The sequence below is a fragment of the Coleofasciculus sp. A1-SPW-01 genome (assembly GCF_040217205.1).
GTDB classification, from domain to species: Bacteria; Cyanobacteriota; Cyanobacteriia; order Cyanobacteriales; family Coleofasciculaceae; genus Coleofasciculus; species Coleofasciculus chthonoplastes_A.
Genome location: NZ_JAVJNP010000144.1, coordinates 1 through 57,671, shown reverse-complemented (window position 1 = coordinate 57,671; position 57,671 = coordinate 1). Strand labels below are relative to the sequence as shown.

Sequence of the window (57,671 nt, the reverse complement as noted above, 5' to 3'; positions counted from 1 at the left end):
GTTGCCTGTTGCCTCATCTCAACCGTTAACCCTACATTCCGCAGATCCTGACGGACAGCATTAGGAAGGAATAAAAATTTTACTCCGACAAAGTCGGTTGATGGGGGAAATTGACATCGCGCATCAAGACAAAATTGGTTATTTTAGGGGATTGAGGGGATAGCGTGGAGGAGTGCGATCGCTCTCCCAAGGTTAGCCGCTAAAATATTTAGGGTAAATGGCGCTGACTGGTATGCTGGTGGGTTTCGACTTCGCTCAACCCACCCTACTAATTTTCAATCCCAAAGTCTGACGTATAGCTAAAAAAAGGGGGGGTCTGGACTATTAAATTACTGCCTGAGGGTGTTGAGACCAAGACTGAATCACCTTGAGTGAGGTTGAATGGCGCGGTTGGGTTGCATGTCCCTGAGACTGAGCCGCTTTTTGAGCCGCCTGTAGTTCGGCTTGCATGACAATCATCTGAGACATGATGGTTTGCAGTTGCACCTGAAGTTGCTCAACGTCAGAGGTGCTAGGTGGGGTAACAGTTGATGTAGAAGGAACTGATGTTTTGGGTTGATAACCCAGGAAGTTTTGAGCCGAGGCAAATTTCGCTGACGCTGTTTGGCTGCTAACGGGATGAGCGGTAGCGAGTTGGGTATGAAAGGGTTGTGTGGTGATGGTGAACGGAACACTCATTGGCTGTTCCTCAGATTTCACCACAGTAGGTGTTAGTGCAGGTTGCGGTTCAACCGTTTCTTCGACTAGAGGTTGAGCTTCATGTTCAGAAGGTGGAACGATTTCCGGTTCTGGTTTAACGGTTTCTTCAACCAGGGGTTGATCTTCGTTCTCAGAAAGCTGAACGGATTCTGATTCGTCTTCTTTTTCTTGCTCTAAAAAATTATTGAGTCCAGCCGCTGCCAGTCGAGATTTAGACTGTTTCAATTCTTCTAACAGTTGTTCTTTTTCTTGAAGATGTCGCTCTAAATCCGAAAGCTGTTCTTCAGCTTGAGCAGATTTCTTGGATGATTGTCGCCACCCAGTTACAGCAATTGTGGCGATTCCTGTCCCCACCCCTAAAACACTTGCCAATCCTAGGTATGGCATCGCTACATCTCGGATTTTTCCATGATGGATAGGCTCTTCTTGTAGCTGAATTGTGACCTCTTGATCTCCGAAGAACGCTAGAGGTAAAGTCAAAGCTGAGAAGACGGCGGTTGAAAGAATTATCGGCGTAAAGAGAAATTTCTTTAAAGGAGAGCCAGTCATGATTAATAAGTCCTAGTAACAATTTCCAGTATCAGTTGTGCGAAACAAGGCGTCTTTCTCAAATTTCACCAAATTGCAAATTGCCGCTGCTGATTAAGCCAGTTGGCAGGAGAGATTGCTTGGGTGTGAATCGACTTGCCTTAGCTTGTTTACTAGATTAGCTAATGGTCTATCAAGTCCAGGTAAAGTCCTAGAAAAACCCAGTGAAGTTCTGATGAACTTTTGTTAACTTGTTATTGGTCATTGGTCATTGGTCAGAGAACAGTGAACAGTGAACACCTCGACTTACCTCGACTTACTTCGGCTTCGCTCAGTAACACGCTCGGTAACACGCTCGGTGTGAACAGGTAAGGTAGAACTTTGAGTTAACTTCCCCTGCTCTCCCTGCTCCCCCTGCTCTCCCTGCTCCCCCTGCTCCCTCTGCTCCCCCTGCTTCCCTTAAACGCCAATATCTTCATTCCAGAGTTTGGGATGCTGTTGAATAAAGTCGCTCATCATCTGCTGACACTCCTCTAGATTCAAATCCACAACCTCAACGCCATGGGATTCCATAAATTCTCTGGCACCAGCAAAGGTTTGAGACTCGCCAGCAATCACTTTTTTAATCCCAAATTGCACCACAGCCCCGGCGCAGAGGTAACAGGGCATTAATGTAGAGTACAGGATTGTGTCATTGTAGTTGCCGATTCTGCCCGCATGACGCAGGCAATCAATTTCGGCGTGGGTGACAGGATCATTATCTTGAACGCGCTTATTATATCCCTGACCAATAATCTGACCCTCTTTGACTAAAACTGAACCAATGGGAATTCCCCCTTCCCGGAGTCCCTGCTTGGCTTGAGCGATCGCGGCTGCCATAAACTCATCCATGTCTTGCTATCCTAGAATTCCCTAAATTTCTCTAGATTAGTACGTTTCCAGAATTTTCTCCGGATCGGATTATCGGGATTTAGGAGATGCAGACATACTTTCTGAACCGCTATGACCGATTTCACAAAGGGAACAAACGGGTGGTAGGGATGTCAACCCCTAGTGCATCGGTTCAGTCATCGGTCATGATCATAGTTTAGTGAATTAACATCTCATCACCAATTGGGAGTCAAGATGAAATACGGAATTGATATCGGACATAACTGCCCTCCAGATACTGGTGCTAGCAATATCAGAAAAGAAGATGATATGACCAAGGCGGTGGGGACGAGAGTGATCTCGAAGCTCAAATCCCTGGGTCATCAAGTCGTAGACTGTACCCCGAGTCGCGCTTGGAGTGTCAGCAATTCCCTACAGCAACGGTGCAATACAGCGAATAACAATCGTGTCGATCAATTTATATCCATCCATTTTAATGCCTTTAACGGCAAAGCTAAAGGCGCAGAAGTCTTTGCCATCAGCAATACGGGGAAGGATATGGCTAAACCTGTATTAGATAATATTGTTGAGTTAGGGTACTTCAATCGCGGGATTAAAGATGGTTCCCATTTGTACGTTCTCCGGAATACCGCAATGCCCGCGATTCTCGTTGAGTGCTGTTTCTGCGATAATCAAGAGGACATGGATCGCTACGATGCCGAAGCCGTGGCAAATGCAATTGTCAAAGGATTAACTGGACAAACCGCATCACCGACGATTCCCCTTTCCCAAAATCCAATTGTTGACCTTCAAAAAGCCTTAAATCGACTAAAAATCAGAAGTCCCAAAGGTACACCATTAAAAGAAGATGGTTCCAACGAAGCGGATACTACAGCAGCACTCAAAACCTTTCAGGCGATCGTTGGTGTTACACCCACAGGTAAAGCGGATGCTAAAACCTGGCAGATCATTAATCAAATCTTAGCCATGCCAGTTTTGCGAGAAAACCATGCCACAGGATTTGTGGTTAAATATCTGCAACGTCGTATTGGGGCGACACCAGATGGAATCTATGGTTCAGGGACAGCAGGTGCAGTTAAACGATTCCAACAACAACAAGGGATCACGGCTGATGGGATTATTGGTGCCCAAAGTTGGAGCAAAATACTGGCTGATTGAGTTTTGAGTTGTGAGTGTGTAGGGGCGGGTTTTACCGATAACGCTTTGGCTCAAACCACTAACTTAACTAAACCCGCCCATCACTAAGCTGTCGTGCATTTATAGCGCTTCGCGCTGGTCTAGTTACACTTTGTTTGTACGAACATCTCATCTGGACTCAGTTTCAGGTACGGGAGTTGTAAATACACCAGAGCGATTTGCTATAAATTGGGTATTAGTAGCGAGCAAGATGCTCGCACTACACGGCTTTCGCCATTATTGACATCAAGGTTTAAATGCCGAACAGCTTAATATTGAACGAATGACAAATGACGAATGGCACTTAATGCAAATCAGCTTCCCATACCCCAATATAAATACGATCGCGTTCATTGCGTTCAATCACTCCTTTTAACGGAGAACCGTTGCTGCTGTTGAAACGATAACGATTGGATTGACGCTGATAAACCTGAGTTAATCCCTGGCGAATCTCTGGTGAGAGATTGCGACTCAGCATTTTATCTAAGGTGTTTGCCATGGTTTCTAATCCCACAGATTGGGAAAATGCCACCTCAGTTTGGCGTAAACGCTTGGTATCGCGGTCAAACAGATAACCGAGACTGACGCGATCGCGAATAAAGTCTTCATAGGTCAATGCCTGGGTATTATGCCACAACCCTTTGGTTTGCTGGGTGGGTGTACCTAAGGCGGCTTCCACCACTTTTCGTGGGGTTCCTGGCGTAAATCCAGGAATTTTATTCGATCGAGGCGGTTTAGGGGTGTGGTTTTCGGGTACAGATAAGGGTGAGGGTGAAGGTGTGGGGGTTGGGGAAGTGACAGGAGACGGGGAAGGAGAGGGGGAGGGTAATACTGAAGGTTCAGAGGCAAAGGGCGCGGGGGGATCTGGAGAAGGGAGGAGTTCTGGGGATTCTTGGATACGGAATGTGGGCTCAGGTGGGGACAGGGGTGGTGGTGATTCCGGGTTCACCAGTTTTGGCGGCGGAGTGGACACAGGTGAAGCTGTTGGGGGCGGTGTAGGTGAGGGTAGAGGCGTGTTTTCAGAGGAGGCGGATACTGACTCTGGCGGTGATGGTATGCGATTGGATGGTTCTAATACACGGTTTAAACCCCAGCCAATCGCCACAGCACTTAGGAGTAAGCCGCCAGCAATTAAGCCGCCGAAGCGCCGAGAGGGTTGTTCCTCGTCTGCTTGTAGAGGTTTTCTGCGGATAGGAACGGTTGGCGGAACGGCTGGCTTACGGGTAGAAGGGACAGCTTCGCTAGAACTAGAAAGGGATAATGTGGGTGTCGCGATCGTTGTGGGATGGGCGTTTAACGCTTCCAGCATCTCCTTAGCATCCGCAAAGCGATCGCGCGGATGAAAGCGAATTGCCTGATCAATCACCGTAGCTAAATGGGAGTGACAATTCGGCGCATCCCGACGCCATAAAATTTCGCCAGTGCGGGTATCGGTTTCGAGAGTTTGCGGTAATTTCCCCGTGAGCAAAAATACCGCAATTAAGCCCAAACTATACAGATCACTAGCATAGCGAGGACGTCCTGCCGCTTGTTCGGCTGCCATAAACCCCGGTGTGCCAATGACAATCGATGGCGTGGTGTGGGCTTGGGAATGAACAACCGTTTTAATCGCTTCTTTCACCGCACCAAAGTCAATCAGCACAGGTAATCCGTCTCGCCGCCTGACAATCACATTATCCGGTTTAAGATCCCGGTGAACAATGTGACAACTGTGGACGTAATCCAGTACAGGCAACAGACTCAACAAAATTGCCTTGACTTGACCATCATTCAGACGACCTTCCCGGTCTACAATTTGAGTCAGGGTATCCCCTTCAATCCATTCCTGAACCAAGTAAAATTGTCCAGATTCGGAAAAATAAGCAAATAATCGGGGAATTTGGTGATTACTTTCACCTAACTCTTCTAAAACCGCCGCTTCCCGCTGAAATCGCTCTTTTACTTGCTGATAGGTTTGGGGATCATGAGTCATGGGTTTAAGCTGCTTAATCACACACTTACGTCCCGAAGGCATATAAGTATCTTCAGCGAGAAAGGTATTCCCAAACCCACCTGCCCCCAGCGTCTGGAGGATGCGATAGCGATTATTGAGCAGCGTTGGCGTCATGAGCGATTTAGGCAAGCTGTTTATGAATGATGAATATGAATTATGATATCTTAAGCAACTCTAATTATTCCTAGAAACCGGGTTTCTCGTGAGGATGACAACATCATATCAACCTTTCACTCAAAGAAACCCGGTTTCTTGACCGATGTCTTGTATGAACTACACAGACTTACTGGGTTTCTGAAGCAATACCATAAATGCCATAGATATCTAAGGAAGAAACCCGGTTTCTGGGCGAGTTACTCTAGATAAAGAAAGAAACCCGGTTTCTGGGCGAGTCATTATTTTAAATCCAGTAATCCCTGCTCTTTTAACTTAGGATTAAAACGAATCTCAGCTTGCACACCACGGGCATTTAATTGTTCGACTATTTCCGCTTCAACTCGCCGTGCTATTTTCTTTAACAGCTTAATTTTTCCTAATTCTTCACTCTTGTTATAGGTGGCTTTATCCTCATCGGTCATCGCCTTTTTCGCATCAATCGGCTGATTCCAAATCGCTTCATTTTGACCATTCCCTGGCGGAATGTCTCCATTTTCTTCAATCCAAGCCTTGCGGATTGTTTCCAAGCGAGTGCGATTGGGGCGCTCAATGGTTTCCGCTTTCAACCAATAGCAAGATTGGGGCTGACGGACTAGGTGTTGTTTTAAGCTGACATAAATATCACGAGAATAGTTGACCAGTTGCAGAGTTTTATCCTGGTCAAAAATAGCATAGACACCGATTTTACTGGATAAAGATTCCGGGAGATTACCCCCTTCATCCAGATAAGGGATATAGTCTAAGTCAGAGAGAGCGGGAGTTGGCGTTTCAGAACTCATCAGCAATAGGTTAGGCTATTTTTCGATAAATCGCGCAGAGGCGGCTGGGGTTAAAGATTTTGGCTTTGAACATGAAGTTGGGTGGGACATTTATAATTGCATAATCGTCCGATTCGTGATACTGTTCAAACTCCCGTGGCATTCCTTTGGGAGTCCCTTCGCTGTAGGGAACAGGTTGAAACAGTAACTCGGTGAATTCCAAGTCTTGACAGTGCAGTTGTCCCGCGACTTGCTGGCGGAATGATTCACCGTTCAACAAGCTAAATAAATGGGTCTGGGCGTCTGGTTCAAGGACAAAGCTGCCATCAAAATTGTTAACAATTTTTAATTGAGCCATGGTTGGGCAGAATCGTGGGCAAGTTTACGACTGGGATGATTATACCCCAGATGTTGCATCATTCTCAGTCAGCCAATTTTAGGAGGGCGACCCGACAATAGTTAGGGGTCGGTTCTCTTAATTGAGTTGAGTGGGTCGCCCCTACAGATCTATGACCGACAAATCAGCTTTTGGCGACGGTGGCAGAGGATGTTAATGATGATCCCGTACCTGTAATGTTCGCAATCGATTTAAGGCGGCGGCTAACTCAAATTGCCGGAATAATACTAAGTCTCCTTCTGGCAAATTTCCCAGCAAATCTAATCCCTGAGATTCCAGATCTGCCATCATCCGATTTAGCACTTCGGCAACTGTAGTTCGCCCATTAATATAGTGCCGTTTGGCATAAACAATCGCTTCAGCAATTGCCCGTAATTGCCCTTTCTCCACAATCTGTTCAACGGCGGCTAAATCAATTTCCTCTTTGCCAAAGACAACTTCATCCACATCGCGCACTTTCAGCTTAACGTCTCGTGAACCGCGACTGGGATCAATGCTTTCGGGTAAGGGAATACGTGGCGCAATCTCGCCAAACTCTTTTCCGCCTTCGGGAATCCGTTCTGTTTGATACTGTTTCGCGATCGCGCGGGCTTTTTCGGTAACATCGTAGGGTTGGAAGTTATCCATGGCGATGACGGTATCGGCGACATCGAAGTAATCACCACTACCCCCCATGACTACAATCGTGGATACTCCATAATCAGTGTAGAGTTGGCGTATCTTATCGATAAACGGCGTAATCGGTTCCTTGTCTTTGGCAATCAACTGTTGCATCCGATGATCCCGAATCATAAAGTTTGTCGCCGCCGTATCCTCATCCACGAGTAATAACTGGGTATTGGCTTCTAACGCTTCAATAATATTCGCCGCCTGGGAGGTACTTCCACTCGCATTGGCGGTGGAAAATTGACGAGTAGACCGACCTTGAGGTAGTTGGTTAATAAACGGCGAAATATCGACACTGGCAATACTACGCCCATCTTCTGCCCGAATTTTTACGGCTGAGGCTTGAGTCACCACCAATTCCCGTCCATCTCCCGGAATGTGATTATAGACCCCCACCTCGAGCGATCGCAAGACGGTAGATTTGCCATGATAGCCACCGCCGACAATTAAGGTAATTCCTGCTGGAATCCCCATCCCTGTTACCTCTCCCCGATTGGGACAATTAAAGGTTTCCCGCAAGGTTTCTGGGGATTGGAAGGGTAACGCATTTTCATTTAACGGGCGATCATCCACGCCACTGCGTCGGGGTAGAATGGCATCATCGGCAATAAATGCCACTAAATCCCGTTCGGCTAACTGTTGACGCAACCAGTCTGCATCTTCGATGGTTTCAACGTGCTGTTTAATCTCTACCGCATCTAGAGAGTCGTACTTCAGCGCTTGATCAACAATCTCTGGAATATCCTCACACAACATTTCCGCCGCCTGACGCCCAGAAATACGTCGTCCCCGTGCAGGTAATCCGACGACAAAGCGTACTTCTACAAGTTCATCATTGACAAAAGCTGCCGTGCGTTCGATTACTGATTGTCCCACAGACATAATCGCAATCCGCCCACTATTCCCGGTTCCCCGGTGGGAACTAAACTCTCGCGCCACTAAATCAAACTGGCGTGTCAGGTAATCCCGTAAGGCGATTTCTCGACTACGACTTTGGTAAAGGGTTTTGGGAAAATCCGCCACCGCTTGGGACAGTTGCACCCGAACATGACTGGGACTGGCAAAGGGATCACCTTGGACGCGATCGACAATTAAGGTGAAATCCGGAAAGTGATAACGTCCCTTGATATCCTTATAGGCTTTGTAGCTCTTGTCGTCAAGTTGGAGTAGGAGTTGGCGTAGTTTCTCGCGATTACTCATAATGTGGTCAGAAATTGGGTAATAGCTGCTTTCACACTACTACCAGATCCCCGACTTCTTCACGATTACCAAATTCCTATTCCTAGAAACCGGGTTTCTCGTGAGGATGGCAACTTCCTATCAACCTTTCACCTCCAGAAACCCGGTTTCTTGACCGATGTCCTAGGGCTTAAGTTGACGAAACCGGAAAACTGTAGTAGCACCTACCAAAAAATTGTTGAGACTTGGCGCGATCGCACAATTGTTCCTGAGTGCTGATAAACCTTGTGGCTTGGGCATTCCAGGCATACAGCACATTGCTCCACGATAGTTTAGGGATATGCTAAAGTGACAAAAAATGCTTCCTCCTGTGATAGTATGTCCCTTTCTACTTCCGCGAAAATCATCTACCCCGAAAGTGACGGTCAACCTTTGGCAGACAATACAATCCAATTCCGCTTGATTGTCACCATTCAAGGTGGAATTGATGCCTTATTTCTTGAGAATCCTAATGTCTTTGTTGCTGGAGATTTATTTTGGTATCCAGTGGAAGGTGAACCGTGGATTAGACAAGCACCTGATGTCATGGTTGTCATCGGACGTCCCAAGGGTGATCGACGTTCCTATAAACAGTGGGAAGAAGACAATATTCCGCCGCAAGTCGTTTTCGAGATTGCCTCTCACAGTAATACGAAGGCAGAATTAGAGGAAACCAAGCGTTATTTTTACGAACGTTATGGTGTCGAGGAATATTACCTGTTTGATCCTCAGCCTGGAATTCTCAAAGGATGGCAACGAGATGAAAGACTCTTACAACCCATTCCGAGAATGTCGGGTTGGATTAGTCCCTGTTTGGGCATAAGATTTGAAGTAGAAGAGGGGAATTTACAGCTATACCATCCGGATGGGGAGCGATTTGCTTCCTTTGTGGAAATTATTGAACAGCGAAGGTTAGAAAAACGGGCAAGAGAACAAGCCGAACGGGAAAAAATACAAGAACAACAGGCACGAGAACAAGCTGAACGGGAAAAAGTACAAGAACAACAGGCACGAGAACAAGCGGAGTTGGCGCAACAAAATGCGATTCCAAAGTTATTGGCAATGGGTTTAACTGTAGAACAAATTGCTGAAGCGTTATCGTTACCCGTGGAGACTGTGCGGGCTATAGCTGGAAGGTAAGCTTATCTTATACCAAGTTGCAGTCAAAGAGGTAATCTATCATGCTGAGCGGAACCCTTCACGACCTTCAGATTCTAAAGCTCGTTCCTCGCTATAGCTGCGCTTCACGCTTCGCTCAGAATGACATATTAGAATGAAGAAATTTCTCAGTTTATCAATCAAATCTCTGTTCAGTTAAATTGGTAATCAAAAAATCTATGATGATATTACGTTGCTCGTGATGAAACAGAAATAGATTTAGGAGGAATTAGATATGGCGGGGTTTATGGAACCTGTTGACGAAGTGGAAGGAGACTATTATGATATTCTTCATTACGATGATGGATGTTGTGACTATTGGGTAGTGGGACATGGATTAGAAAGTGGTGTGGTCATGCTGATGGCACAAACAGCAATTAAGCAGGTCGGGACAATTGAAGTTAACGGTAGGGATCGTCATACTCACTTCCCTTGAGAAGAAAGCTATACTGTTCGCGGTCACAAACTGAGCTTTGATCATGCAGAGCGTAACGGAGTTCAGCTCGCGCATCTGGTGAGATTCTAGGCTAGGGAGCTGCGTAAAAATAAAGTACCAGTAAGGAAAGCTGAATTCATGAACTTAGCCAAACTTCCTTGGTACATTATTAAGTCGCAAGTCCCCTAACGCCGAGCTTCGTTCAGAATGACAACACGATAACCGTGCGAAGTAGACGTTTTAGGTAAGAGTTTGAGGCGTGTTTACAAAACTTAATCTAGTTAAGTTTATTTCCACCAATCTGCTTAGAACCCTTCGATAGTATAAATATTCAACCGGACATAATAGTAGACATTAGGGACAGAATTTTGCTCTGCACAGATAAAATAATTGCCACTGATAATTTTCCACAAAAACGGTATAAAAGTGAGCAATTTTGTGAGATCCTAGAGATAGGTTACTCTGGCAAGGCTGCTGCCCTTTAAGGATCTGTGACGTCTCAAGGAGATTAACTGATTAGCAAGTTATACAGATTATCTTTATTTATGAAACGAATCGATTTCCTAGTTACCACTGCCTATTCTTTAGTCAAATATCATGCCGACTCTACCGCCAAAATCATTATAACCTTATTGGACAAGTTGTGAAAAAATAATAACTTTTGATTGGACATAATGGCTATGCATAAGATATTTGGAGAATTTCAAGAAAATCTGTCTGATGAACAAGAGTTTTTAATTCTTGGCTTCTCACCGAGTTCCATTCCCATTCAGCAACGCTGGCGCAACAATGGTTTATCGGCTGATTTTGTCGCTGATTACTTGACTACCTTTTTTCCCGCTATTTACGAAGATCCAGACCCTGAGGGGAAGCGAGTTGAAATAAAAGGAGCGGTGAGTTATATCGCTAATGAATTACTGGAAAATGCGATGAAGTTTAATGACGATAATTCATCCTATCCGATTAAATTTGGGTTACATATTTTAGATATTGCGAGCGAAATAACTTTAGTTTTATTGGCAACTAATAGTGTTTCTCAGCAATCGGTTCATAAGTTCCAATCTTTCATTCAGGAATTACTCGAATCCGATCTGGATGAACTCTATATCCGTCAGTTAGAAAAAAGTGCTGAAGATGAAACCGGGGGAGCTTCTGGACTGGGGTTATTAACCATGAAAAATGATTATTTTGCCAAGTTAGGTTGGAAATTTGAAACCGTTAAACAAGAACCCGAGGTGGTTACGGTAACAACGATGGTGCAACTGAAGGTATAAATTAAAAACCTTCAATAAGTATTATCAGCGATTTATAGTTTTAGGAGCTAAATTATTCATGGAAAAGCAAAACGTTCAGGGTGAAAATTACCAAGTAATCGGTGATCCAGAAACATCCACTGTATATTTTAAAGGGTCACTGCGACTGGGTGGAATGAAGGAGTACGAACCGATCATCAAAATCCTCGATGAGATGATTCAGCAAGACCCTTCCTTGATTACGTTAAACCTGCGAGAGCTAGAATTCCTCAATAGTTCAGGAATTAGCATGTTATCTAAATTTGTCTTGAATGTACGCAAAAAGAAGACGATCCAGATCGAAATTAAAGGCTCCGGTAAAATTCCTTGGCAAGGAAAATCGTTAAAGAATTTACAGCGATTAATGCCAGGATTAAAGTTGGAGTTGGAATAATTATAGCCCCGATTTATAACAGGCGTTGGTGTTCTCGTAGGGGCGACCCGCCGCACACAATTAATACCACCCAACCCTTAATTTAATCGGGTCGCCCTCCGCCCGGTATGGGGAATTATCTAACACCGGGTACAAATGTAGGGGCGACCCGCCGCACACAATTCATACCACCAAACCCTTAATTTAATCGGGTCGCCCTTCGCCCGGTATGGGGAATTATCTAACACCGGGTACAAATGTAGGGGCGACCCGCCGCATACAATTAATACCACCAAACCCTTAATTTGATCGGGTCGCCCTTCGCCCGGTATGGGGAATTATCTAACACCGGGTACAAATGTAGGGGCGACCCGCCGCATACAATTAATACCACCAAACCCTTAATTTAATCGGGTCGCCCTCCGCCTGGTATGGGGAATTATCTAACACCGGGTACAAATGTAGGGGCGACCCGCCGCATACAATTAATACCACCAAACCCTTAATTTAATCGGGTCGCCCTTCGCCCGGTATGGGGAATTATCTAACACCCTATACAAATGTAGGGGCGACCCGCCGCACACAATTCATACCACCAAACCCTTAATTTAATCGGGTCGCCCTCCGCCCGGTATGGGGAATTATCTAACACCGCATTTAGAAAAGGGCGAGTCGAGACAAGTTAATTCTCACACCGCCTACTATGTGCAGCGACTCGCCCCTACAACCGCGATAATCCCAAAGGCTTAAAATCGTTGACCCAAACCAAACTGGACTCGGCTATCTCCTTGGTCATTAAATCCTAAATCGGCGCGGATGATACCCACAGGGGAATTGACGCGCAATCCCGCACCGTAACCAAACCCACTTCCCGGTTTACCCCGTACCACACCCGGTTCTCCCGGTACGGTTTCACTCGAACCCAAATCCGACGCAAAGTCAGCAAAAACAACTGCGCCCACTGGATTGAAGATGGGAATCCGATACTCCGCCGACGCTAACACATAACTGCGCCCTGTTCCGACATCCCCTGTACCGTAGCCTCGCACCGAATTTTGACCGCCGAGGTTAAAGGCGTTGTAGGGGGGTAAATCACCAATCGTGGTTCCTCCCTGAACGTTAAATGCCAAGACTTCTTGACTATTGCCATTAAATACATCAACGGGAACGTACTGAGAGTAGTTTGCCTCCAGGCGATTCATCAAAATACTACCATTACCAATAGGTACAGACTGTTCCGTACTCAGACGCACCAGAGAACCTTGGGTGGGATTGACAGGATTGTCTCGTTTATCCCGCGTCACTCCAGCAGAAACGGTAACTAAATCATCAATTCCGTTATCGCTGAAGGAGAGACGATTCCCGAATTCATCAACTGCATTAATTTTGCCCTCACTATCGCGGATACTGGTGCGGGTATAGTTGACGCCTACCGACGCATCCCATTCCTGATTCACGGGTTTGGATAAGCTGACACCACCGCCAAACTGTCCTTCACGGGGATCATCCCCATTCGCGAGATCAACATCATCATCGAATGTTTGGGATACAGTACGACGCCGAAACGTATTCACGTTATATCCGGGTTGTTCTGGATTACTAGCCCGATAGGGTCTACCATAGTTGCCATCAAACTGGAAATCACGACGGCTAAACTGTATATTCAATCCCAGTTTCTGGTTCACACCACCGAGATTGAAGTCGTTATAACTGAGAGTGCCAAAAACACCACTATCATTGCTATATCCTGCGCCAGCATTGACGCCACGGGCGGGGCGTTCGATGAGGTTATAAATAACATCGACGTTTCTTGTATCACCGTTGAGAGAAATGTCTACTTGATCAAATAATCCCATCTGGTAAAGCTGTTGCAAGTCTTGGCGGACAACCTCTACATTAAAGACTTGACCGGGTTGTAGGTTCAATTCGCGATTAATGAAATCCTCGCGAGTTCGTCCGTCTGTGGGTTCGCCTTCTTCGTCGAGGAAGCGGAAATTAATGTCACTGACGACGCCTTCCGCCACTTCAACCGTAATCACGCCATCGGATGTCGATCGCACGTCTAAAACCTGTGCCAAGATATAGCCATTGTCTTCATACCATTGTTCTAACTGTTGTATCCCTTGACGTAGGCTAGCAGGACTAACGGGTTGACCCAATTGCGGATTAAAAATAGAATTAGCTATGTCTGGGGTAAGAACCTGGTTACCGGAAAGTTCTAGCGATCGCGCGATAACCGGTTCAACCTGATAAACAACCTCCCAGCCAGTGGAGTTAGCCCTTGGTGTGACACTGGCGTTGGCAAAGAACCCTGTATCTAAAATCGCTTGAATATCCTGATCCAATTGGCTTTGACTGGTTTGACCCCCTGGACGAGTGCGAATCGTTTTTAAGACAAGCTGCTGCAATTCTTCAGACACACCCACGACTTGCACGTCTGTGGCGAGAACAACTAAATCGTTAGACCGTTGAGATTGATTTAGGGTGGGAACAGATTGGGCAAATTCTGGGGTTGGTGTCGCTTCTGGAGCGGCGACGGTTCTAGGGGAAGGTGTGGCTGAGGTGGCTTCTGTGGGGACAACATAGTTTCTGGTTTCCGATGGTGGGTTAGTTGTCGGGGAATCTGGAGTCGCCATCGCTTGCTGAGTTAAATCGCTACCCACCAGCACAGCCAAAGTGGAAAAGGCAACAGCTCTATATAGCATAAAATTAGCCTCAATCGTCCGTTCGTTAGTGAAAATTGTCTTACGTTTGGTTAACCTGACCAAGGCTAAACCTGTGGAGTTCCAACCGATGTGCCACCTTTCTATCTGACACAATCTGTGTAGGGGCGGGTTTCACTATTATCGTTTTTTACCTCACCCAGATATGAATAAACCCGCCCCGACTAAGTTGAGAGAGGTTGATCAAACATGAAAATCTAACCTCTAAAATTATCTGACCTAAAAGCGATGTATCATATCAAATTCAGGTCAAACGTTATCGCAAAAGTATGCAACAGGTTGATTGGTTGATAGTTCTGCTCTACCTGATTGGTTCAATGGGATTAGGACTTTATCTCTCACGCAAAGCCTCAGGGAGTTTAGTTGATTTTTTCGTCTCCGGGCGATCGCTTCCTTGGTGGTTAGCGGGTACAAGTATGGCAGCGACAACGTTTTCTATTGATACACCCCTTTATATTGCTGGGGTTGTGGGTAATCGAGGCATTGCCGGAAACTGGGAATGGTGGAGTTTTGGCATCGCCCATTTGGTGATGATTTATATCTTTGCCCGATTGTGGCGACGTTCGGAAATTGTCACCGACGCGGAATTGACTGAACTGCGTTATGGCGGACGAACAGCCGCAATTTTACGGGGAACCAAAGCCTTTTTATTTGCCGTACCGATTAACTGTATTGCCATTGGCTACGCTATGCTTGCCATGATTAAAGTGGTGGATGCCTTGGAACTTTGGCAGAGTTTGGGGATTGAACCGGGGGAAAATCTGAAAATTTTGAGTGTGGTTGGTGTTAGTGTTTTGGTTTTAATTTACTCAGGTTTTGCGGGGCTTTGGGGTGTAGTCACTACCGATTTTTTTCAGTTCTTTTTAGCACTATTTGGGGCAATTGTTGTCGCGATCGCGGCGGTGAGTCATGTCGGTGGAATTCATGTCCTTGTGCCAGAAGTGCAGCAGATAACCGGACATGATATTTTATCCTTTTTTCCGATAACTGATAATTTCCGCTGGAGTGAAACGGCGGGAATTACCGCGAGTACCTTTTTTGCCTATATCTTTCTCCAGTGGTGGACGTTTCGTCGGAGTGATGGTGGTGGGGAATTCGTGCAACGTTTAGCGGCGTCTAAGGATGAAGCGGAGGCAGAAAAAGCCGCTTGGTTATTTAATATTCTCCATTATGTGATCAGAACTTGGCCCTGGATACTCGTGGCGCTGGTGGCGATTGTCGTCTATCCCGATTTATCCGACCGAGAATTGGGTTATCCTAAACTGATGCTGGATTTCCTTCCCCCGGTGATGTTGGGGTTAGTGGTTACGTCTCTACTGGCTGCGTTTATGAGTACGGTATCTACATCGATTAACTGGGGCGCATCTTATTTAACCAATGACCTGTATCAGCGCTTTATCAGACCGAATGCTCAACAGTCAGAGTTGGTGTTAGCGGGGCGGATTGCTTCAGTGGTGGTGACGGCATTAGGGGCGATGGCGGCGTTCTTTTCTCAGGATGTGGCAACCGTATTTCGGTTAGTGATTGCCATTGGCACCGGTCCTGGCTTAGTCTTAATCTTACGCTGGTTTTGGTGGCGAATTAACGCCATAGCTGAACTGACGGCAATGGTGGGTGGGTTTATTGTCGGGTTAACCACCAGTATCGTCCCGATTATTCAGATTGAGGAGTTTGGTTTGCGTTTACTGGTAACGACAATTATTACCAGTGTGTTATGGATTACAGCCCTGTTAGTGACGCCGCCAGAATCGGAGGCAACTCTAGATGAATTTTATCGTCGGGTGCGTCCAGCAGGTCCGGGTTGGCAACGTCAACAGGAAAGCACGGGATTACTACCGATTCAAAACCTGGGACAGGATATTAAACGGGTATTTGCCGCCATTTTATTGTTGTTTGGTACTATGTTTGCGATCGGAGGATTTCTGCTGCTACAACCCCTGACGGGTTGGGTGTCCCTGATTATTGCTGTGGGTGGGGCAATGTTGCTGCGTCAGCTTAATCGGAAAAAAGCTGTACCGATGCCTAGACCGGGATTAGATGATCAAGACGATGATTCCAAGTAGTTATAAGATAGATAACAATGGCGTTACAAATCTTTATCCAATTGGATACCTATGTCTATTTTCCGTCAGTATATTGCCCCTTTTTTGATCGTCTTAGTCTTTGTCGTCGCGTTACTTGCCGTCAGCGCTCGCATCTTTTTGCCCAATGATATGGCAGCGCCTGCACCTATTGAAGATACGAATTCGGTGAGTATGAGGGGATTGGGGACGTTTTGAGTGTTGAGTGTGTAGGGGCGGGTTTAGGGACTTTCGTCTCGCTGTTGATGATAAGTGTTGTTCAAAACCCGCCCTGACTCGTGTTGAATTTTGAGTTTTAACCCTTCGCGTCGCACCGCTATCAGGGAAAATGTATCATTGCTCCCCCCGCTTCCAGACGCGCCATGGCACGTCTGTTGTCTGCGAAACGTTATCGGTAAAACCCGCCCCTACAACCACACCCCTGCTCCCTTATTGCGATCAGATGCGTACATCATTAATACCGGGCTATCAGCTACGAGTTGGCTCTCGACTGGAAAAGGCAACCTTGTTGAAGTTTCTCCAACTGAGTTATCAAGAGCTTTTCCCGCAACAGCAAGATTTTTCTCATTTAGAAGAGACAATACGACGGTATTTTTGTCAAGACACACCGTTATGGTGGGTAGACTTAGCCAATCCTGAAGGTGACGCCGCACCATCAAATCAACCTGTCGCTGGTTTATGGCTGGGAAATGCCGTTGATCAGGTCAGTGGCGATCGCCATGCCCATGTTTTTTTACTCTACGTGATGCCAGAGCATCGGCGTCGGGGTATTGGTTCGGCACTGATGTATCATGCTGAAAACTGGGCTAGAGTTCGGGGCGATCGCCAAATTGGGTTGCAAGTGTTTGAGTCAAATCCGTCGGCTGTGCGCCTTTACGAGAAGTTAGGGTTCCAAACCCAGTCCCTTTGGATGGTGAAACCGCTGTCTGGATAAGAGTTCTGAGTGTTGACGCTTCACTTTTTCCCAAGGCATACTTTTGAGTGCGAGAATGTTCAGATGGATAAGTTGACAAAGGAAAAATAACAAATAACAAAGGACATAGGACAAATAACCGCTGAATAAGATATTTTTTTAAATATGTATGATAATAACGAGCTAAGATTAATCGAGGCGGCAGGTGAGCTAGACAGCCCTCTGGATGAAATCGAGCCAATTGATGACCACGCAGAAGCGACTCAACCCGATCCAGAAGCGATGCTGGCTCTGCTAACCGCCCCAGAAACGCCCCAACGGATGCTGGCGGCGCGGGCTTTTTGTGAACTTCAAGATGAACGGGCAATTCCCCATCTGATTAATTTGTTAAACGATGTCTGTCCGTTGGTACGGGTGAGTGCGGCTTATGCATTAGGACGCAATCCTGATCCAACAGCCGTCGATCCTTTAATAGAGCAACTGAACCGGGATTGGAATGGGTATGTGCGTAAAGGGGTCGTTTGGGCATTAGGTAATTGCCGCGATCGCAAAGCATTGCCCAGCTTGATTGATGCCTTATGTACAGATATCTCTGCCGTGCGTTTGTGGGCAGCAAGTTCCCTGGCACAGATGGCAAAGCTAGACTATGAGGATATCGTCGCCTGTGTTCCCCCATTAATTACTGCCTTAAAGCAAGACCCCATGGCAGCAGTACGCAGTAACTGTGCTTGGTCATTAGGGCAGCTTTGTCGAGAACTCCCCTCGAATGCTATCTATGCAGGTGCAGTTGACGGTTTAATTGAAGCCTTTGCCGAAGATGAAGATATGGGCGTGCGGGAAGATGCTAAAGCGGCTCTGTTGAGAGTGGGCGATCCCCGTGCCTTACAGATGATTGAGGAAATTGAGCTAGACGGATTGTTTTAGGGGATTTGTCTTATGTCATTCGTCATTCGTCATTCGTCATTCGTCATACTCGCTTCCCCTGCTTCCCCTGCTTCCCCTGCTTCCCCTGCTTCCCCTGCTTCCCCTGCTTCCCCTGCTTCCCCTGCTTCCCCATCTCCCTCAGCTCTCTATTCCCTATTGCCTATCAACAGCTTCTCTCTACAGACTGATGAACTTTTTGTGTTCTCTTACCAAAATAGAAAGGTGAATAAAAACGCAACAATAATCCGAGTCCTGCATTCTGACAGGTTGATCGGTTTTGAAGTATAGGGAGAAAAAATATGGCTGTAGCACAATCACAATTAAGACATGCAATTGGCGTCTTTCCTAGTCGTCAACAGGCAGAAAATGCGCTCATGGAACTCAGAGATAGGGGATTCGATCTGGATCGAGTTTCCGTGATTGCTAAAGACGCTAGCCTCAATGAGAAAATTGGCGGTACGGATCTCCATAAAAGCGGTGGCAACCAGGCGGGAAAAGGTGCAAAAGCGGGTGCCGCTGCTGGCGGTACGGTAGGCGGTTTCCTCGGTTTAATTGGTGGTCTAGGCGTATTAGCAATTCCTGGAGTCGGTGCAGCTACAGAATTAGGAATTGTTTTAGCGAATACCCTCTTAGGAGGTGTTATTGGTGGCGCTGGTGGTGGTTTAGTTGGTGCCTTGATTGGTTGGGGAATCCCCGAAGATGCTGCTAAACATTATGATGAACGAGTTTCCGTCGGCGATTACGTGGTGATTGTAGAGGGTACAGAAACCGAGATCCTGAATATGCAACCCATTTTCCAAAATCGAGGAATTCAGGATTGGGCTATCTATAATGCACCTGGCGTCAATACCAATCCTCAGATGGGTACCAGGGTATAGGTATAAGGATGGACAATGTTCATCCGATAAGATTTAAGAAATGGTGGGGATAAGTCCTCGCCGTTTGTTTTTTGATATCCTCCCCAACCTCTCTCCCAATGGTCGATTGAGGTTGGGGATTTCCATCATTTCATTACTGATGAGACGTCCTGGTTTATAGTTCTAGGCAACCCATTCATCAAACCCTTATTATGGAAGCATTTCAGTTAAGTGTGTTTCTTCTATCTATAACGGATGTGTAAAGCGGAACTTGTCTAACGATTTTATGTCTCCACAGACGAATGAAGACTATCTTGCCTTACTCAGGCAAGGGGTGGAGGTATGGAATGCGTGGAAAGCGCACCACCCGGATATCCGACCCAATCTCAGCTTTGCTACGGGTAAGGGCGTTGCCATCCAAGGGGCGAAACTCAGTGGCGTTGATTTGAGTCGGGCAAATCTAAGTCAGGCAGATTTGAGTAAAGCGGATCTGATTGGCGCAAACCTGAGTGAAGCATATTTGAGTGAGGCATATTTGAGTGAGGCGGATTTGATCGGTGCAAACCTCACAGCAGCCGATCTGAGAAATGCTGACTTAATTAGTGCCAATCTCATTGGTGCGAACCTGAATAACATCTATCTTAGTGGTGCTGATTTGACTAAAGCCAACCTCAGTGGTGCTGATTTAGTGGGGGCAAAATTGATTGGCGCTAAACTGAGTGGAACCAATCTGAGTGGGGCGAATCTCAGTGGGGCGAATCTCAGTGGTGCTCACCTTGTTGGTGCAAACCTGAGGGGGACGAATCTCAAGGGTGCTAATTGTAGTCAAGCCAATCTGCGGGGCGTTAACTTACAACGCTGCAAAGCCTTCAACACCGATTTTCACCAAGCCATATTCACCGCCGCCTGTCTGGAAGACTGGCACATCAATAGCGGGACAAATTTAGCCGAGGTGATTTGTGAGTATGTTTACTTACAAACAAATCAACACGAACGCTGTCCCCATCAGGGAACATTTGCCCCGGGAGAATTCACTAGGGTTTTTCAAGTTCCCTTAGAAACGGTTAATTTAACGTTCCGCAATGGTATTGATTGGCAAGCGTTCTTTGCCGCTTTCCAAGCCTGTCAAGTCCAGGATGGGAGTAACATCCTCACGATTCAATCCTTAGAAAATCGCCCTGATGGGGTATTAACCATCCGGATTGCCATTCCTATCGATGCCAATCGGTTGGAGGTTGAGCATTTCCTTAATCGTGAGTACGATGCCCAACTTGAGGTGATTGATAAAGACTATCGTTATCAGTTACAGGTGAAATATGAGCAAGTGGCTACCTATCGTCAGCAGAGTGCCAACTTAACCGAGATTCTGCAACGGTTGGCGGAGAAAACCGTGAATCCTGCTCAAACGATTAATGTAGAGGCAAGACGGTTAGTTGAACCCCTCACGCCTTACCCCTCTAATCAAGGTGAGTCCGTGAAAAATTGCCCGTCTGGAAACTCGGCGATCGCACCTGCTTATACTCTAGAACAAAAGCAAAGACTGACCGATACCGCGACCAAAATTCAAAAGTTACTCCAACAGCTCGATCAAACCTATCCCACGAATACGCCTCTGGAAAAACAACGAGTGGTTATCGAGGTGCTAGAGAGGATTGAGCAGAATCCGATTCTGAAAGCTTCAGTCGTTGAAGGCTTAAAAGGCGTGCAGACTGAGGTATTAAAAGAATTGATTGATCATCCTTTAGTCAATGTACTGCTGGCAGCGTTAGAAGAGTATCAGAAAATACAGTAAGCGGTCATGCATTTAAATTGGGTATTCCCCAAAAATCCGCAAACAGTGGCTCATATCGACTTTTACCGGGACTGGCATTTATGATCAATGCAGGATCACAAGCTGGTTTAAACAATGCCGCGATCGCTCCAAGTTCACTCTCACTCCGTTTCCCGCGTTAAATCGTCCCTTTTACGGAATGGCTTTCCCAGTCAGAAGCTTTTGGCTGAAGCCTTGAGTATCTCCCAATCCACCGTGAGCAACTTCCTCAACGGCAAACCCGTGGATTATATCAATTTCGTGGAACTTTGCGCCGCATTAGGGCAGGAATGGCGGGATATCGCTGATTTAGAGACTCCATCTCCAGCTTCGGAGGTACGGGAAATCAGAGCTAAAGTGCTGATGAGTGGATACGCCCCTCATTTTAATCTGACCCAAACAATACAACAGGCAATTTGTCAAGCGGGTCATGACGTTTTTTTGGCGCAGCAAAATACTGCCCTCGATAACTACTTAAAGCTATCCGATTACTTGCTGCTGCTATTATCCCAAACCACCGCCGTTAGCGAAATGGTACTCGAACAAGTTCGGCTGGCTAAGACGTTACACCACATCACGCCCCAAAAACCCGCAATTTTGCCCATTTTAGTAGACGTTTGTCAGAATGGAAATGGTATCAGTACCCCCTTACCCTTCGATTTACTCGGCTATTTACAAGGTACTCAACCGTGGCACTGGCGTTGTCATGATGATCCGACGATTCTCGCCTCAGAAGTTCTCCAGGTTCTCAGCCAAGGGCGCACCGCTTTGCCAACGGATCATCAATTGGCGATTTCTTGGAGTAAACTGACTCCCCAAACACAGAAAAATACATCACTTCATGCGCCTCTCCCTGTCGCTGCACCAGAATTACCCGAAGGGCAAGTCGATCTTGACTCTACCTTTTACATTAATCGCCCGCCCATTGAATCGGTTTGTTATGAAACCATAACTCGACCGGGGGCATTAATCCGAATCAAAGCCCCCCGACAAATGGGAAAAACCTCTTTGATGGCGCGAATTCTGCGTCATGCTGAACAGCAGGGATCTCAAACTGTGGCTTTAAGTTTACAACTGGCAAATCAGCGGATATTAGCGAATTCTAATACATTCTTAGAATGGTTTTGTGCCAGTGTCAGTTTAGCCTTGGGGCGACTCGATCCCGAACAACTGGCAAAATATGCCCAGTTAGCGGATATGATTGGCAGCAATCAAAGCTGTAAAGCCTATTTTGAACAGTATTTACTTCCCCATATTTCCACCTCATTGACATTAGGATTAGATGAAGTGGATCGCCTCTTTGCCTCTCCGGAAATTGCCGATGACTTTTTCGGGTTATTACGGGCATTGCATGAGGAAGCGAAACGGCGCGAGATTTGGCAGAAATTCCGGTTAGTGGTGGTACATTCTACGGAAGTATATGTTCCCTTGGATATGAATAAATCGCCCTTTAATGTAGGATTACCGATTGAATTGCCAGAGTTTAATCAACAACAGGTGATGGAGTTAGCCAGACGCCATGGATTAGAATGGTCGATTGAAACGGTAGATTCTCTGGTTACCTTAGTTGGTGGACATCCTTATTTGGTGAGACTGGCACTTTATCATATTGCCCGTCAGGATATGACATTAGAGGACATCCAGCAAACCGCGCCCACGGAAGCAGGAATTTATAGTGATCATTTGCGCCGCCATTTGTGGAATTTGCAAACCTATCCGGAATTATTGGACGCGATGAAAGCCATAGTAATGGCATCGACGCCAGTCCGTTTACCCTCGCAACAGGCGTTTAAATTAAACAGTATGGGACTGGTAAAACTCTTTGGTAATGATTGCACGCCTCGGTGTCAATTGTACCAGAAATATTTTCGCGATCGCTTGGCGTAAGTGTGGGGAACAGGTGATTCTATTCGCCAACCGAATTTTGGAAAAGAGAGAAAATGGGATGCTCCCGATCTATAGCAACCGCCATAGCGGTTAGGACATATCATTTATGTAGAGACGCGCCATGGCGCGTCTCTACAATGGTGCCGAAAGTTCTTAAAACCTTACCAGCATTGATTTTCTCGCCTGTAGTTGACACATAAGACCGACGTGCGCCCGATTTAACCACCATGACGTAAATCCCCCTGCCTCCAATCGTCATAAATTCCTCATTTTTTCCCGATAAGATGAGGGGATGGATAAGGGTGGCTCATTTTCACCAGTCCACGACTAACCAAATTCTGAGGAAGGGCAATCCATGTCAAAAACCACATTAGCCAAAAATCAACTTCGCAAATGCCCAACCGGGATCAAAGGATTAGACGAAATTACTGATGGCGGATTGCCGTTAGGACGAACAACTCTGATTTGTGGAACAGCCGGGTGTGGAAAGACGTTAATGGGGATGGAGTTTATAGTAAGGGGTATCCTGGACTACTCAGAATCGGCTGTGTTCATGGCGTTTGAAGAAACGGCGGCAGAATTGACCCAAAATGTCGCCTCTTTGGGTTGGGATTTGGACGAATTGACGGCAACAGAAAAACTCTCGATTGATTATGTTTATATTGACCCGCAGGAGATTGAAGAAACTGGGGACTATGATTTAGAAGCTTTATTTATTCGCCTCGGTAGTGCCATTGATGCCATCGGTGCCAAGCGAGTTGTCCTGGATACTGTTGAAGTGCTGTTTTCTGGCTTGTCCAATACCGCGATTGTCCGGGCAGAGTTGCGGCGGTTATTTCGCTGGTTGAAAACGAAAGGGGTTACGGCAATTGTTACCGGGGAAAAAGGGGAGAACTCTCTGACTCGTTATGGCATCGAAGAGTATGTTTCTGATTGCGTGATTCGCCTCGATCACCGTCTCTACGAAGATATTTCAACCCGTAAATTGCAAATTGTCAAGTACCGGGGGTCTAGTCACGGGACAAATGACTATCCTTTTCTGATTAATTCAGACGGGATTACTGTATTGCCAATTACATCCGTGGGATTAGATCATACCGTAACCCACGAACGGATATCGAGTGGGATTGAACGCCTCGACACTATGCTGGGAGGGGAGGGATATTTTCGTGGTAGCAGTATTCTGATCACAGGTACAGCGGGAACGGGGAAAACGACGTTGGCGGCACATTTTGCTGAAGCCACTTGTCGGCGGGGTGAACGCTGTCTCTATTTTGCCTTTGAAGAAGCCCCGCAGCAAATTATCCGCAATATGCAATCGGTTGGCATTAATTTACCGGAATTTGTCAACCAAGGCTTGTTACGGTTTCAGGCGAGACGTCCAACGGCTTATGGCTTAGAAATGCACCTGGTACAAATCCACAGTTTAATTAAAAAGTTTCAGCCCACGGTTGTGATTATTGACCCGATGAGTAATCTGACGATGGGCGGTACTCTCTTACAGGCAAAAGCGTTTCTCTTCCGTCTGATTGATCTGCTAAAGTCCCAACAAATTACGGTGTTTTTGACGAATTTAATCCAAGGGGGGATGCTTGTTGAGCAGACGGAGATCGGCGTTTCCTCGTTAATGGATACGTGGTTGGAGGTGCGTTTTGTGGAGAGTAATGGCGAACGCAATCGTGTATTTTTTATCCTCAAATCTCGTGGGATGGAACACTCCAATCAGGTGCGGGAATTGAAATTAACCAAGCAGGGAGTCGAGTTAGTCGATGTCTATTTAGGAGAAGGGATAGTGCTGACGGGTACGGCGCGAAGGATTCAAGAGGAAAAAGAAAAAGCCGTGAAGTTGACTCGAAAACAGGAATTTGAGCGCAAACGCCGCAATTTTGCCCGCCAGAAAGCGATTATCCACTCCCAAATCACCGCCTTGCAAGCGCAACTGGAACGGGAAGAGGAAAATATTGAAGAGATGATGCAGGAGGAGCAATCCCACCAAGATAATCTACAGCAAAACCGAGTCGCGATCGCGCAGCTTCGTCAGGCGGATTTCATTCAGGGCAATGAGTAGACGTCTGTGGTTAATCTCTCAAGTATCAACTACCCAGTGTTTTTAAGTATGGAAACTCTACAAGAAATTAGCAATCAGGCATCAGGATTTTGGCAATTGCGCCTCTATGTAGCAGGGCAAACCCCGAAATCAATTAAAGCATTTGCTAATTTGAAAAAAATTTGCGAGGAACACCTGAATGGTCAATATCATATCGAAGTGATTGATCTACTCGAAAATCCTCAACTTGCCAAAGGAGACAAAATTGTGGCGATTCCGACATTGGTGCGGAAACTGCCGCCGCCACTCAAACAAATTATTGGCGATTTATCCAATACTGAAAAGGTTTTGGTAGGACTCGATTTGCGTCGAGACTCCGAACCAATTTAGCAGACATAGTGTTAATTAATTTCATTAAAAAATAGGATAAAACAATGAAAAAAGAAAACCTAAAAAGTTCGACAGAAGCCTTTGAAAAAGCCCTAACTCAAAGCAACACAACCCATTACTGTCTCCACTTGTATATTTCTGGAACAACGTTAAAATCGATCCGTGCCATTGAAATGATCAAACATATCTGTGAAGACTATCTTCCCGAACGATACACTTTGGAGGTTATCGATATTTATCAACAACCGGAATTGGTTAAGCAAGCACAGATTTTTGCCACACCTACCCTAATTAAAACACTGCCCCTGCCATTACAACGGATTATTGGCGATATGTCCCAGACAGAAAAAATTATGGTGGGGCTAGATATTGTGCCGAAAAATGATTAGCTATAAATTACGTTGAAATCGATGCCAGAAAAAACACGGGAGGAATTAGAACAAGAACTTCAAGACTTACGCGATCGCCTGAGTGTCGCGGAAGAAACATTGCAGGCAATTCGCCAGGGTGAGGTGGATGCATTAGTCGTATCAGGACCCGCAGGTGACCAGATTTTTACCTTACAGAGTGCCGATGAACCTTATCGACTCTTTGTGGAACAAATGCAAGAAGGGGCAGCTACGGTGACATCTGATGGAATGCTGCTGTATTGCAATCGCCGTTTAGCAGATCTTTTGCAAAGAAATTTAGAAACGGTTATTGGCTCTAACTTTAAACAATACCTTAACCCGGTCGAAGTCCCCTTCTTCCAATCCCTATTGCAGAAAGATAAAGCCGGATATAGTCACAGGGAATTCTACCTCATTGCCAGTGATCAGACAGAGATTCCTGTGGAGCTATCGGTCAGTCCATTGATGATGGAGGGGGTCAAAGTTAATTGTTTAATTGTAACGGATTTAACTGAAAATAAACGACAAAAAAAAATAGTTGCCGCTGAAAAGCTGGCGCGTTCTATTTTCGAGCAAGTGGCTGACGCGATTGTCGTCTGTGATCAAAGGGGCACTATTATCCGCACCAGTATGGCTACCCAGGAACTTTGTGGTCAAAATCCCATACTTCAGCCATTTGATCAGATTTTTCCGCTGATGTTTAGCTCATCTACTATTCGGGAAGATAATCATACAATCTCCTCACCATCCCCAACCTCAGGACACCCCTTTTCCATTGCCACAATTCTGAATGGGGAAATCTTCCAAGGGATTGAAGTCGTTTTTGGGCGAGAGGATGGGCAACAATTCCATCTACTCCTGAGTGGGCGGGCGTTGTTGAACTCCAAAAACCAGATCCAAGGGTGTGTGGTGACGCTGACGAATATTACCGCTCGTAAACAGTCAGAACAAGCGCTGCAAGAGAGTCAGGAACGCTTTCGTCGTGCCGTCCTCTATTCACCTATACCGATTATGCTCCATGCTGAAGATGGCGAAGTGTTGCAGATTAACCAAGCTTGGACAGAACTCACGGGTTACACCCATCAAGACATTCCCACGATCGCAGATTGGACTCAAAAAGCCTACGGTACTCGCCAAGGGTTAGTTCAGGAAAATATTGATCAGTTATATCACCTCGATCAACCCATTGGCGAAGGCGAATATACCATTATCACTCGTAATGGCTCCACTCGCATCTGGGATTTCTATTCCGCCCCCTTGGGTAAGCTGAGTGATGGGCGGCGCATGGTGATTAGCACCGCCCTGGATGTGACGCTGCGTAAGCAAGCTGAACTCGCTCTGCAACAGGCAAAAGCCAGCTTAGAAGTTCAGGTAGCCAAACGCACCAAGGCGCTGCAACAGGAACTGCAAACTCGTCACCAAGCCGAACAAGAACTTCGGGCGTCCCAGGCTCGATTTGCGGGTATTCTAGAAATTGCCAGTGATGGGATTATTTCGGTTGATGCCAATCAACACATCATTTTATTTAATCAAGGGGCGGAAAAGATGTTTGGCTATCGGGTGAGTGAAGTGTTGGGTCAACCCCTGGATTTACTGTTACCCAATCGCTACACCCTTGCTCACCACCAACATATTAAAACCTTCAATCATTCTCAGGGGAAAGCACGGCGTATGGGAGAACGCCAAGCTATTTTTGGTCGCCGCAAAGACGGCACAGAATTTCCAGCAGAAGCCTCTATTTCCAAGCTGACTCTAGGTGATCAGGTGGTGTTTACCGCGTTTGTGCAGGACATTACCGAACGCCAACAATTTGAGGAAAAACTCCAGCAAAGTGAAACCCGACTCAAAACCATCATTACTGCTACCTGCGACGGAATCATGATCGTCGATCGCCAGGGTCAGGTTTGTTTTGCCAACCCCGCCGCCGCCCAGCTTTTTGATATGACCCCAGATGCATTACTGAACTATCAGTGGGGAATGCCTTTAGGAGAAACCACAGAAATCAACTTGATTCAATCGAGTGGGATAGGGCGAACGGCAGAAATGAAGGCAACTCCGATTCAATGGTTCTCAAAATCGGCTTATGTGATTGCCTTACGAGACATTACTAAACGCAAACAGGCACAGTTATCCCTACAACAGGCGAAAGCCGACGCCGACGCCGCGAATCAGGCAAAAAGTATGTTCCTAGCGAATATGAGCCATGAATTGCGGACTCCTCTGAATATTATTTTGGGGTTTACCCAGGTGATGAGTCGTGATCCAGCGATTACTCCAGAGGAACAAGAAAATTTAGACATTATTAATAAGAGTGGCAATCATTTACTCAGTTTGATTAATGATGTCCTGGATTTATCGAAAATCGAAGCCGGATGTATTAGCGTAGAAGAGAGCCGTTTTGACCTAATTGCTTTGATGCGATCGCTCCAAGAGATGTTTCAACACAAAGCACGGGCTAAAGGGTTGCAGCTTCACTTAAATATTGCGGCTGATGTTCCTCACTATATTCAGGCAGATAGCAACAAATTGCGCCAAGTTCTGATTAATCTGCTCAGTAATGCGATTAAATTCACGCAAAATGGCAGTATTAATTTACGTGTAGCACTTTTGAAGGCAGAAGGAAATGATCACGGTTCAGACGCCGAGGATATGATAACTCCTCCATCTTCCCAGACGCGCCATGGCACGTCTCTACAGGCTTCCCATCTCCATTTTGAGGTTTCCGACACGGGTGTGGGAATTGCGCCAACGGAATTAGGAAGTATATTTGATGCTTTTATCCAAACTCACGCCGGGAAAGTGGCAAATGAAGGAACGGGTTTAGGGTTAGCAATTAGCCGTAAGTTTGTCCAATTAATGGGTGGTGATATTCAGGTGAGTAGTCAACTGAATCAAGGTAGCACGTTCAGCTTTGAGATTCCGGTTCACTTGGCTGATGCATCCGATATAGAACTTGTTCATACTCACCGCCGAGTTATTGGATTAGTTCCCAATCAACCCTGCTACCGGATTATTGTTGCTGATGATAAACCCGAAAACCGCCAAATTTTGGTTAAGCTGTTAACCTTTCCAGGGTTAGAGGTGCGCGAGGTGGAAAATGGACAGGAAGCGCTGACATTGTGGCAACAGTGGCAACCCCATCTGATTTGGATGGATATGCGGATGCCGATCATGGATGGCTATCAGGCGACGCAACAGATTCGTTGCCAATCAGACAGTCAAACCCCAATTATTATCGCGTTAACGGCTTACGCTTCCAAGAGCGATCGCGCCTCTGCACTAGAAGCGGGTTGTAATGATTATGTTACCAAACCTTTTCAAGTGGAAACGTTGTTTGCCAAAATGGAAGAGTATTTAGGAGTACGCTATGTTTATGCAGGTGATCAGCCACAATTATCCAGAACGACTCAGCCAGAGACATCGGTTCAGGGAAATCAGTTAACTCCTGAACGTTTATCGGTGATGCCCCTATCCTGGATTGAAATGCTCTCTGAAGCGGCACAGCTTTGTGATGATGAAGAAATTTTCTCGCTTATTGAACAAATTCCGCCAGAGGAAACGCTTCTAATCACGACTCTAAGCCATCTTGCTCACAATTTCCAGTTTGATCCAATTATTCAGCTAGCTCAAGCTGTGATTAATTCAGATAAGTAGTTCCGTTATTTCTGATAAGGGCGGGTTTTGTTTTTCATTTATCGGTGACTAGCTGAATTGATTCCCTAAACCCGCCCCTACAATTGTCCCTAAACCCGCCCCTACAATTGTCCCTAAACCTGGCTCTACAATAGAGTTATTACTTATAATGGAGGAGGGCAGCGATGTTGGAGGTTAAAGCGAATATCTTAATTGTAGATGACCATCCTGATAATCTGCGATCGCTGGCTGCCATCCTCAGCAGTGCTGGGTATAAAGTGAGAAAAGCTATTAGTGGCAAGATGGCGTTAGAAACCATTCGTTCCCACCCACCAGACTTAATTCTCCTCGACATCAAAATGCCGCAAATGGATGGCTATACCGTTTGCTCAACTCTAAAAGCCAACGCCGCTACTCAAAGGATTCCCGTTATCTTTTTGAGTGCCTTAGATGACGTAGCGGATAAAGTAAAAGCATTTAATATGGGTGGGTCAGACTATATTGTAAAACCCTTTCAGGCGCAAGAGGTATTAATCCGCGTTAAAAATAACCTGATGATTGCCCATCAACGCCAAGAACTTCTCGCCCAAAAGAAGCAACTTCAAGATCAAAATTCCCAATTACAGCTTTTATTAACCCTGACTCACCGGATTAGCCAAACCGATGATTTTCAGTCTACCCTAACTATCACATTAACAAAAATTTGTCAAACTATTGATTGGGATTTTGCCGAAGCGTGGATTCCTAATCCGAAAGAAACTCTCCTGGACTGTAGTCGGGGATGGTATAGTCGAGATCCCACCTTTGACTTATTTAGATATCATCGAAAAACTACTACCTTTGCGCCGAATATTGGACTACCGGGGCGAGTGTGGGTATCGCAAAAGCCGGAATGGATCACCGAGATTTCGGCAGAATCGGCTTGCTGTTGTCTTTGTGCGGAAGGGGGGTTAAATCTTGACTTGAACACGGGTGTCGGTGTACCGATTCTGTTTCGCGATCGCGTCTTAGCCATTTTAGTCTTTTTCAAACAAGCCAGGAGTGAATCCGAACCGAGATTAATCGACTTTATCCAGCTAATCGCGGCTCAGTTAGGCACATTGATGCAGCGGATTAAAGTCGAAACGGCTTTATTTGAAGCCAATCAGAAACTCAAATATTTAGTGACTATTGATGGCTTAACCGGAATCGCCAATCGCCGCAAATTTGACCAATATATTCATCGAGAATGGCAACGACTATTTCGAGAGCAACTCCCCCTTTCCTTAATTTTAGGAGATATTGATTTTTTTAAGCGTTATAACGATACCTATGGACATCAAGCCGGCGATGATTGTCTGCGAAACGTAGCCACTAAAATCCGCCTCTTAGTTAAACGTCCCGCCGATTTAGTCGCCCGCTATGGCGGTGAAGAATTTGCCGTCATTTTACCCAATACCAATGCCAAAGGCGCGATTCATGTTGCCGAAACTATCCGCCAAGGCGTGGAAACTCTCAAGATTCCCCATGGCGGTTCAGAGAGCAGTAAATATGTCACCTTAAGTTTAGGCGTGTCTAGCCTAATTCCTAATTCTTTAGTGAACGTGGAAGGGTTAATTAATCAGGCAGATCAGGCATTGTATCGAGCTAAAGCAGGAGGCAGAAATCAGACGGTAGCGGAATACTCAATTCCCGTAAATTTATACTGCACTATTTAAAATTAAACCGACGAGAGCAGAGGCTGGTTATGGTAAACAAGCAAACGAGTATTTTAATCGTAGATGACAATATAGATAACTTGCGCTCCTTGGCGGCAATTCTTAAATTAGAGGGTTATAAAGTTAGAAAAGCTATTAGTGGACAGGTAGCATTAGAAACGGTTCGTTCTCACCCGCCGGACTTAATTTTTCTCGACATTAAAATGCCACAGATGGATGGCTATACAGTCTGCTCGATTCTTAAACAAGACACCACCACTGGTTCAATTCCCATCATATTTTTAAGTGCCTTAAATGAAACGGCTGATAAACTAAAAGCCTTTGCCGTTGGCGGTGTAGACTACATTACTAAACCCTTTCAAGCCCCAGAAGTCGTGGCGCGAGTCGAGAATCAATTGCGCCTCCAGAGACTTTCTCAACAACTTGTTGAGCAAAATGCACAGCTAATTCAAGAAATTCAGATTCGCCAGCAAACTGAAGCCGCTTTGCATCAAGCTGTTGAGCAAGCTGAAGCCGCCAACTGTGCCAAAAGTGTGTTTCTAGCTAACATGAGTCACGAACTCCGTTCTCCTCTCACAGGCATTTTGGGTTACGCTCAACTGCTGCAAAAAGCTACAGACTGCACTCCTTTGCAACAGAAGGGGCTTGGCGTTATTTATCAGTGCGGTAGTCATCTACTTACGCTAATTAACGATATCTTAGACCTATCTAAAATCGAAGCTCAAAAACTGAAAATATTCCCCGATTATATTGATTTTTGTTTATTCTTAAATCATCTGGCTGAACTCTTCAAGTTCAAAGCTCAAGAGAAAAAACTTAAATTTGCCTATTTTCCCCTAACTTCACTTCCCCCAGAGATATATGTTGATGAAAAACGTCTGCGCCAAGTTTTAATTAATCTTCTTTCTAATGCAATTAAGTTTACTCATCAAGGTAGTGTCACTTTAAAAGTGAGTGTCAGGAGTTACAGTTGTGAACTGAATGACCATAAAGTAACTTCATCAAGGCAAACGGATAAAGTCCAAAAAACTCTTGCCAATATCCGCTTTGAAATTGAAGATACAGGGATAGGAATTACTCCAGAAAAACGGGAGAAAATTTTCTTACCCTTTGAGCAAGTGATGGAGAGTTCACATAGCCCAGAAGGAACGGGGTTAGGACTGACCATTAGCAAAAAAATCCTTGTTCTTATGGGAAGTAAAATTTTTCTGGAAAGTTGTCCTAACCGAGGAAGTAAATTTTGGTTTGATTTAGATGTATTAACGAACTTACCCAGGTCATATTTTACTATGATTAATGATAGTCAGAGCCAAACTCTATCTCAGGAACTTGGGGATGAGTCGCATCAAATCATCAACACTTTATCCCCAGAACCTGAACTGGTGGTTCCGCCGCTAGCAGAACTACTACTGCTGTATGAAGCTGCTCAAATGGGTGACGTTCAAAATGTGCAGCAGCAAATTTTGCGACTTCAACAATTAAATTCTGACTATCTTGCCTTTGTTACGCAGGTGTTGGAACTCGCGGATAATTTTGATTATGAGGAAATTCTGGAATTAATTGATCAGTATTATGATTATGGCGGAAAAATGACTACCTGCTAGGGCGATCTTACACTTACTGCACTAATTCTAATTCCTTTAAAGCCCTCTCCAACGCCGCTGTTTCAAAATTGAGTGTCAGCGCCCCGTGAAAATTTGGTTTTACGGTAATATCATCTATCGTGTAAACATTGACAAAGCCAAACTGTACGGCTTTAATATCAGTTTTGCGAGGAATTACATCCACATATTTTTTAAGATAATCTTTACTCAGATTGACTGCCACATCAATCCGATGATAGTTGCCGACATTAACAAAGCCAAACATCTTGATATCAACTTGAGATTGTTCTTCATTTAACTTCTCTTGCAAGGTAAATGTCCCGGTTTCAATTAATTCCTCCATCTGGTCTATGTCTGCCAAATTTTTCTTGTAGACTGCCAATAATTGCGCGATTGTAGCGTCATCCTGATTTTCAAGTACGAGATCGAGATTCACACCTAACTTTTCTTCCTTAACTGTTGCCTTCAGGAACGCGATCGCGTGATTCTTAAGTTCTGTTTGGTTTTGATTATCACCTTGAACCGCTCGATGTTTTTGGTTGCCGTTATCCAGTAAGTTGAATTTTACAAAAAGCTTGTCAATTCCCAAAATTTGCTTTTGAATCGCCAACACCAGCATGGAACGAAGGTTATACCGTAGTTCGCCAATCGGATCAACTAACCACCAAATTTTGCGAATGGGCGAAAATCGGGGTAAATGTTTGCCCCGACGCCAGTAGTATTTTAACTTCTGGTAAGGTAGATAGCGATCCAAAACTGCCATCTGCCAGTAGGGAATTTGAATCAACAGTTTGCCTGATTCAAAGGTGACTTGATAGCGTAGATGGGATTCGACTTGAATCTCAACGTCATAAAGATGAAAAATACTGGTACGCTGACCCAGTATCCCGATGTGAAAATCCCGGAGAAAATAGACAACGGCATCAAGTTGCTGTAAGATTTGTTTTTTGATGGGATTAAGTGGCAAGTTATCACCGAGTTTTAAGGAAACGTGATAGGCTTCCTCCAGAGGACGGATTTGGCTCGATGGAATCTGTCTGCGGTTCAATGATTCACTAACTGCCTGGTTTTGATGGTGTAAAGCATCAGCGGTGTGGCTGGTAAACTGGTCGAGAAATGTGGTATGGGCGGGGTTATTTGGGGAGAAAGGTTTGGTCATGATGCAAGAGCCGTCAACAATGGTGTTATGATTCGTGTTGCTCAAGATTGAGTTTAGCGTAGTCGCTCGGCACAGCTACAATTGTCGGATAGATTTTACGGTGAAATGGGCGCACAGCGTCAAACCCCTCTCCCCCAGCCCCTCTCCCACGCCAGCCCTCACCCCCAGCCCCTCTCCCACGCCAGCCCTCACCCCCAGCCCCTCTCCCAAGCTTGGGAGAGGGGAGCAAGAGGGGAGCAAGAGAATCCGATCCCCCTTCTCCCATGCAACAAAAGCGAAGCATCCTCTGTCATCCCTCCTCGCAGGGGGGAACGAGGGGGGTTGGGAGAAGGGGTTAGGGGATGAGGGGGAAAATGTCAACGAGTAGATAGACAAGGTAGGGGTTTGGTTACCAAACCCTACTTAAAACCTTATCAGCATTAGTTTTCGCTTTCAGTTGACACCAAAGGCACGGCGTGCGCCCCTACAATGCTAATCAACCCATTAAGGTGTGCTACGCCGCTATCGTGGGTTGAGCGAAGTTGAGTGGGTTGAGCGAAGTTGAGTGGGTTGAGCGAAGTTGAGTGGGTTGAGCGAAGTCGAAACCCACCAGCCTTAATTCTGTGATATTCGTTCTAAGTTTTCTCGCGTTACACCAGCCAAATAGTCATCCTGATACTCTAGGAATATGTCTAAGGCTGTCTGTAAATTCTCCCTCGCTTCGGCGTAGTTTTCCTGGGCTTCTGCCAGTAATCCTAATTGTCCATAAGTGCGAGCTTGAGAATAGCGATCGCTAAATTCAATAAAAATATCCAGAGCCTGCTGATAGTATTGCCTTGCCTGCTCATACTCCCGTAACTCTTGAGCAACCCATCCTAAATCGTGATAGGTTTTTGCTTGATTATAGCGATCGCCAAATTCAATCTTAATATCCAGAGCTTGCTGATAGTATTGCAATGCCTGCTCATACTCCCTTAACTCTTGGGCAACATTTCCTAACTGGTGATAGGTGCGAGCTTGAGAGTAGCGATCGCTAAATTCAATCTTAATATCCAGAGCCTGCTGATAGTATTGCCTTGCCTGCTCATACTCCCGTAACTCTTCGGCAACCATTCCTAACTGGTGATAGGTGCTAGCTTGAGAGTAGCGATCGCTAAATTCAATAAAAATATCCAGAGCTTGCTGATAGTATTGCTTTGCAATCTCATACTCCCGTAACTCTAGAGCAACATTTCCTAAATTATGATAGGTGTTAGCTTGAGAGTAGCGATCGCTAAATTCAATGTAAATATCCAGAGATTGGTGATAGTATTGCCTTGCCTGCTCATACTCCCGTAAGTCTTTGGCAAGCATTCCTAAATTGTGATAGGTGCTAGCTTGAGAATAGCGATCATCAAACTCTTGAACAATCTCTAAACAGTCCTGATAGAACGATTCGGCTTGTTTAAATTGTCTCAAGTCTTGGTAAACAGTACCCAAATTCAATAATTCTGTAGCTTCACTGTGCCGATTCTCTACTTTTTGGGATAGCGTTAACGACTGCTGATAATACTCAATCGCTCTATCAAATTGCCGTTGCTGCTGATAACTCCTACCTAACTGATTAAAAATCCTGACTTGAAACCCTAAATCATCCGGCTTCAACACCTCGGCTTCGCTCGGTGTTGACACCTCGGCTTCGCTCGGTGTTGACACCTCGGTTTCGCTTGGTGTTGACGTTGAGCAAAGAGTTGACGCTGAGCGAAGTCGAAGCGCCAACTTCAGCGCCGCCTCTAAATACTCCCTAGCTTTTTCAGGTTTCCGCTGAGTCAGATATGCCTTACCCAACTGTTCTAAAATCTCCGTATAATGCTGCAGATTTTCCCCCGTTGCCTGTTCTCCCGTGGGCTGATAATCCATCAACAGACGCTCAAGTAATTCCACTCGTTCTTGTTGTTCTGGTGTGGCGATTCGAGGGAATGACTCTGCTGGCTGAAACGCCCGTTCTATAGCCATCTCCTGCATCTGGGGAGATGTTTTAAACCGAAAAACGCCCGATGTCCACGCCCAAAAATCCGGGGCAAATTTAGCTAACCGAGTAATCGCATAATCAGGCAGAATAAACAGTAAGGGATAGGGAACCGTGCGTTTATAGGCATCACGGACAAAGTTCAGATCCACTAACACCGGCGGATGCTCACCAAACACACCAATCGACTTGGCTAATCCCTTAATTATCACTACTCTCTTTTTATCCGCTTCCGGCTGAATCTTATCTAACTCTTGCACCAATTCATCTCGGAGAAAGCGCAAATTCGGATCAGCAAATTCCAGAATCACCCACTGAATCCCCTGACAATCCTCATGGCGGGTTAAGGCTTCAATCAGCAGATCCTGATCTGGGGGAAAATTCACCTCAATAAACCCCAGAGTAAAGTCTTCAGCAAAGTCAATAAACGTCAGCAGTTCGGCAAACTCGGCTTGATTCCGTGCCAAAAACTGTCCGATTTCCTCATACTGTCTGCCCGGATTGGATAGCGGCGAGGGCTTTTTGGAAGAATTCATTTTGCTTCACCACAGGATTAGGATAATTCCAGCGTTTGTCGCCGTTATATTCTAGAACGGATACATTAAAGAGCATCAATTGACCCAACTCATCTTTACTGACGTTTTTAGTCAGGCAAACGTGAGCCAATAGCGGATAATGCTCATCCGGAATAAACCGTTCAAACCCAAACTGTTGTTGCTTAATTGCATAGGTAACATCCTCACCATTAATCGTCTCATGTTTCCGGGTACTGGCAGTACGACAAGCCGTTCGCATCATCTGCATCAGTTGGCGCACATGACCCCCACTGGCTTTAGCCATCTCTAACAACACCTGGCGAGATTCAAACACATCCTCCACCTGAACCCGCTTTTCAATTAATCCCGCCATCGCCTCTAATCCGGCGGGTTTATAGTCCAAATCACAGCGTTCCCGTTCAAATTCATAAATCGTCACCATGGGGACAATATGGGGGTCACTATCCCATTGTTTAAGCGGGTTTTTCGGGGAACACAGCACAGAAATCGGGACGGTATAAATTAGGGTACAATTCAGGTCTTGTAACTGGGTGGCATAATCGAGAAATAAATGGTCAGCCACCTCTACGGGAATCCGATCCAGGTTATCAAAAATAATCAGTAACCCTTTATAGTCGGGGAACTTTTGGCGCAGTTTGATATAAGCATTTCCCAATAACAGATTAACATCCGCCTTGAGTCGGGATAAATCCTTCTCCAAGGTTTGACGAATCGTCTTTTTCTGCTTATTTGAGCCTTTGATTTGCGCCAGCAACTTAACCAAGAGTTTAGCAATAAAGGGCGCACCAGCACCTAAGCTAGCTTCTCCAGTAATACTGACCGATTTTTCTACCGTTTCCTCGGTTTCTTGGGTGACATCCTTAAACCAAGCTTCAAATTGCTGGAGGAGTTGAGCATCAAAAGACAAGCCGTGTTTGCGGAGTTCAAATTCGACTTGCTTAATCACAATTAAATATAAATCCGTGTAGCGAACATCATTAATATCGGTTTCCTCATTAACTTCCAGATAGATGACATAATAATCATCCCGCCAGCGCTGTTGAATCCGTTTCAATTCCGTACTTTTGCCACAGCCACGATGTCCAGTGAACAGAATCGTGGTATTTTCTCCAGGTTCCTGGAAGTCCAAGATAGTGCTAACACTCTCAACAGCAGAGGATTTACGCACCGGGGATAAATCGACATAATAGCGCTCCATTTCTGCGGGTTCCAAGGGCGCTAAGTCACAGGCTTTAAACGCAGATTTCAGGGTATTGGCGCGGGGATAATCAGATTGAGTCATCAGAGTTGAGAAAATAGCGATCGCCTGAATCCTGATTATAGTTGAGAGAAGTCACCGATTAAGGGGTGTAGGGTGTGGGGAATCTGTGCCACGACGCTCTAAGCATCCTCCACCACGATGGATTAGGGTCATTGGTGTCAACTTAAGGTGAAAGTCAATGCTGGCAAGGTTTTAAACTGGGGCTATCTACTTCTTGACATTTTCCCCCTCATCCCCTAACCCCTTCTCCCACCGTGGGGAGAAGGGGAACCGGACTCTCTTGCTCCCCTCTCCCGTCCAAAAAAAGCGAAGCATCCTTTGGCTTCCTCCTTTTTAAAAACCAGTAGATTATACTTGTTCCCCATTCCCTGAGATTGATGTCAAACTCAGATCATTCCCCAACCAATATCGTCAACGTTAACCCTGCTCAGATTCAGGCGATGCAAACTCACGCCGAAAACACCTACCCAGAAGAATGTTGTGGTTTGTTATTAGGTCATATTAAGGGAGAAGTAAAAACCCTAGTGGAAATCATCCCCACAAAAAACGCTTGGGATACTCAGGCGGCGGAAGCCTTTCAAGGGGTAAACGGTTCACCCCGTCAGTCAGGGACGAAACGGAATCAGTTTAGCATTGCCCCAGAGGTGATGTTGAAGGTTCAGAAGCTCTCACGCGATCGCGAATTAGATATCATTGGGATCTATCACTCTCATCCTGACCATCCAGCCATTCCCTCAGAATTTGATCGGGCGATCGCATGGCAGCGTTATTCGTATATTATAATTTCCGTTCAACAGGGTATAGCTTCTGACCTGAGAAGCTGGACTCTTGATCCCCATCACCAGTTTCAGCCTGAAGAAATTATCACGGTAAAGGAACCGGGGAAAGGGGGAGCTGAGGGAGCAATGTAGAGACGTGCTATGGCGCGTCTGGGAGCTGGGGAAGCTGAGTAAGCTGGGGAGGTTAACTCACGCACCATGCCATGCCCTTGAACGAAGCTAAGGGTCACGCGCCATGCCCTCGAACCAAGTGCAGGGTCAAAACTTCCCCAATCACTGATCGCTAATCTTACCAAATTGCCATGTTAAATCCCAATCTGGAAGAAATCCAACTAACCAAAGAAGAATACGAACGATATTCTCGACACCTAATCTTGCCGGAAGTTGGACTAGAGGGACAAAAACGCCTCAAAGCGGCGAGTGTTCTCTGTATCGGTACCGGAGGACTCGGTTCACCCCTCTTACTGTACTTAGCCGCCGCCGGGATTGGACGTATCGGAATCGTAGATTTTGATATCGTCGATAGTTCCAACCTGCAACGTCAGGTAATTCACGGGACATCCTGGGTAGGGAAACCGAAAATTCAATCGGCAAAAACCCGGATTCTAGAAATTAACCCCTATTGTCAAGTTGATCTCTACGAAACCCGCCTGACATCCGAGAATGCGCTGGATATCGTGAAACCCTACGATGTGGTTGTCGATGGAACCGATAACTTTCCCACCCGTTACCTCGTCAATGACGCCTGTGTAATCCTGGGTAAACCTAATGTCTACGGTTCCATCCTGCGGTTTGAAGGACAAGCCAGCGTCTTTAACTACGAAGATGGACCCAATTACCGGGACTTGTTCCCCGAACCCCCACCTCCCGGAATGGTTCCCTCCTGTGCTGAAGGTGGCGTTTTAGGCATTTTGCCCGGAATTATTGGACTCATCCAAGCTACGGAAGCCGTTAAAATTATCCTGGGTAAGGGGACAACCCTCAGCGGACGGTTGTTACTGTACAATGCCCTGGATATGAAATTCCGGGAACTGAAACTGCGACCCAATCCAGTACGCCCCGTTATCGAAAAATTAGTAGACTACGAACAATTCTGTGGCATTCCCCAAGCCAAAGAACAGGAGGCGCAACGGTTAATGGCAATTCAAGAAATGACCGTTCAAGAACTCAAGCAATTGTTGGATAGTGACACCAATGATTTTGTCCTCGTTGATGTCCGCAATCCCAATGAATACGAGATTGCTAAAATTCCCGGTGCTGTTTTAGTCCCATTACCGGATATTGAACAGGGTTCAGGTGTCGAAAAAGTTAAGCAACTCCTAAATGGTCACCGCTTAATTGCCCATTGTAAAATGGGAGGACGTTCGGCTAAAGCCTTGGGTATTCTCAAAGAATCCGGAATTGAAGGGATCAATGTCAAAGGAGGCATTACCGCTTGGAGTCGGGAAATTGATCCGTCCGTACCGGAGTATTAAACATTCGTGTCAACTTAAGCTGAATGGCAAGGGGAGCGGGGGGAGCTGGGACTTATAGCACTACGCACTCTAGTTAGGACATAAAAGAAAAATTCAAATCGCTCAATCCCTTGATGATTAAGAGTTTTTCTTCACTATTGCATAAGACACTATTGCCTATTCCCTGGCGCGTAGCGCTATAAGTTGAATGGCACTGAAATAAGCATTAGGGAATCGCCGAAACCTTTGATAGATCGTAGTGGCGTGGCACACCTTATTTGATGAATTAGAATGGGAGACCCGAAACCGTAGGGGCGCAAAGACTTGCGCCCGATTCAATGGTCAAATCTAATCCACAATTTTAGCTGTGCCACGCCGCCATCGTGGGTTTCGACTTCGCTCAACCCATCAGCATACCAGTCAGTGGCATTCGACTTAAGTTGACACTCATGGGCTGTAGGGAACAGTTGAACCCGATAAACGTTCGTAATTTAAAGGTTATTGTCAATCCCAGCGAAATTATTATAATGCAAGCATCTTGCTCGCTACTAATACGATTAATTTATTTAGGGCTTGCTGCATAAAATCCAAGCCTTTATATTTATCTCTTTACCAATGACATAAGACGAATGACAAATGACAAATAACGAATATTCATGCTGAGAAAAAATAAACTGGTTCTACGGGTAACATTAGCCCTAATTGTTATCCTGATGAGTGGGAGTGTCATCGCCTATTCTCTGTTCGTACAACACAATCTCTGGCTGGCAAAAGCACCAGTGGGGGCAAAACTCGTTCCTCAAGATACCCTGATCACAGCCTTAGTGTCTACAGACAGCAGTAAATGGCGACAATTGCAGCGATATGGCACACCCAACACTCTAGCGGCGTTAGTCAGACAACTCGCCCAGCTTGAGAAAAATCTGCTAACAGACAACGGCTACGACTACGAGGATGATATCCAGCCGTGGTTGGATGAAACGGTGATGATTGCCTATCAGGGGGATAGTACATCTGCACCAGAAACGGAACCGGAGCAAACGTCCCCTGTCACGCTACCGTTTATCAAACTCCCCGACTTAATCATCTTACCGATTGATAACCCTGCCCACGCTAAAGAAATTGTGGCTAAAACCACGTCTCAGAAAGTGACTCAGTTTGGCGAGAGAACCTATCGCGGGGTTCAGATTCGCGAAACTCAAAAGCCCAATAGCCAAAACTATTCGGTTACTGTTTTGGAACGGTTTGTCGTGGTTACGTCAAATCCCCAAACCATGGAACAGGTGATTGACACCTATAAAGGGGTGACATCTGTGGCATCTACGCCGGGATATATTGAGGCTTTAGCTACAATTGACACCACCCAGGCGTTTGCTCAAGTGTACTTAAACCTACCTGCGTTCACCGCCACCGCTGCCGCCAACTCCACGCGATCGCTCCCGCCGGAACAACTGGCTCAAAGGCAACCCCAGCAAGGGCTGGTGACGAGTATTTCCTTGGAGTCGGATGGGATACGTTTTCGCGGCATGTCTTGGCTGAAACCGAATAGCCAAAACGCCTATCCTATTGAAAATACCAGTAGTCGTTTACCCAGACGCCTCCCTGCCAATACCCGATTAATGCTGAGTGGTAGTAATTTCGCCCAATTGTGGAATAGTTACGCCCAAAACGCCCCCTCTAATCCCCTGATCCCCATTCCCCCAGCGAATCTGAGTGCCGGGATACAGACAACTCTGGGCGTAGATGTACAAGAGGATTTATTACCCTGGATGGCAGGTGAATGGGTAATCGCCCTCATCCCCGCGACTGAGGATTTGCTCACACCCCCAGAAAACCAGCCGCAACCCATGCTAGGCGCAGGTATCACCGTCATGATTCTATCGAGCGATCGCGCGGCTACAGAAAAAGCATTCCAGCAGCTTGATCAAGTGATGGAAACTCGCTATCAGTTGACGGTGGAAAACACCCAACTTAATAATCAACCAGTGGTACGGTGGACATCTCCCCTAGGAGGCATTACCGCTACCCACGGCTGGTTAGAAGGAAATATCGCATTTCTCACCTTCGGCGCACCCATTGCTGATGCCATTGTTCCTCAACCCCAAGCCCCCTTGACTCAAACACCACTGTTTCAGCAAATCGTACCCACCAAACCCAGTCCCCACAATGGTCAAGTTTTCATTGAGGTTGAGCGTCTCTTAAATCGAGATAATTTAAATTTGCCTCAACTTCCCTCTCAACTTGATCAGATGATGCAGGCAATCCGCGCGATCGGTTTGACGACAGCCGTAGAAGATCAGCGAAATACACGCTTTGACTTATTTGTCAAGCTAAAAACGATACTACCGTCCAATCCAGTTCCGGTTCCTTCTTCTCCGATACCCTCCCCTTGATTCGGGGGAGATGGGGGAGATGAGGAAGTTAACTCAAAACTCTACCTTACCTGTTCCCTATTGCCTAAGCTGTTCGGCATTTAAACCTTAATGTCAATAATGGCTCTCATCCTTGTAGTGCGAGGTAGTGCGAGCATCTTGCTCGCTACCCATTCCCAATTTAAATGCATGACAGCCTATTCCCCATTCCCCATTCCCCATTCCCTGACAAATGACAAATGACTAATAATCCAAAAAATCGTTATCATTATCTTTTTCGCCTCTCGTCAAGGGCAACAATCCCGATAGGATAATATAAGCGCGGCATTTCATTTCTAAACGATTAAGTCGAGAAGCGTATTTATGGATCTAGTTTCACTCCAAAACAGCTTAGATAATATTTCATTTGCAGTTCTCCTAGTCACCATGCTCCTGTATTGGGTTGGTGCAGCCTTCAAGAACATCCCCTATCTGCCCACCTTGGGCGGAACGGGTATGATTATCGCCAACCTCTGTATCGCCGCCTTACTCGGTGCCCGTTGGCTGAGTGCGGGGTATTTTCCCTTAAGCAATCTCTATGAATCGCTCTTTTTCTTAGCCTGGGGCATCACCGCGATGCATCTGGTGGCGGAAAAAATGAGCGCGAGTCGTTGGGTGGGCGTGGTTACATCTCCAGTTGCCATGGGAATTACCGCCTTTGCCGCCCTGTCACTACCATCTGATATGCAACAGGCGGAACCGTTAGTTCCGGCGTTGAAATCCAACTGGTTGATGATGCACGTCAGCGTGATGATGCTCAGTTACGCCACATTAATGGTGGGATCACTATTAGCGATCGCCTTTTTAGTCGTGACTCGGGGTCAAAATGTTGAACTGCGAGGGAGTTCCGTGGGTACAGGTGGCTTCCGCCGTAAACCGGAATCAACGGGGACGGCGTCCTATCAGCTTAAACGGAATCAGGATAACCTTCAGCCCCAGGGTAGTGGTGATAATGGGCCAATGGCGATGAGTTGGCAAGACACGTCAGGTTCGACAAGTACAGCCGTTCTGGATGCTGTTACCTCTACACCTGAATTGGCTAGCCTTCCCACCCTTTCTCCCCAACGCCTCAACTTAGCAGATACGTTAGATAATATTAGCTATCGGATTATCGGGCTAGGATTTCCGTTGCTGACGATTGGCATTATTGCGGGTGCAGTTTGGGCAAATGAGGCATGGGGTTCCTATTGGAGTTGGGACCCAAAAGAAACCTGGGCATTAATTACCTGGCTAGTCTTTGCCGCTTACCTTCATGCTCGCATTACCCGAGGGTGGCAAGGACGCCGACCAGCAATTTTAGCGGCAACAGGATTTGTTGTAGTCTGGATTTGTTATCTTGGGGTGAATCTATTGGGTAAAGGATTGCATTCCTACGGCTGGTTCTTCTAGGTATTCCAGGATTAATCAACGCGACGACCAAATCGCTTACTCCTGGATGATCCAGCGCATGACCCAATTTGTAAATCATTAAGCACACAAGTAGAACGTTAATCGGGGAAAATGGGCGTAGATAATCAGTTTGAGCCACTCGCTAGTGGTGAAGTCTTATCCGTTGACGAATCAGCGCAAATCTTAATTGGGCATCGTACCTTTCGAGTAAGCGAATTGGCGGACGCGATCAAAACGCAGCTTGAGCATGGATTGAGCGAATGGACTCAAGACAAAAATGCCTGGTTTAGTGAGGAGGGTATCTCCTGTGAAGTCTTGCGATTTAGTTCTGGTGGCTGGCAAAAAGGCAAGGTGAGAATCAATCTGGAATTTTGTCCTCAGGTGGCTGAGGATGAAACACCAGTAGCACCCGTCAGTGGAGACACTGAGACTGAGGATGATTTGGCTGAGGAAGAGTCCTCAATCAGCATGGATGAGGACTTTGATGTAGAACAGCCGTCGATGAGTCTGGATGAGGCGGATCATGAGTATGAATTATCTGCTGAGGATCAACAGCAAGACAGCCTCGGTGACTTCATGGATGAGGGGACAAGCTTTTCCATGGAGGGGCTAGAAGAAGAGGAGCCACCTGTTACCTTTGAAAGCGACTTCGATGAACTCTCTACCGAGGAGGAGGAAGAGCCATCCATCAGCTTTGAGAGTGATTTCGATGAAATGTCTCCCGGTGAGGAGGAAGAGCCACTTGTCAGCTTTGAGAGTGATTTCGATGAAATGTCTCCTAGTGAGGAGGAAGAGTTACCCGTCAGCTTTGAGAGTGACTTCGATGAACTCTCTGTTGAGGAAGAGCAAGAGTCACCTGTCAGCTTTGAGAGTGATTTAGAGGAACTCTCTGCTGAGGAGGAAGATACATCAGCTAGCTTTGATGATGAATTTGATGAACTCTCCAGCAGCATCGAAGAAGAGTTGGAGATGGAAGAGGAAAGCACCAGCAACGACGAGGAGTTGCTAGATTTGGGATCGATTTCCACAGAAAGTGATAAGGAACTCGATTTTGATGAAACCTCTGCTAGTGATGAAGATGAGTTTGATTTAGGTGATTTTTCCTCCTTAGAGGAAGAGGAAGAGGAGGACAATGAGACAGACTCCCTTCTCGATGATGTTTGGCAAGAAATGAGTCAAGAAGGTTGGCAAAGTAATCAGTAACGTTCAGTAGGTTGGTGGAAATGAGGAAGCAGGGGGAGTTGGGGAAGCTGGGGAAGTTGAGGAAGCGGGGGAAGCGGGGGGAGCTGGGGACGATGGAGCCGTTATGATTTTAGCTCAAAACTCTACACCACCCTTTTCTCTATTCGCTCACGAATGACGAATGACAAATGACGAATGTCTCAACGTTCAGATTGGACGCTACTTCACGCCCGTCTTCATCAAACGCTACAGCAAAGGCAGCTATTAGCGCCAAGTCGCCCTGTTTTGGTGGCGGTATCGGGGGGACAAGATTCCCTCTGTTTAATGAAACTGCTTTTAGATTTGCAGCCGAAGTGGAAATGGCAATTAGCGATCGCGCATTGTGATCACCGTTGGCCCGCCGACAAGGGGCTAGCAGATCACATTGAACAAGTGGCTCAGAGTTGGGCGATTCCTTTTTATCTGGAAATTGCGGATCAAGTGACTACAAGTGAGGGAGCGGCTCGACAATGGCGTTATCAGGCACTCGGTAAGATTGCCCAAACCTATCAATATCAATATGTAGTCACGGCTCACACCCAGAGCGATCGCGCGGAAACGGTTTTGTATAATCTGATTCGAGGGACGGGGGTTGATGGTCTCCAATCCCTGACCTGGCAACGTCCTCTGGTAGCCGGGGTACAGCTAGTACGCCCGTTGCTAGAGGTTACCCGTAGAGAAACGGGGGAGTTTGTGGAGCAACAGCACCTCCCGGTTTGGTTGGATGCCTATAATCAAGACCTCCGCTATGCTCGCAATCGCATTCGCCAAGAGGTACTGCCTTATCTAAAAACTCATTTTAATCCGAGGGTGGAAACGGCTCTGGGTCATACAGCGGAACTGTTACGCGCTGATGTGGAGTATCTAGAGACAGCGGCGCGATCGCTACGAGAGCAAGCCATGGGTTCTATGAGTGAGAATGAACCCACTACGACGCTCAAACTTAATCGTTTAATCTTACGACAAGCTGATCTCGCCCTACAACGTCGTGCGATTCGGCAGTTTCTGACGATTGTCCAACCGACAGCTACCAATTTTGAGCAAATTGAAGCGATTACGGCTTTAATTGAGGCGCCCAATCGCTCTCGCACCTCATCCTTTCCCGGAGGGGCAAGCGCTCAAGTCGAAGGGGATTGGATTATTTGGCGAAATAGCCAAGGGGACTAAGCTGTCACGCTTTCCCTACATTCCCGACACCCGACACCCTCAGCTCTAGGAAGCCGCCAGTTCAGGTGATTCCACCATGCTATCAACCGTTTGCCGCATTTCGGAAATGGCTTGGAGTTGATAATCGCCAACTTCCTGAATTTGATTCAGGGCTTGGGCAATCGCGTCGAGGATTTGGCGAATTTGATTCAGAGCCTCTTGCTTGGGCGGTAAGAGTTCTTGATACAGATTTACTTGACTCCACAGTTCAGCGACTTCCTGTTTCATCGAGTGCCAGTTTTCTTCCAAGTTTTGTAACTCAGAGCGTTGAGTTTCTTGCTCACTTTCTTGCTGAGTCAGCATTTCCTCGGCTTGGCTAATGCTTTGGCGCATTTGGTCAACTTGGTTTTCCAGTTTTTCCAGTTCGCTTTCCTGCTGTTGTCGCTGTTCCTCGAGCTGGTTTAAGACAGGACCGAGGTCGATTTTATGGGTATCGGTGCTACCCCCTTCACTAATTCCCTGGCGACGGCGTAAAACTCGATTATGCTGATTTAAAATCTCTTCCCTCTCCCGCAGGTTGCGGCGTTGACCGACGAGGGTTTCATCCAACATTTGGTAGCGGTCTTGCTCGTCGGCTAGCTCACTTTCCAAACTAATGCGATCGTACTCACTCGCATTATTAATTTTATCTTGCAGTTCTTCAACCGCTTGGCGCTGGAATGTGAGTTCCTCTTCCTGGTCGTTGACAAAGCGCACCACTCTCTCCAAATCTTGCTGTAAATTTTGCACGATTTCCTGGAGTTCACCTAGGGGCATATTTTCCAGCGCTTGAATGTCAACCTCTTGACTAATTTTGACATCGGCTGAACTGGTCGCTAAACGAGCAAGTTCTTGATGTAACTCTTGATGAGTTTGAAGTTGCAGGCTGAGTAGATGTACAGATTCCTGCTTCATCTCCAAGGCATTCCGCTGCACCTTCAATTCCGCTTGTGCCTCTTCATAAGAGGTTTGAACCTGCTCTAACTCTTGCTTACGCTGGTGAATGTCCTCAGCTTGCTCGTCAATTTCGGTTTGGCGTTGCTCTGCTTGTTGGCGCTGATTGTCTAGTTTTTGCCAGTCACTATCTAGTTCTGACTGCTGTTGATCAATGATGTCAAACGCTTGATTCAACTGTTCCCGCACAGTATCTGTAGGAGCGACAGCCGTCGATAGGCGATCGAGCAACTCCTGCATCGCCGCAACATCGTCCTCACTTAAACCCGAAGTTTGTTGCAGCTGTTCTTTTTGCTCATCCCAACGCCGCTGTTCACCGCGCAGATGTTCCCAAGCGCCTTCAAGTTCCTGTTGTTTTCGATCAAACTCCTCTCTGAGGCGTTCAGTTTCCTCTTTCGTACTTTCTAAGTCTTGACGCTGCTGATCGATTTGTTCAACCTCTTCCTCCATGGCTTGCATCTGTTCCAACCGCGCTTCCATTTCCATCTCGCGGCGGTTGAGTTCTTGACTTTGATACGTCAAGGACTGCTTCCACTGTTCAATTTCTTCTTCTTGACTTTTCGCCTTGTCCAACAGACGCGAAAAATTTTGTAAGATGCTCGCCAGTCTCGTCCCGGCTGGCTCAACTTCGCCTTGAATCCGATTGTTACTGACATTGACAATTGCCAAAGCCCCATCGCTCATACCACCGGCTTCGTCTCCTGGGATGATTTCATCACCTGGGACAGCGCTCCAACTCTGATCATTCCGCTGACAAGCCAGCAGTTTGAGTTCGGTCTTACTGCCGCCAAAAGGGCCAGTTTTCTGCTTTTTGACTTCTGCTAGATACAGCACACTGATCGTCCTCTTTACTTGTCTTGTACCCAATTCTTGACTAAGCCAACCTGAACTAAATCTTAGTTGATTGGGTTGCTGGTCGCACTGCTCCTGATGTTCTCAGAGCTAACCCTGATTTATAGACCGAGCAGCTTTGTCTACAATGCTAGCTTTTAGAAAGTGACAGAGGTAGCCGTGTCTTGGATTATTGTCCTGAATCTAAGCTACCACCGGATAGTCCTGACAGATCGAGAAATGCTACATATAGCGCTACGCGGGGAGGGAATAGGCAATAGGCTTTCTTGCAATAGTGAAGACAAAAGCTTACCTGACAAGGGATTGAGCGATTTGAATTTTTCTTCATTTGTCCTAACCTTAGTGCGTAGTGCTATATCTCCAACTCAACCCTTCTTAAAGGGCAAGTTTAGGTAAGCTAGGAACAGAGTAGCCTTAGCTGATTGAACCCCTATTCCTCACCATCTTCGCGCTCTATGTCAGTAGCGCGGGGTAGTTGAAGTTTATTGAACGAAGCCATTCTCGATGCATGACTTTGGCTGTATTACAATTAGTTATGAATTTCTATAAGAGATTATAAGTCCTTGGCTGGTACAGACACCAGCTTTTTGCTCGATCCTACTCCATTGGCTATAAAATTTTAGCTTCAATAACTCGATTGCTGTTTTCTGGTTACTGTTTTAGGAGTATGCTTAGCCTTGGCTTAAGAGACCCCTCGTTGGACAAGCTGCATTGTTTTGTTGAATTTAGCTAATTCGTCTCCTGAAGCCATTGCCTTGTCCCTGTATTCTAGCCAACCCTGCTAATTGGTGATTAACGCCAGCGATCGCTCACCGCCGTCCAATCCGCCTGATCAGGAGGTGTTACAGCAAGTCGAGTCCTCAATTATACTGAATACATGGAGGTTTTGATTGACTCTTCTTCTATAAATTCCAATGGCTCTCTTGAGCAAAGTTAAAATTAAAGTTTAAATTGCTCTGTTGAAACACATCCGTTAAACGATCCATTCCAACCTAATTGGATGTTATCTTAACAGGGTCAGTCAGCGGTGGTGGTAAAGCATCAAGTTGGGGTTGAGGTTAAGATGGCAGGCAACTTGGTAACCCAACAGACCATTCGCGCCTCAGCATTGAACGCAAGGTTTTAGGAGTACATTTTCCTTAAAATGCAGGGAACGTTAAATGAAATTGATATCCGCAGTATCCTGCAACTGATCGAACTGGGTCAGCGCACAGGAGAACTTTTAGTTGAGGCGCAAAGCTTCCACACCCATAACTCTGGTAGTGATTTGACTCATAAATTTATCCAGGGACGCTCTCACCTCGCGACCCCACCCCGTTGCCCTGGACCATTTTGGTTTGTTTTTTTTCTCAACGGACAAATTGCTTATGCGGCAAACAGTGATCACAGTTTGTCACGACTGCGCGATTACCTGCGTCGCTATCGAGCTGAAGCAGCTTTGGATGACATCGAAGAACCGTCGATTGCTTCGACCAATGCTCCCGAATATGGCTATCTTTGGGCGTTGCTAGAAAACCATATTATCACGCCAGCTCAAGGGCGCAGCATTCTCCACAGTATGGTACATGAAACCCTATTTGACCTGTTGAGCCTCCACAATGGATATTTTGTCTTCGAGGTTGATCCAGCCTTAGCGCCCCAACTCACCACCTTAGAAATTGCCCCCCTAGTGACCAAGATTATGAAGCAAGTCCAGGAGTGGAAGCAGTTTCATCCCCATATCCAATCCCCTAATCAATGCCCACTGATTACGGATGAAACGAAATTAAAGGCAGCATTACCGGAGAATGCATTTAGAACCCTCAAACGGTGGGCGAATGGCAAAAATTCTCTGCGACAGATGGCTCGCTATCTCAATCGTGACATCCTGACTGTCACCCGAGCCATTTACCCCTATATCCAACGGGGTTGGATTCAATTGCTGACGTCAGCACCTCAACAAACCCTCGCCGTTCGACAACCTTGGGAATCCACCCGTGCAGATCATGCACCTTCTGTAGTCTGTATTGATGATGACAAGGCAGTGGGCAAAACCGTCGAGTATATGCTGCAAGCCCAAGGATATGAAGTAACGGCAATTCAAAATCCCCTCAAAGCTCTCAGCTTACTCTTCCAAATCAAACCGGCTCTAATTCTCTGTGATTTAGTCATGCCCCAACTCGATGGATATGAACTGTGTGGCATGTTGCGACAATCGACGACATTTCGACAAACTCCAATCATTATGCTGACGGGCAAAGATGGCTTTATTGACCGTGTGAGAGCTCGCATGGTAGGCTCAACGGACTATTTGACTAAACCGTTTGGAGCTAGTGAGCTGTTGATGTTATTGGAGAAATACGTAGGTCCGGGAGATCCGGAAAAAATGAATTTCGATAGTTCCCGCCAAGTCCTAGAGGAGGAGGTCAAGGCAACCGATATTACTAAATCAGCATCGGCTTAACAACAGTGATCATCATGTAACACGCAGGAAGGTAATTCTTCCGCTACAATCACCTCATAGACTCATACAGCGATGCGCCCTAGCTCCATTTCGCAGTTAAGCCTGTCACAATAGAGAAAGGGATCAGTTCAGGATGAAGCTACCATAAAGGATACATTAATCATTACTCTATCTATGTTTAAGGGTATAGCTCAACGATACAGCTCAGTTCACGTTCAAAATTCGTGCGCTTATTGGCAAGTCAGGTAGGGGGTTATGAGTACAGTTTTGGTTGTAGAAGACAGTTTGGCACAGCGACAGATGATCTCAGACCTCCTCAAAGGCAGTGGGTTGACGGTCTCTGTGGCAAGTGATGGAGTAGAAGCCTTAGAACATATTCTGCAGTCTCGTCCTGATGTAGTGGTATTGGATATTGTTATGCCTCGTATGAATGGGTACGAGGTCTGTCGTCGTTTAAAGGCTGATCCCAAAACCCAAAATGTACCCGTGGTCATGTGTTCTTCAAAAGGCGAAGAATTTGATCGATATTGGGGCATGAAGCAAGGGGCAGATGCTTACATCGCTAAGCCCTTTCAGCCCACCGAGTTGATTGGCACAGTCAAACAGCTACTCAGGTCATAAATATAGTTAAGACTCTAGCTGCGAATGGTTGGAAATCCGGATTTTTTAACAGATACTGGTCAAGATCAAGCCCCAGAATTGCAAGAACTAGAAAGTCCTGAGGGTGAATTACACTTGCGATTTTACGTCCCTTCTGGTATGGAATTTGCTTTGCCAGCGACTGGGATTAAAGAAGTGCTTGAGCCATCTCCCAACCAGATCACCCCCATCCCTAATGCTTCCCCCTTATTATTGGGGACGATCAATATGCGAGGTCGGGTTATCTGGGTTGGTGATCTGGGTCAATTTCTGGGAGAGCCGATCCCTGTGAATACAGACCGATCAGAAATTCCCGTCATTGCCATCGAAGATCAAGATACAATGCTTGGTTTAGCCGTGGAGCGAATTGTGGACATGGATTGGTTAGATGTGGAGCAATTACAAATGGCAATGAATGTTCCGGATACGATGGCACCTTTTTTAAAAGGAGAGTGGTTATTAGATCCAGAATCTAATCAATTTTTACGACTTCTCGATCAGGTGGCAATTCTACGAGCAGCGCGGTGGGCAGCATGAATGAACAGTAAAAGAAAGGAAAAAGAGAGCAACCTTTTGTTTGTTACTTTTTCCTGGTGAGCAAAGGGAGGAGGTCAATGGCATCAAGTACAGATTACGTTCAGGAATATACACACGCACAAACGGCTTATGCACAAGGTAAATACCAAGAAGCTGCCGATCTTATTAGTCGGTTGATTGAAGAGTATCCCGATGATCCAAGTGCTTTGTTACTTAAGGGTCATATCTGTTGCTATGGTCTACAGCAGTACGAGCAAGCACGGGAACACTATGAGCAAGTTCTTAATTTAACGTCTGAACCTGATTTTATCGAATATGCCCATAAAGGTCTAGAAGATGCTAATCAATTGTCCAGCGAATTCGATTCTGTCGATTCACCCCCATCCACAGAGGACTTCGATAACAATTTCCACGATATTGATGAAACCGATGATTTGAATGAGATACCTACATTAGAAACCTGGCAAGACTCGGAAGAAATTGATGAGTCTGAGGATTTCGATTTAGGGGCTTTAGATTTAGATGAAGCGGGACTAGGGGATGATTTTGACTCAACCTCATCTTCGCCCTTTGCCGAACCCCTGGATAGTTCAGCTATTGAATCAGAGACGACGGATGAGCCAAGTTCTGTAGATGAATCCAATCCATTTGCCTTGCGCGGTTTAGACGAAGAGAGTGGTGATGTTGACAATCTTTATGAGTCATCGAGTGATTTTGATCTAAATGACAACCCCTTTGCTGAGGTAGACTATGAAGATTATGAGGAAGGAGCGAGTGATTTTGATCTAAATGACACCCCCTTTAGCGAGGCAAATTACCCAGAAAATTATGAGGAAGGAGCGAGTGATTTTGATCTAAATGACACCCCCTTTAGCGAGGCAAATTACCCAGAAAATTATGAGGAAGGAGCGAGTGATTTTGATTTAAATGATACCCCCTTTAGCGAGGCAGATTATCAGGATCACTTTGAGGACTTTTCAGCGGAGTCTGAGGATGATACGGCAGCAACATTTGTCATGCCTCCCGGTAGTGCCCCTGAATTTGAAAATGCTGAGGAGCAGAATCCACCCTCTTATGAGTCAGAATCCCATTTCGATGAAGACTTATCGGACGTTGATCAGGAAATGGAGGGTTGGCATGATGAATCGATTGACGAGTCATATGAAGACCACCCCGTTTATGAAGACGAAACCCTACTGATGAATTCAGGGGAGTTGGGCGCAAGTTTACCAACGGATACCGATGAGTTTGACTATTCGGCTGAGGAAACAGATGAGGCGATTGAAGCATTTGAAAGCCAGGAGTACACTCAGGATGAATCAGACTTCGATCAAAATGGATTTAACGCTCCCGATGAGCACTTCGACTTTGAGAGCTTTGACGATGCTTTCAGCAATGACTCATTCACGATGGATGAAGTGGCTGAGGCTGAGGCTGAGAACTTCTCAGAACTTGAAACGGACAAAGACTTTTTAGACGCTTTTGATGTATTTGAAGATGATTTAGGCTCTCTTCCCGATTTCGCCATAGACGATCAGGATGAATTAGCTGACTCGGGCGCGAGTGAATCAGATTTTGATGTTTTAAGTAACAGCGGAGTCATACCAACAGGTGGCGAAAGTGAGGGAGTTAGGGAAAATGGCGATGCCGTCCGAGATAGTGTAGCTGCTCACCAGCAATCGGCTCAGGAATATCGCTCAGTTGATAGTGATGAAGAAATTTTCAGTATTGGTAGCTCAACTGAACAACTCCCAGTTTTTAGTCAAGCCAAAGAGGGGGGACATGAACCTATCGTTAATGTTGATCAAGGGTGGCTGGCTCCCTTTGAAAATGCCTCCCTCCATCATAAACAGTGGATTATGTCGTTTGCGGCTGGGATTGCCTCCGCTTTTGTCGTTGCCTTAGTCAGTTTTTCGGCACAAAGTATTGCTGCGCGAAGTTCAGTACCCCAAGGGCAAGCTCAACCCGCCGCGATCGCGAATCTCAAATTTGCCCATGCTTTAGCCAGTGGTGCAGCATTTGCGGCTAGTTTTGGCATTACCCTGTTTCTGGGTCGGATCACCACTCGCCAGATTCAACAAGTCACAGTGGATTTACAAACCCAGTTTGATGCCGTTGCTCAGGGAAATCTTAATGTCAGTGTCCCGATCTACTCCGAGGGAGAACTCGGTCAACTGGCTTCAGGTTTCAACCAGATGGCGCGAGTGATCCTAACCACCACCAGCGAAGCCACCCGCAAAGCCGAAGAACAAGAGCAAGCCAAAGAAGACCTGCAACGCCAGGTAATTCGATTGCTAGATGATGTTGAAGGAGCTGCACGCGGGGACTTAACGGTACAAGCTGAAGTAACAGCCGACGTTTTGGGAGCAGTGGCTGACTCCTTTAACCTAACCATTCAAAATCTGCGGGAAATCGTTCAACAAGTAAAAGATGCCGCCCGTAAAGTGACCAAGGGTTCGACTGAAAGCGCGGCATTTGCTGGCAGTTTATCCAATGACGCCTTGCGCCAAGCCGAGGAACTAGCGGTTACCCTCAACTCCGTTCAGGTGATGACCGACTCCATTCAGCGAGTCGCTGAAGCCGCCCGGGAAGCCGAGGAAGTTGCCCACACTGCTGCGGATGTCGCCCACAGAGGCGGTCACGCGGTAGAACATACGGTGGCAGGCATCTTGCAAATTCGGGAAACTGTAGCAGAAACAACCCGAAAAGTCAAGCGATTGGCTGAATCTTCCCAGGAAATTTCCAAGATTGTCGCCGTAATTTCCACAATTGCATCCCGAACCAACCTGTTAGCTCTCAATGCCAGTATCGAGGCAGCTCGAGCTGGAGAGGCAGGTCGAGGGTTTGCCGTCGTTGCCGATGAAGTGCGGCAACTGGCAGATCGTTCAGCCAAGGCACTCAAAGAAATTGAGCAAATCGTCATGCAGATTCAAAGCGAAACCGGGTCGGTAATGACGGCGATGGAAGAAGGCACCCAGCAGGTTATTGATGGAACCAAACGGGCAGAGCAAGCCAAACAAGCATTGGAAGATATTATCCAAGTGTCCAATCGCATTGATGCTTTGGTGCGGGCAATTAAAGCGGATACAGTTGAACAAACCGAAACATCCCGTGCTGTTGCCCAAGTCATGCAATCGGTTGAACTAACTGCCCAAGAAACCTCTCAGGAAGCCCAACGGGTATCCAGTGCCTTGCAAAACTTAGTTGGTGTGGCACGAGATCTACTCAATTCTGTAGAACGTTTCCGTGTGGAATCAAATGAAAGCAGATAGTCCTTGGACAGTGAACAGTGAACAAGGGCAAATGACAAATGACAAATGACAAATGACGAATGAATGAATGAAACCTCTTCCTCTAGCTTGGGATTGTGGCTCCAGCGCTTGCTAGCTGCCATTTTATTAGGCGGTCAAGTCATCGTTCATCTTCTCGGTGGCAAAATCTACCGACGCAATACCCTGGAGCAAATGGCAGTTGTTGGTCCTGATTCACTCACCATTGCCCTGATCACGGCTACTTTTATCGGTGCCGTGTTTACAATTCAGGTAACGCGAGAATTTATTAACTTTGGGGCAACTACAGCCATTGGAGGGGTTTTGGCACTGGCATTGAGCCGGGAACTTGCGCCTGTATTAACGGCTGTGGTGATTGCCGGACGAGTGGGTTCAGCATTTGCGGCTGAGATTGGCACAATGCGCGTGACTGAACAAATTGATGCACTTTATATGCTCAAAACCGATCCCATTGATTATTTGGTCATCCCTCGTGTCATTGCCTGCATTCTAATGCTGCCGTTATTGACAATTCTCTCAATTATTCTCGGCATGACGGGCGGCGTATTGATTGCTGTTAATCTTTACAATATTCCTCAATCTGTCTTTCTGGATTCCGCCCGGAATTTCCTGGGAATCTGGGATTTGTTTACGGCGATGATTAAAGCCGCTGTATTTGGGATGCTGATAGCCGTCATTGGCTGTAGCTGGGGATTAACCACTAGTGGTGGAGCCAAAGGAGTTGGTCAATCCACGACAACGGCAGTCGTCACGGCTTTACTGGCAATTTTCATCACTAACTTTTTTTTGTCGTGGCTGATGTTCCAAGGCACAGGCAGTGCAGTTCTGTAGTTAGAGGTATATTAAAATAGATCATTTGTGTCGATAAACAACGGGAATTTAGTCTAGTGACCTCTGCTACTTCTTCATCTTCATCAACCCAAACCATCGAACTTGCCCCTAGCTACGCGATTCCTTTGGTATTGGTTCTGGGCAGTATACCGATTGTGCTGCTCCAAATTTGGGTCGGTTTACTCATTGCTCTTTTCGGGTTATTTTTAATGATTCAAGCGGTAACCATCCGTCTGCAATTTACCGAAACCGCATTGGATGTCTATCGTTCCCAGACTTTAATTCGCCGTTTTCCGTATAAAGACTGGTCAAATTGGCGGATATTCTGGTCATCGTTTCCAATCCTTTTCTATTTTAAGGAAGTGAATAGCATCCACTTCTTGCCAATTTTATTTGATCCCAAACAGCTTAAACGTTGCTTAGAGGAGCGCTGTCCCCAGAGTTGAGACTACTTTCCGATATGCCTTGCTAGAAATCTAACGTTTAGGCTTGAGAACACCTTGTAACAAAGGCTCTCTTGCCCGGTAACTCGCCCTTGAGAATAATCCCACCATTTAGGGGTTGGGAATGTAAATCATTATCAGATATTAATTATTCAATGAATTCAGACGAACCACAAACCCAAGAATCCAATTTAGAACAACAACCAATCTCTGAGGAATTTGATCAAGACTCTCCAGAGCAAAAACCCGAAACAGAACGCTCTGAGCCGTTAACTAATTCATCTAACCAATCTGACGTGACACAACCCCAAGCTGACTCTTCAAATGCTTTAGACTTACCTGCGCCAGATGATAGTCAGATGACACCATCAAGAAACCAACAGGAAACCGTCGCGAATTTAACTCAAACGATCGCGGATCTTGAGGCGCAAGAACAACAGTTGAGGCAAAAAATTGCCCAGCTACAAGCCAGCCAAAATCAGATTTTATCTGACCAGTTAACCAAAACCCAAGCCACCATCCAACAAATGCTCCAAGAGGGGTTAAGCGAATTAGATCAGCGCAAGCAAGCCCTTTTAATTTCTGTGGAGCAACTAGAACGCCGCCGAGAACGCATTCGCACGGAAATGCGAACCACATTTGCTGGGGTATCTCAAGAATTGGCAATTCGGGTGCAGGGTTTTAAAGACTATTTGGTTGGCAGTTTACAAGACTTGGTTGTAGCGGCGGAAGAGTTAGAATTAGCCGAACCGACGGCAGAATTCTCCCAACCTAGGATGGATGAACCTCAGCCGCCAGTTTCTTCTCCTACACCCAAATTTGCTGAACAGGCGTTTCAGGATCAGATCCAGCAAATTCGGGACATTATTGACCAATACCGGAAAATGCCAGATTATTATGGTCCGCCTTGGCAATTGCGTCGCACGTTTGAGCCAATTCATGCGGAGCGAGTGTCCAATTGGTTTTTTAGTCAAGGGGGGCGTGGGGCGATTCGCACTATCGGTAGCCGCTTGCAAAATATTTTGGTCGCCTCCGCCGTGATGTCTGTTATGCGGACGCTTTACGGTGATAGACTACGAACCTTGGTTCTTGCCAATACCCCTGAACGGCTAGGAGAGTGGCGCAGAGGATTGCAGGATTGTCTGGGTATTGCCCGCAGTGATTTTGGTCCAGAACGGGGGGTCGTTTTATTTGAGGAACCATCCGCCCTCGTGCAAAAAGCCGATCGCTTAATGACCCAGAAGCAACTTCCTTTAATTATTGTAGATGAAACAGAAGACCAGATTAGCCTTTCAATTCTGCAATTTCCTCTCTGGTTAGCCTTTGCTCCCGATCCTCAGCAACTGAGTAATTACTAATAATGGGTGGAACATCTGTCAATTGTATGTAGGGGCGGGTTTAGCCATTTAATGTGGGAATCTACTGATCACCTCTCAAAAAAATCCACCCGAATCGCGAGGGGCTACCCCTTCAACGAAGTAAGGGGTAGGGGGATAGCGGAAAATGCGAGGGGTCAATCCCCGAAGTATTTTCAATCTCTCTCTTTCTATCCCATGAGGTGGTATAGTTTAGCCATGAAACAA

44 protein-coding genes are annotated in these 57,671 nt (G+C 46.2%); 31 read left to right on the top strand and 13 right to left on the bottom strand.

Annotation, left to right across the window (positions count from 1 at the left end; genetic code table 11):
* Nucleotides 1–324: 324 nt before the first annotated feature.
* Both RH949_RS22255 and RH949_RS22250 read right to left on the bottom strand, forming a co-directional pair.
* Nucleotides 325–1,248 carry a hypothetical protein gene (locus RH949_RS22255; protein WP_446356207.1) on the bottom strand — a complete coding sequence of 308 codons (924 nt, stop codon included), beginning with the start codon at nucleotides 1,246–1,248 and terminating at the stop codon, nucleotides 325–327.
* Between the two features lie 438 nt (nucleotides 1,249–1,686).
* Nucleotides 1,687–2,118: a nucleoside deaminase gene (locus RH949_RS22250; RefSeq protein ID WP_006099789.1), complete on the bottom strand. Its 432-nt coding sequence runs from the start codon at nucleotides 2,116–2,118 to the stop codon at nucleotides 1,687–1,689.
* Between the two features lie 234 nt (nucleotides 2,119–2,352).
* On the opposite strand from RH949_RS22250, the gene RH949_RS22245 reads away from it, so the two are divergent.
* On the top strand, nucleotides 2,353–3,276 hold the full coding sequence (locus tag RH949_RS22245; RefSeq protein ID WP_446356204.1) for an N-acetylmuramoyl-L-alanine amidase: 924 nt from the start codon (nucleotides 2,353–2,355) through the stop codon (nucleotides 3,274–3,276).
* A gap of 322 nt (nucleotides 3,277–3,598) precedes the next feature.
* Here RH949_RS22245 and RH949_RS22240 read toward each other — a convergent pair whose 3' ends face one another.
* The 5 genes from RH949_RS22240 to RH949_RS22220 all read right to left on the bottom strand — a co-directional run bounded on the left by RH949_RS22240 (nucleotide 3,599) and on the right by RH949_RS22220 (nucleotide 8,759).
* Nucleotides 3,599–5,401 carry a protein kinase domain-containing protein gene (locus RH949_RS22240; protein WP_446356202.1) on the bottom strand — a complete coding sequence of 601 codons (1,803 nt, stop codon included), beginning with the start codon at nucleotides 5,399–5,401 and terminating at the stop codon, nucleotides 3,599–3,601.
* Between the two features lie 281 nt (nucleotides 5,402–5,682).
* Entirely contained in the window at nucleotides 5,683–6,222 is a 540-nt protein-coding gene (locus RH949_RS22235; RefSeq protein ID WP_446356200.1) for a GIY-YIG nuclease family protein, read from the bottom strand.
* 10 nt (nucleotides 6,223–6,232) lie between these two features.
* Nucleotides 6,233–6,559, bottom strand: a complete 327-nt coding sequence (locus RH949_RS22230; protein ID WP_006099972.1) for a hypothetical protein — start codon at nucleotides 6,557–6,559, stop codon at nucleotides 6,233–6,235.
* A 192-nt stretch (nucleotides 6,560–6,751) separates the two neighbouring features.
* Nucleotides 6,752–8,464, bottom strand: coding sequence for an ABC-ATPase domain-containing protein (locus RH949_RS22225; protein WP_446356197.1), 1,713 nt, complete (start codon nucleotides 8,462–8,464; stop codon nucleotides 6,752–6,754).
* Between the two features lie 169 nt (nucleotides 8,465–8,633).
* The gene (locus RH949_RS22220; RefSeq protein ID WP_446356195.1) at nucleotides 8,634–8,759 is read right to left on the bottom strand and encodes a hypothetical protein; all 126 of its coding nucleotides are present in this window, start codon (nucleotides 8,757–8,759) and stop codon (nucleotides 8,634–8,636) included.
* Nucleotides 8,760–8,821: 62 nt separating this feature from the next.
* On the opposite strand from RH949_RS22220, the gene RH949_RS22215 reads away from it, so the two are divergent.
* From RH949_RS22215 to RH949_RS22200, 4 genes are all read left to right on the top strand, one after another.
* A complete protein-coding gene (locus tag RH949_RS22215; protein WP_446356193.1) occupies nucleotides 8,822–9,622 on the top strand; it encodes a Uma2 family endonuclease in 801 nt (266 codons plus the stop codon).
* Between the two features lie 253 nt (nucleotides 9,623–9,875).
* Nucleotides 9,876–10,076, top strand: coding sequence for a hypothetical protein (locus RH949_RS22210; RefSeq protein WP_006099640.1), 201 nt, complete (start codon nucleotides 9,876–9,878; stop codon nucleotides 10,074–10,076).
* Nucleotides 10,077–10,756: 680 nt separating this feature from the next.
* A complete protein-coding gene (locus tag RH949_RS22205) occupies nucleotides 10,757–11,350 on the top strand; it encodes a DUF6272 family protein (RefSeq protein WP_044206022.1) in 594 nt (197 codons plus the stop codon).
* A 58-nt stretch (nucleotides 11,351–11,408) separates the two neighbouring features.
* Complete coding sequence (locus tag RH949_RS22200; RefSeq protein WP_006099756.1) at nucleotides 11,409–11,762, top strand: slr1659 superfamily regulator; 354 nt, start codon at nucleotides 11,409–11,411, stop codon at nucleotides 11,760–11,762.
* 725 nt (nucleotides 11,763–12,487) lie between these two features.
* Here RH949_RS22200 and RH949_RS22195 read toward each other — a convergent pair.
* Nucleotides 12,488–14,446 (bottom strand): BamA/TamA family outer membrane protein, encoded by a 1,959-nt coding sequence (locus RH949_RS22195; RefSeq protein ID WP_446356190.1) that lies wholly within the window; start codon nucleotides 14,444–14,446, stop codon nucleotides 12,488–12,490.
* 287 nt (nucleotides 14,447–14,733) lie between these two features.
* On the opposite strand from RH949_RS22195, the gene RH949_RS22190 reads away from it, so the two are divergent.
* The 7 genes from RH949_RS22190 (at nucleotide 14,734) to RH949_RS22160 (ending at nucleotide 22,936) form a co-directional block, all read left to right on the top strand.
* Nucleotides 14,734–16,527, top strand: coding sequence for a sodium:solute symporter family protein (locus RH949_RS22190; RefSeq protein WP_446356188.1), 1,794 nt, complete (start codon nucleotides 14,734–14,736; stop codon nucleotides 16,525–16,527).
* Nucleotides 16,528–16,578: 51 nt separating this feature from the next.
* On the top strand, nucleotides 16,579–16,743 hold the full coding sequence (locus RH949_RS22185; RefSeq protein WP_006099783.1) for a hypothetical protein: 165 nt from the start codon (nucleotides 16,579–16,581) through the stop codon (nucleotides 16,741–16,743).
* Between the two features lie 130 nt (nucleotides 16,744–16,873).
* A complete protein-coding gene (locus tag RH949_RS22180; protein WP_446356186.1) occupies nucleotides 16,874–17,479 on the top strand; it encodes a GNAT family N-acetyltransferase in 606 nt (201 codons plus the stop codon).
* A gap of 144 nt (nucleotides 17,480–17,623) precedes the next feature.
* The gene (locus RH949_RS22175) at nucleotides 17,624–18,382 is read left to right on the top strand and encodes a HEAT repeat domain-containing protein (protein WP_006099865.1); all 759 of its coding nucleotides are present in this window, start codon (nucleotides 17,624–17,626) and stop codon (nucleotides 18,380–18,382) included.
* A gap of 299 nt (nucleotides 18,383–18,681) precedes the next feature.
* Nucleotides 18,682–19,260: a general stress protein gene (locus RH949_RS22170; protein WP_006099857.1), complete on the top strand. Its 579-nt coding sequence runs from the start codon at nucleotides 18,682–18,684 to the stop codon at nucleotides 19,258–19,260.
* Between the two features lie 265 nt (nucleotides 19,261–19,525).
* Nucleotides 19,526–21,031 (top strand): pentapeptide repeat-containing protein, encoded by a 1,506-nt coding sequence (locus RH949_RS22165; RefSeq protein WP_446356183.1) that lies wholly within the window; start codon nucleotides 19,526–19,528, stop codon nucleotides 21,029–21,031.
* 114 nt (nucleotides 21,032–21,145) lie between these two features.
* The gene (locus RH949_RS22160) at nucleotides 21,146–22,936 is read left to right on the top strand and encodes an AAA-like domain-containing protein (protein ID WP_446356181.1); all 1,791 of its coding nucleotides are present in this window, start codon (nucleotides 21,146–21,148) and stop codon (nucleotides 22,934–22,936) included.
* A gap of 100 nt (nucleotides 22,937–23,036) precedes the next feature.
* On the opposite strand, the gene RH949_RS22155 is transcribed toward RH949_RS22160, so the two are convergent.
* On the bottom strand, nucleotides 23,037–23,195 hold the full coding sequence (locus RH949_RS22155; RefSeq protein WP_006099712.1) for a hypothetical protein: 159 nt from the start codon (nucleotides 23,193–23,195) through the stop codon (nucleotides 23,037–23,039).
* Nucleotides 23,196–23,291: 96 nt separating this feature from the next.
* On the opposite strand from RH949_RS22155, the gene kaiC reads away from it, so the two are divergent.
* From kaiC to RH949_RS22125, 6 genes are all read left to right on the top strand, one after another.
* The gene (gene kaiC / locus RH949_RS22150) at nucleotides 23,292–25,004 is read left to right on the top strand and encodes a circadian clock protein KaiC (RefSeq protein WP_446356179.1); all 1,713 of its coding nucleotides are present in this window, start codon (nucleotides 23,292–23,294) and stop codon (nucleotides 25,002–25,004) included.
* Nucleotides 25,005–25,052: 48 nt separating this feature from the next.
* Nucleotides 25,053–25,373: a circadian clock protein KaiB gene (gene kaiB, locus RH949_RS22145; protein WP_446356177.1), complete on the top strand. Its 321-nt coding sequence runs from the start codon at nucleotides 25,053–25,055 to the stop codon at nucleotides 25,371–25,373.
* 44 nt (nucleotides 25,374–25,417) lie between these two features.
* Nucleotides 25,418–25,762 (top strand): circadian clock KaiB family protein, encoded by a 345-nt coding sequence (locus RH949_RS22140; RefSeq protein WP_006099669.1) that lies wholly within the window; start codon nucleotides 25,418–25,420, stop codon nucleotides 25,760–25,762.
* Between the two features lie 21 nt (nucleotides 25,763–25,783).
* Nucleotides 25,784–29,416 carry a PAS domain S-box protein gene (locus RH949_RS22135; RefSeq protein WP_446356174.1) on the top strand — a complete coding sequence of 1,211 codons (3,633 nt, stop codon included), beginning with the start codon at nucleotides 25,784–25,786 and terminating at the stop codon, nucleotides 29,414–29,416.
* Between the two features lie 164 nt (nucleotides 29,417–29,580).
* On the top strand, nucleotides 29,581–31,092 hold the full coding sequence (locus RH949_RS22130; RefSeq protein ID WP_446356172.1) for a diguanylate cyclase domain-containing protein: 1,512 nt from the start codon (nucleotides 29,581–29,583) through the stop codon (nucleotides 31,090–31,092).
* Between the two features lie 29 nt (nucleotides 31,093–31,121).
* Complete coding sequence (locus RH949_RS22125) at nucleotides 31,122–32,696, top strand: ATP-binding response regulator (protein ID WP_446356170.1); 1,575 nt, start codon at nucleotides 31,122–31,124, stop codon at nucleotides 32,694–32,696.
* A 13-nt stretch (nucleotides 32,697–32,709) separates the two neighbouring features.
* On the opposite strand, the gene RH949_RS22120 is transcribed toward RH949_RS22125, so the two are convergent.
* From RH949_RS22120 to RH949_RS22110, 3 genes are all read right to left on the bottom strand, one after another.
* Nucleotides 32,710–33,855: a hypothetical protein gene (locus tag RH949_RS22120; RefSeq protein WP_446356168.1), complete on the bottom strand. Its 1,146-nt coding sequence runs from the start codon at nucleotides 33,853–33,855 to the stop codon at nucleotides 32,710–32,712.
* Between the two features lie 594 nt (nucleotides 33,856–34,449).
* On the bottom strand, nucleotides 34,450–36,378 hold the full coding sequence (locus RH949_RS22115) for a tetratricopeptide repeat protein (protein WP_446356166.1): 1,929 nt from the start codon (nucleotides 36,376–36,378) through the stop codon (nucleotides 34,450–34,452).
* Nucleotides 36,326–37,681, bottom strand: coding sequence for a P-loop NTPase fold protein (locus tag RH949_RS22110; RefSeq protein ID WP_446356164.1), 1,356 nt, complete (start codon nucleotides 37,679–37,681; stop codon nucleotides 36,326–36,328). Before RH949_RS22110 ends, RH949_RS22115 begins: the two co-directional genes overlap by 53 nt.
* A 356-nt stretch (nucleotides 37,682–38,037) precedes the next feature.
* Here RH949_RS22110 and RH949_RS22105 point away from each other — a divergent pair, with 356 nt between their 5' ends.
* The 6 genes from RH949_RS22105 (at nucleotide 38,038) to tilS (ending at nucleotide 46,081) form a co-directional block, all read left to right on the top strand.
* Nucleotides 38,038–38,571, top strand: coding sequence for a Mov34/MPN/PAD-1 family protein (locus tag RH949_RS22105; protein ID WP_446356162.1), 534 nt, complete (start codon nucleotides 38,038–38,040; stop codon nucleotides 38,569–38,571).
* A 170-nt stretch (nucleotides 38,572–38,741) separates the two neighbouring features.
* Entirely contained in the window at nucleotides 38,742–39,914 is a 1,173-nt protein-coding gene (moeB, locus tag RH949_RS22100) for a molybdopterin-synthase adenylyltransferase MoeB (RefSeq protein ID WP_446356160.1), read from the top strand.
* 635 nt (nucleotides 39,915–40,549) lie between these two features.
* Complete coding sequence (locus RH949_RS22095) at nucleotides 40,550–42,286, top strand: DUF3352 domain-containing protein (protein WP_446356158.1); 1,737 nt, start codon at nucleotides 40,550–40,552, stop codon at nucleotides 42,284–42,286.
* A 342-nt stretch (nucleotides 42,287–42,628) separates the two neighbouring features.
* Complete coding sequence (gene ccsB / locus RH949_RS22090; protein ID WP_006099717.1) at nucleotides 42,629–43,693, top strand: c-type cytochrome biogenesis protein CcsB; 1,065 nt, start codon at nucleotides 42,629–42,631, stop codon at nucleotides 43,691–43,693.
* 111 nt (nucleotides 43,694–43,804) lie between these two features.
* Nucleotides 43,805–44,896, top strand: coding sequence for a KGK domain-containing protein (locus RH949_RS22085; RefSeq protein ID WP_446356156.1), 1,092 nt, complete (start codon nucleotides 43,805–43,807; stop codon nucleotides 44,894–44,896).
* Between the two features lie 174 nt (nucleotides 44,897–45,070).
* Nucleotides 45,071–46,081, top strand: coding sequence for a tRNA lysidine(34) synthetase TilS (gene tilS / locus RH949_RS22080; protein ID WP_446356154.1), 1,011 nt, complete (start codon nucleotides 45,071–45,073; stop codon nucleotides 46,079–46,081).
* A 45-nt stretch (nucleotides 46,082–46,126) separates the two neighbouring features.
* Here tilS and hmpF read toward each other — a convergent pair whose 3' ends face one another.
* Nucleotides 46,127–47,887, bottom strand: coding sequence for a pilus motility taxis protein HmpF (gene hmpF, locus RH949_RS22075; RefSeq protein WP_446356152.1), 1,761 nt, complete (start codon nucleotides 47,885–47,887; stop codon nucleotides 46,127–46,129).
* Between the two features lie 1,162 nt (nucleotides 47,888–49,049).
* Here hmpF and RH949_RS22070 point away from each other — a divergent pair.
* The 7 genes from RH949_RS22070 to RH949_RS22040 all read left to right on the top strand — a co-directional run bounded on the left by RH949_RS22070 (nucleotide 49,050) and on the right by RH949_RS22040 (nucleotide 57,446).
* On the top strand, nucleotides 49,050–50,348 hold the full coding sequence (locus tag RH949_RS22070; RefSeq protein WP_006099631.1) for a response regulator: 1,299 nt from the start codon (nucleotides 49,050–49,052) through the stop codon (nucleotides 50,346–50,348).
* A 255-nt stretch (nucleotides 50,349–50,603) separates the two neighbouring features.
* A complete protein-coding gene (locus RH949_RS22065; RefSeq protein WP_006099778.1) occupies nucleotides 50,604–50,969 on the top strand; it encodes a response regulator transcription factor in 366 nt (121 codons plus the stop codon).
* A gap of 24 nt (nucleotides 50,970–50,993) precedes the next feature.
* Nucleotides 50,994–51,524, top strand: coding sequence for a chemotaxis protein CheW (locus RH949_RS22060; RefSeq protein ID WP_006099833.1), 531 nt, complete (start codon nucleotides 50,994–50,996; stop codon nucleotides 51,522–51,524).
* Between the two features lie 77 nt (nucleotides 51,525–51,601).
* Entirely contained in the window at nucleotides 51,602–54,796 is a 3,195-nt protein-coding gene (locus RH949_RS22055) for a methyl-accepting chemotaxis protein (RefSeq protein ID WP_446356149.1), read from the top strand.
* 63 nt (nucleotides 54,797–54,859) lie between these two features.
* Entirely contained in the window at nucleotides 54,860–55,645 is a 786-nt protein-coding gene (locus tag RH949_RS22050) for an MlaE family lipid ABC transporter permease subunit (protein ID WP_006099676.1), read from the top strand.
* Between the two features lie 56 nt (nucleotides 55,646–55,701).
* Nucleotides 55,702–56,091, top strand: a complete 390-nt coding sequence (locus RH949_RS22045) for a DUF3119 family protein (RefSeq protein ID WP_006099780.1) — start codon at nucleotides 55,702–55,704, stop codon at nucleotides 56,089–56,091.
* A 152-nt stretch (nucleotides 56,092–56,243) separates the two neighbouring features.
* Nucleotides 56,244–57,446, top strand: coding sequence for a DUF3086 domain-containing protein (locus RH949_RS22040; RefSeq protein ID WP_006099967.1), 1,203 nt, complete (start codon nucleotides 56,244–56,246; stop codon nucleotides 57,444–57,446).
* Nucleotides 57,447–57,671 lie beyond the last annotated feature (225 nt).

Bases quoted from the DNA above. Each gene is read 5' to 3' on its own strand.
- RH949_RS22070 (WP_006099631.1), top strand. From the start codon at position 49,050: ATGCAGGGAACGTTAAATGAAATTGATATCCGCAGTATCCTGCAACTG.
- tilS (WP_446356154.1), top strand. From the start codon at position 45,071: ATGTCTCAACGTTCAGATTGGACGCTACTTCACGCCCGTCTTCATCAA.
- RH949_RS22185 (WP_006099783.1), top strand. From the start codon at position 16,579: ATGTCTATTTTCCGTCAGTATATTGCCCCTTTTTTGATCGTCTTAGTC.
- RH949_RS22105 (WP_446356162.1), top strand. From the start codon at position 38,038: ATGTCAAACTCAGATCATTCCCCAACCAATATCGTCAACGTTAACCCT.
- RH949_RS22195 (WP_446356190.1), bottom strand. From the start codon at position 14,446: ATGCTATATAGAGCTGTTGCCTTTTCCACTTTGGCTGTGCTGGTGGGT.
- RH949_RS22235 (WP_446356200.1), bottom strand. From the start codon at position 6,222: ATGAGTTCTGAAACGCCAACTCCCGCTCTCTCTGACTTAGACTATATC.
- RH949_RS22050 (WP_006099676.1), top strand. From the start codon at position 54,860: ATGAATGAAACCTCTTCCTCTAGCTTGGGATTGTGGCTCCAGCGCTTG.
- RH949_RS22230 (WP_006099972.1), bottom strand. From the start codon at position 6,559: ATGGCTCAATTAAAAATTGTTAACAATTTTGATGGCAGCTTTGTCCTT.
- RH949_RS22215 (WP_446356193.1), top strand. From the start codon at position 8,822: ATGTCCCTTTCTACTTCCGCGAAAATCATCTACCCCGAAAGTGACGGT.
- RH949_RS22110 (WP_446356164.1), bottom strand. From the start codon at position 37,681: ATGACTCAATCTGATTATCCCCGCGCCAATACCCTGAAATCTGCGTTT.
- RH949_RS22095 (WP_446356158.1), top strand. From the start codon at position 40,550: ATGCTGAGAAAAAATAAACTGGTTCTACGGGTAACATTAGCCCTAATT.
- moeB (WP_446356160.1), top strand. From the start codon at position 38,742: ATGTTAAATCCCAATCTGGAAGAAATCCAACTAACCAAAGAAGAATAC.
- RH949_RS22085 (WP_446356156.1), top strand. From the start codon at position 43,805: ATGGGCGTAGATAATCAGTTTGAGCCACTCGCTAGTGGTGAAGTCTTA.
- RH949_RS22175 (WP_006099865.1), top strand. From the start codon at position 17,624: ATGTATGATAATAACGAGCTAAGATTAATCGAGGCGGCAGGTGAGCTA.
- RH949_RS22245 (WP_446356204.1), top strand. From the start codon at position 2,353: ATGAAATACGGAATTGATATCGGACATAACTGCCCTCCAGATACTGGT.
- RH949_RS22130 (WP_446356172.1), top strand. From the start codon at position 29,581: ATGTTGGAGGTTAAAGCGAATATCTTAATTGTAGATGACCATCCTGAT.
- RH949_RS22055 (WP_446356149.1), top strand. From the start codon at position 51,602: ATGGCATCAAGTACAGATTACGTTCAGGAATATACACACGCACAAACG.
- RH949_RS22190 (WP_446356188.1), top strand. From the start codon at position 14,734: ATGCAACAGGTTGATTGGTTGATAGTTCTGCTCTACCTGATTGGTTCA.
- RH949_RS22065 (WP_006099778.1), top strand. From the start codon at position 50,604: ATGAGTACAGTTTTGGTTGTAGAAGACAGTTTGGCACAGCGACAGATG.
- RH949_RS22060 (WP_006099833.1), top strand. From the start codon at position 50,994: ATGGTTGGAAATCCGGATTTTTTAACAGATACTGGTCAAGATCAAGCC.
- kaiC (WP_446356179.1), top strand. From the start codon at position 23,292: ATGTCAAAAACCACATTAGCCAAAAATCAACTTCGCAAATGCCCAACC.
- RH949_RS22125 (WP_446356170.1), top strand. From the start codon at position 31,122: ATGGTAAACAAGCAAACGAGTATTTTAATCGTAGATGACAATATAGAT.
- RH949_RS22225 (WP_446356197.1), bottom strand. From the start codon at position 8,464: ATGAGTAATCGCGAGAAACTACGCCAACTCCTACTCCAACTTGACGAC.
- RH949_RS22040 (WP_006099967.1), top strand. From the start codon at position 56,244: ATGAATTCAGACGAACCACAAACCCAAGAATCCAATTTAGAACAACAA.
- RH949_RS22155 (WP_006099712.1), bottom strand. From the start codon at position 23,195: ATGACGATTGGAGGCAGGGGGATTTACGTCATGGTGGTTAAATCGGGC.
- RH949_RS22135 (WP_446356174.1), top strand. From the start codon at position 25,784: ATGCCAGAAAAAACACGGGAGGAATTAGAACAAGAACTTCAAGACTTA.
- RH949_RS22165 (WP_446356183.1), top strand. From the start codon at position 19,526: ATGTCTCCACAGACGAATGAAGACTATCTTGCCTTACTCAGGCAAGGG.
- RH949_RS22160 (WP_446356181.1), top strand. From the start codon at position 21,146: ATGCCGCGATCGCTCCAAGTTCACTCTCACTCCGTTTCCCGCGTTAAA.
- RH949_RS22140 (WP_006099669.1), top strand. From the start codon at position 25,418: ATGAAAAAAGAAAACCTAAAAAGTTCGACAGAAGCCTTTGAAAAAGCC.
- RH949_RS22170 (WP_006099857.1), top strand. From the start codon at position 18,682: ATGGCTGTAGCACAATCACAATTAAGACATGCAATTGGCGTCTTTCCT.
- RH949_RS22210 (WP_006099640.1), top strand. From the start codon at position 9,876: ATGGCGGGGTTTATGGAACCTGTTGACGAAGTGGAAGGAGACTATTAT.
- RH949_RS22200 (WP_006099756.1), top strand. From the start codon at position 11,409: ATGGAAAAGCAAAACGTTCAGGGTGAAAATTACCAAGTAATCGGTGAT.
- RH949_RS22120 (WP_446356168.1), bottom strand. From the start codon at position 33,855: ATGACCAAACCTTTCTCCCCAAATAACCCCGCCCATACCACATTTCTC.
- RH949_RS22205 (WP_044206022.1), top strand. From the start codon at position 10,757: ATGCATAAGATATTTGGAGAATTTCAAGAAAATCTGTCTGATGAACAA.
- kaiB (WP_446356177.1), top strand. From the start codon at position 25,053: ATGGAAACTCTACAAGAAATTAGCAATCAGGCATCAGGATTTTGGCAA.
- RH949_RS22255 (WP_446356207.1), bottom strand. From the start codon at position 1,248: ATGACTGGCTCTCCTTTAAAGAAATTTCTCTTTACGCCGATAATTCTT.
- RH949_RS22240 (WP_446356202.1), bottom strand. From the start codon at position 5,401: ATGACGCCAACGCTGCTCAATAATCGCTATCGCATCCTCCAGACGCTG.
- RH949_RS22180 (WP_446356186.1), top strand. From the start codon at position 16,874: ATGTATCATTGCTCCCCCCGCTTCCAGACGCGCCATGGCACGTCTGTT.
- ccsB (WP_006099717.1), top strand. From the start codon at position 42,629: ATGGATCTAGTTTCACTCCAAAACAGCTTAGATAATATTTCATTTGCA.
- RH949_RS22115 (WP_446356166.1), bottom strand. From the start codon at position 36,378: ATGAATTCTTCCAAAAAGCCCTCGCCGCTATCCAATCCGGGCAGACAG.
- RH949_RS22250 (WP_006099789.1), bottom strand. From the start codon at position 2,118: ATGGATGAGTTTATGGCAGCCGCGATCGCTCAAGCCAAGCAGGGACTC.